Source organism: Janthinobacterium glycogeni (genome assembly GCF_051380725.1).
In the GTDB taxonomy this organism is placed as follows: domain Bacteria; phylum Pseudomonadota; class Gammaproteobacteria; order Burkholderiales; family Burkholderiaceae_D; genus Janthinobacterium.
Map to the genome: position 1 here is coordinate 740,124 of NZ_JBNYXP010000001.1, position 57,074 is coordinate 797,197.

Consider the following 57,074-nt stretch of genomic DNA (forward strand, 5'->3'; position numbering starts at 1 on the left):
TGGCGGCAGCAGCGGCAGCAGCAGGCGCGGCGGCCACGGCGGCAGGCGCAGCGGCGACGGACGCCGGTGCGGCAGCGATCCGGCTAGCGGCCGGCACGACGGCGTTGTACATGCCTTCCCAGTCCAGGCCATCGGCGCTGGCGGTGGCAACGGCGGCGACAGGCGCCACGGCAACGACTTCGGCAACCTCGGCAACGGGCGCAGCCGCTTCCGCCACCACGGCGGCGGGCGCAGGCGCATCCATGCCCTTGCCTTCGATGGCGTTCGTCAGGATGTGTTCCAGCTCTTCCGGCATGGCCGGCAAGCTTTCCGGCGCGGCCCCGTTGGCCAGTTCCGTCAGTTGATCGGCCACGAAACCGGACGCTTGCAGCGCCGCCTCGATGGCGATGGGGGTGACCGGCGCGGCGCCCGTGCGCAAGGCGTCGAACAGGTTTTCCGTCAGATGGCAGGCCGCCACCAGCGCGGGCAAGCCCATGAAGCCGGCGCCGCCCTTGATCGTGTGGAAGGAACGAAACACAGCATTCAGTGTTTCCTTGTTGTCAGGATCGCGCTCGAGGCGCAACAAGTGCTCTTCAACATTAACCGCAAGATCCATCGCCTCAACGACGAAATCCTTGAGCATATCGTCCATTAGAATCCCAAATCCGCAAGAAGGTCGTCTACATTATCCTGGTCCAGCGCCACCGACGGCACGGACGGGCCCTGCATCAGCGGCACCGGCTTTTGCGCCAGTTTCTCGCGCACCTCGGCCGGCGCGTTGTCGCGCAGCAGCTGGGCCAGTTCGTTTTCCACGGTCTTGGTGATGTTGACCACTTTTTTGATCAGCTGGCCCGTGATGTCCTGGAAGTCCTGCGCCATCATGATTTCCAGCAAGCGCGCTTTTTCCGCTTCCGTCGCTTCGGCAACGGCTTGCGCGAACTGGCGCGAGTCGCCGGCCAGGGCCTTGAATTCTTCCAGGCTCAGCTTGCCGTCGAACAGCGCCGTCCAGCGGCCATCCATGTCCTTGGCCTTCTTCGACAGCACATCTTGCGCCGGCATGCCTTCGTCGAGCGTGTTCAAGACCTTGTTGGCGGCCTGTTCGGTCAGGGTGGCGACGTATTCCAGGCGGTCCTGGGCGTCGACGATCTGCGACGACGCTTCCGTCAGCGCCTTGTCGTAACCGAGTTCGCGCAGCGAATCGTGCAGCAGGCGCACGATGCCGCCCAGACGCTCGAACATCGGCTTGTCGGACTGGTCGACGGGATCGGCCGCGTCGCCAGACGCCTCGGCGCTGGCCACAGGCGGCGCTTCCGGCTCGGCGGCTGCCGGCACGGCGGCGCTGGCCGACACCGAGTCGAACAGCGCGTCGAAGTCATCATCCGCAATCACGGCCGGAGCGGGCGCGGCGGCAGGCGCGGGCTGAGCCGTGGCCGCACTTTGCGCAGATACTTCATCAAATAATGCGTCGAAATCATCAGCGGCGTTGGTCATATCCCTGCTTCTCCATAATTTGTCAAAATTCCGCCTGAACTGTGCGTTTTACAGACTGATACCCACAATTTCTCGATTAAGATGATTTGAGGCAATACCGCTGCGATGTTGCGAGTGTAGCAGGGCGCCGCCCTGTTGGTAAATCTCAAAACGCGCTTCCTGGTGCAAAGCTGGCCCACAAGAGCTTTTCCACAAGGAAATATGTGTTCCTGCTGTTGTATTTTGAAATACTACCATTGGCGTGCGTGCAAGACCACGCACAGCAGAAGAAATCCTGCTTCCGGGCGTCTGCGCAACAGCGCCACATGGACATCGTTGCAGCTAAACACGATCTTTCTGCCAATGTTGTCTATACTGAAGATGCAGTTGTATTGATAATTATCAAGTCTTTGCATGAATACAATGCTGCCGCCGCGTCTACAATAAGAGGCGTTGCGCGCGCTCAGTCACCGCCAAAGGACCTGCCATGTATAAGAAAATTCTGATCGCCACGGACGGTTCCACCGTCTCCAACCTGACGGCCTGCGCCGGTGTTGCCTTTGCCGAACAGATGCACGCCGACATCCTTGCCTTGTACGTGGCGCCCGAATACCAGTACCCGGTGTACATCGAAATCATTCCCCCAAGCTATCCCAGCGAGGAGGAGTACCGCATCGCCATGCGCAAGGCCGGCGCCGACCACTGGCAGCCGGTCCTCGACGCGGCCGCCAAGCGTGGCCTGGAAGCGACGGGCCTGACGGCCTTTTCCGACAGCCCGGCGCTGAAGATCGTGGAAGTGGCGCAATTGCAGCATTGCGACCTGATTTTCATGGGTTCGCATGGCCGCAGCGGCTGGGGGCAATTGCTGTTGGGCAGCGTGACCAACAAAGTGCTGTCGCACTCGAAATTGCCCGTGCTCGTGCATAGGCTGATCAAGGAACCCCCGTCGGAATAAGTGGTCACATGACCACCGGGCCGTCGTTGCCGGCATATGAAGAAAAAGGCACAATGCAGCCGCTTCCGTTAAAATGACAACGTTTCTCGTTTCTTAACATTTGAATGTCCGGTGACGGACAGAGCAGATTTCACGCATCCAGATTGCCCGCCTATGATACGTATTGTGATTGCCGACGACCACACCATCATGCGAGAAGGCTTGAAGCGCATCCTTGACGGCGCACCGGACATCGATATCGTGGGCGAAGCCATCGACGGCTTTGAAGTACTCAATCAGGTGCGCCAGGGCGGCTTCGACCTGCTGCAGCTCGACCTGTCAATGCCGGGCCGCAGCGGCGTCGACCTGATCCGGCAAATCCGCAGCGAGGCGCCAAAGCTGGCCATCCTGATCCTCACCATGCACGAGGAAGAACAATATGCGGTGCGCGCCATCCGCGCCGGCGCGCAAGGCTATCTGACCAAGGAAAGCGCTGGCACCCAGCTCGTGGGCGCCATTCACAAGGTGGCGTCGGGACGCCCCTACATCAGCGCCGAGGTGGCCGAGCAGCTCGTGCTCAACATCATGATGCCGAATGAAAGCTTGCTGCACAAACAGCTATCGGACCGCGAGTTCGAAGTCTTTTCCCTGCTGGTGGCGGGCAAGTCGATCACGGAAATCGCCAACAACCTGCACCTGAGCGTGAAAACGGTGAGCACCCACAAGACGCGCATCATGCAAAAAATGGGCATGAGTTCGCTGTCGGAAATGGTGCAGTACGCCGTGGCGCACCGCCTGCTCTCCCCCTTCAAGACGTAAGCCCGGCGGCGCGCGCCCGCGCGTCGACCGTAGGAACAATCCTACTTCACCTACCGCAGCTCCTACTGCCATATTCAGCCACTGCTGATATTAATTGCATATGGTTGTTGGCATACTGAAACCAGTAATCAAGTTGCTGGGAAGTTATTTCATCACACAGCAAGTCGTCAGCGAATTGAGCTTTACCTGTCTGGACGCGCGCCGCCCCTTCCCTGCCCGCCGTCCTGCGCACCCTGTCATTCAACTCTGAACTACCTGTCACCAGGAGATGAACATGCTGTCCACGCAAACGCCCGAAACCCGCGCCGCCGCTCCATCGCTGGCTCCCTCTTCCCCGATGGAAGCAGGGCGCCAGCGCCAGGGGCGGCTATGGTCGAACCTGAAGGAGGTGTGCGATCTGCTGCATATCTCCAGCGCCTGCACCATCGCCGCCGACGAACTGCTGTTCCAGCACGTGCAATTCAAGACGGGCCAGCGCGTGCATACCATCGGCCAGCCGTTCGACACCCTGTACATCGTCAATTCGGGCTTCCTGAAAACCGTGCTCATCGACGAATTCGGCAATGAACAGGTACTGAGCTTTCCCATGAAGGGCGACATGCTGGGCGTCGACGGCATCCACTCGCGCCACTACTCCTCGGAAGCGGTGGCCCTGTCCGACTGCGACCTGATCCTGTTGCCATTCAAGAAGCTGACGGCGCTGGGACGTGTTCACCTGGAACTGGAAAACGTCATGTACGGCGTGATGAGCCGCGAACTCGTGCGCGAACAGGCGATGATCGGCATGCTGGGCGCCTTGAGCGCCGAAGCCCGCGTGGCGCGCTTCCTCGTCTCGCTGGCCGACCGCTTCGCGCAGATGGGCTATTCGAGCAAGCTGTTCAACCTGCGCATGACGCGCCACGAAATCGGCAGCTACCTGGGCCTGACCCTGGAAACGGTGAGCCGCACCCTCTCCGCCTTCAATGAAATCGGCCTGATCACGGTGGACCAGCGCACCATCGGCATCAAGGACCCGGACGCCCTGAAAACCCTGCGCCGCCTGCCGCCCTCGCGCTCGCGCGCCAAGCAGCTGGCTGCCGCCAAGCTCAAGGCCGACACCACCGCGGCCGCCACCGCCTCGGCGCAATTGCTGGCCACGATTTAACGCCATCCCGATTTCTTCCAGCTTGGCACAGGCTTGACCCGACCAAGGCGCGCACCGCCTTGCCGGGTCTTTTTTGCTGCCGCTCGCCTTCCACGCCGCGCCAGTGGCCGCCTTCGCGCAGCGCCATTCTCCACGTTGCCATCCCATCGCAAAAAAGCGCGGATTGCGTACAAATAAGCCTTGCTTTTCGGGCCACATTCAACAATAATGCAAATACGAATCATTCTCAACTGAGATAAAGAAAGCCCAACATGCAAAGCTCAAAACCAGCCTTGATCCAGGATGCCGCTACCGCCCACGTCCGTCCTCCCGTCAGCATGGCCCAGCCGGCGCGCCGCATCACCAGCGAAGCGCTGCTGCAGCAGGGCCGCGAAGTGGAGATTGAGCACAGCGGCAAGATCTATCGCCTGCGCGTCACCCAATTGAACAAGCTGATCCTGACTGCCTGAAGCAGCACGGCAGCCAGTCACCACACTCGCCAGCCAGTCGCGCCCCGTGCGCGCAGCCAGCCAAACCACCGCACAGGAGTGTTTGATGGCGAACGAACGACCTTCCCCGATGTTTCCTTCTCCGCAAGGCCAACAGCCTGAATTGCTGCTGTCGGCCGTGCTGCACCTGATGTCGCACTACCATGCGGGCAGTCCCTGCGAGAAACTGGCCGCAGTCATCGAACGCCATCTGCAAGCGCTGGCCGGCTCGCCCGGCCTCGGCCCCGTGCTGCAAGCAACTTGCCAGCAACTGTCGCAGCAATGGGCCGCCCTGGTGGCGCTGCACCGCCCCGCGCCGCCGAAGACCACCTTGCTCGAGCGCCTGGCGCGCATGCTGAGCGCCAGGCGTCCTGCCTCGCCGCTGCCGCAATAATCTCTCTTCCACTACTGCCCCACCGCCCAACAGGATATCGCCATGTGTGACAAAGACCAGTCCCTGCCCGTCATCAGCAATTGCGCCCACGCCGACACGGAAACGGCCGCGCTCGCTTCGCGCCGCCGCCGGCTGTGGGAACTGTCGCATACCTGCCATTGCCCGCTGGTCGGCGTGGGCTTGCCATTGGGCTACCTGCGCAAACTGGTGGGCAAGATGACGGGCGGGCGCGTGCTGGCCGACGACTACGAAGTGCACGTGGGCGCCGTGACGGAATGCGGCGCGCGCAACCGCCTGTCCGAAGCGCTGCAAAAAGAACTCGAACGCCGCTACGCTCCCGTGATCCTGCGCTTTCGCGGCGCCAAGACCACGGAGCAGGTAGCGCAACTGTGGCGCACGGCCGTCGCCAACGGCGACGTGTCGGGCGCCTTCTGGGCCGGCCTGACGCACCCGCGCTGCGACGCCGAGCTGGAAGAGCAGATGTGCCGCGACTTGCACATGATCCAGCACCAGGCCGGCGCCTGCGTGCGCGCCGACATGGGCAAATTTACAGCCTTGCAGGAAGAAAACGCGCGCCTGACCCACGAACTGGCCAAGCTGCAACAGCGCAGCCAGGCCGCACTGACGGAAAAAACGGGCGAACTGGAACGCCAGGAAGCCGTGCTGCTGCGCACGCGGGCCGAATCGATCGGCAAGGATAGCGTGATCGACGGCTTGCGCGCGGAACTGGCGCAATTGCAGGCGGCCGTCCCGGCGCTGGAATCGCGCACGCGCCTGGTCGAACGCCTGGCGCAAATGGATGAGCGCGAAAAGGAACTGCGCCAGCAAATCGCGGAATTGAAACAGGCCCAGCCGCGCCCAGCCGCCGCCGTGCCGCCACCGGCGCCCAAGCTGGAAGTGCCGACCGGCGGCAAGCTGAAAATGCCGATCCGCCTCGTCGATCAAAGCGTCCTGTGCGTGGGCGGGCGCAGCGGCAATGTCGCCACCTACCGCGCCCTGATCGAGCGGGTCGGTGCACAGTTCGCCCACCACGACGGCGGCCTGGAAGACAATGCCAACCTGCTCGACTCGAGCCTGGCGGCGGCCGATCTGGTGATTTGCCAGACGGGCTGCATCAGCCACAGCGCCTACTGGCGCGTGAAGGATTACTGCAAGCGCACCGGCAAGCGCTGCGTCTTCATCGACAACCCCAGCATCTCCAGCCTGGCGCGCGGCTTGCAGGAAGTAAGCGAAGAAATGGACACGGCGCCGCCGGCCGCAGTCCAGCCATAAGCAGTCCCTGCAGCATTAATATACGTCGCGCCGGTAGCGCCCTTCGGCCGCCAGCGCGTCGAGCGCGGGCCGGCCCAGCATTTCCTGCAGTGCCTGGTCGACGCCGCCCGCCATGCCGGCCAGGCTGCCGCAGATGTAGATGGCCGCGCCCTGCTCCAGCCACAGCCTGACTTCATCGGCATTGCCGCGCAAGCGGTCCTGCACATAGGTGCGCTCCGCCTGGTCGCGCGAAAACGCCAGGTCCAGGCGCGGCAAGTCGCCGCTGGCGTGCCAGCGTTCAATTTCTTCGCGATAATGAAAATCGTGGGCCAGGTTGCGTTCGCCAAAGATCAGCCAGTTGCGCCGCTGGCCCGCCAGCACGCGGCTCTTCAGGTGCCCGCGCAAGCCGGCGATGCCGCTGCCGTTACCGATCAAAATCAGAGGCCGCTGGGCATTGTCTTCCAGGCGGAAGCGTTTATGCTGGCGCAGGCGCAGCTGCACCAGATCGCCGACGGCCGCCTGCGCCGTCAGCCAGCCGGAAGCCAGGCCCAGGCTGCCGTCGGGATGCGCATGCTGGCGTACCAGCAAGTGCACGCCGCCATCGCGCGGAATCGAAGCGATCGAATATTCGCGCGGCTGCGAGGGGTCGGCGGGCGCGGTCACCTGCACCAGATCGCCCGACTGCCAGTCAGGCAAGGCGCCCGCCACGGGCGCCAGTTCCACATGATAGATGGCGCCGCCGGCGCTGCCGGGATTGAGCAGCTGCCGGTGCGTCAATCGCCAGTCGCCAAACGCGGGCGCGCTCCAGTCGGGCGCGTCGCTGGTGCCGGCCAGGTGGCTCAGGTGCTGGAACCAGTGCTCGACGGCGGCGCTGGCGCTGCGGTCGACTTCGATGCGCTCGAACAGGCGCGAAGCGCCCTGCGCCGCCAGCCAGGCATCGAGCGCGCGGCCAAAACCGCAGAACTGGCCATAACTGCGGTCGCCCAGGGCCAGCACCGCGTAATGCAATTGCGGCAGCGCCAGCTCGCCCGTCATCAGGCGGCCCATGAAGGCGGCCGCATTGTCGGGCGCATCGCCCTCGCCATACGTGCTGACCAGGAACAAGGCCCGTTCGGCTTGTTGCAGATCAATGGCCGTGACATCGGCCAGCGCGCACAGGCGCACGGGGATGCCGGCCAGTTGCAGGCTCTGCGCCGTTTGCGTGGCCAGTTCTTCGGCATTGCCCGTCTGGCTCGCATACGCCACCAGCCAGGCGGGACTGTTGGCCAGCGCCGCCTTGGCGGCGTCGGACGCGCGGCGCTTGGCGCGCGCGCGCAGCCAGGGCGCCAGGCACACGCCCGCGTAGCTGAGGGACAGGGCGGCCAGCAAGGCCAGCCGCGTCGTATCGTGCGTAAAAATCATGGAATTAATCGTTCATTCGTCGAGCATGGCCAGCATGTGGCTGCTCAGCGTTTCGTGGTAGCCAAGGCCGTCGCGCCGCAGGAAGCGCGCGGCCAGGCCCTGCTCTTCGGCCAGCGCCATGCCGGCCTCGACACCAAGCACCGTCAGGGCCGTCGACCAGGCGTCGGCCGCCATGCATTGCTCATGCACGACGGTGACGGAAGCGAGTTGATTGGCGATCGGCATGCCGCTGCGCGGATCGACGGTGTGTGAGAAACGCACTGTGCCATCGTCGAAGAAACGCCGGTAGTCGCCCGACGTCGCCACGGACAAGCCGTGCAGCGCCAGCAGCATTTCCGGCGGTTGCTGTGCATTCTCGGCACTATCGGCGGCGCCATCGACCTGTTCCAGCATCACCCACCATGGCTGGCCGTCGGGCTTGCTGCCGGCGCCGCGCAGCTCGCCACCCACTTCGACCAGGTAATGGCCGATGCCCTGGCTGTCCAGGTAGCGGGCGAGCCGGTCCACGCCGTAGCCCTTGGCGATGGCCGATAAATCGAGCTGCAAGCCGCCCGGCTGGCGCGCGCGGCGGGCCGGCAAATCCAGCTCCAGGCGGCGGCGCTGGCGCTGCGCCAGCAACAGGGCGACGGTATCGTGCCTGGGGGGAAGAAAACCGGGCTCATCGTAGCGATGGCGAGGGCCGAAGCCCCACAGATTGACGAGCGCGCCCGCGCACGGGTCGTAGGCGCCGCCGGACGCCTGCGACACGTGCATGGCAAAGCCCAGCACCTCGCAAAACGCGGCGGGCAGGCTGTGCCAGCTGCCGGGCTCGGCCCGGTTGAAACGGCCCAGGTCCGAGTCCTCGTCCCAATGGCTCATTTGCGCCACGACCAGGTCCAGCTGCTGCTGCAAGCCCTGCTGCAGGTCGGCGCTGCCGGCGCGTCCCGGCATGGCGGACTCGAGCAGGCGCACCGACCAGCTGGTGCCCATGGTCAAGCCGCGCACATCCCGGATCGCGGCGCCGGGCGGCGCGACCTGATCGGAAATATGCTGCGGCAGCAGGACCCGGCGCATCGATGCTCTCGTTCGCGAAGCTGCCGCCGCTTACTGCGGCAGCACTTCCACGGTGGCCGCGTACGTCATGCGGCGCTCGGGCATGGCTGGCGGCTGGCCGGCCACGGCCGGAGCGGCCGCTGGCCAGGTGCTGCTCAGGTAATACATGCCGGCCGCCGGCACGGTGAACGTGATCTCGCCCTTGGCATCGGTGCTCTGGCGGATTTCACCGAGCACGCCACGGTAGCGCACGCCGCCTGGCACCAGGCTGAAGGCCTGGTTCGCGGCCGGCTTGCCGTCGACCAGGAAGCGCCACGTGGCTTTTTCGCCCGCGCGCAAGTCGTTCGGATGGGTCACGGGCACGAATTCCAGGCCCACGCCCGTCGGCTTGAATACTTCCGTGCTGGTTTCGCCATTGCTGAAGAAAGTTTCCAGACGGCTTGCCGTGCGCGTGATTTTCAATTCTTGCGCATCGGCCGGCACGTCCTTCTTGAAGGTTTCCTCGTTGCCGCGGAAACGCTTTTGCTCGCCGTTGAGCTTGTAGCTGGCCATCACATTCTGCGACACGATGGCAGCTTTATAGGTGCCCGGCTTTTCCATCTTCACATCGAACACGCTGCGCAGACGGCCCGTCAGCGTATTGGTCGGCGTGACTTTCGCGCCATCCGGGCCGCTCACTTGCAGCGCGTCCAGACGCAACGGCTGGTGGTCGATTTCGAACAGGCCGTCGGAGACGGCGGCGTCCACCGTCACCCAGGCGTCCTTGCTTTCCACCATCGTACTCGACGGCACCATCCAGCCGCGGTGGGCCTGGGCGTTCATGGCCAGGCCGGCCAGGGCCAGGGCGATCAGCGGTTTATTGAGTTGCTTCAACATGGTAGAGGCGCCTTAAGGTTTGAGTTGGACGACGACATTGCCGAGTTCTTCCTTGCCCTTGCCAGGCACGGACTGGGCCGATTTCAGCGGCCACTGGAACGGCACACGCACCAGTTCGCGTCCGCCCGCTTCGCGCGCCGCCTCCACCACCACCTGGTATTCGCCGGCCGGCAGTTTGTCGAGCAAGGCCTTGGCGCCAGGGAAAGTCAGGGTATGCTCGCCCGGCGCGCGCGTGGCGCCGCTGACGCCGTCCACGGGCATGGCCAGGTCGCGGCCGCTCTTGCGCCACCATTGACGCATGTCCTTCAGCCATTTTTCGCCCGCCTTGTCCTTCTTTTTCACGTCGTACAGCACAGCCAGATTGCCAACGACCTTTTGATCGGCCGTTTCCAGCCACGCCGCCACGTAGGGGCGGTGGTATTCCGCCACGTTCAGTTGCGGAATTTCAATCTTGAGGGACAAGTCGGCAGCCATCGCCGACGTACCGATCAGGGGAAGGCCAAGCGCCAGGGAGTAGCGTAATTTCATGGTGTGCCTGTAAAAAGGAAAAATAAAAACGATCAGTGGATAAACAGCAAGGCGATCGCGCAAGGTATCAGGATACCGAGGCCAACCATCGGCCAGGTAAATGGCCGGTTGGCCGCGTGGAACTTCAAAATCAATAGCCCCGTCAGGCAAAACACGATGCAGGCACCGGCAAAGATGTCGATGAACCAGCTCCAGGCCACGCCCGTGTTACGGCCCTTGTGCACGTCGTTGAGCCAGGACACCCAGCCCCGGTCCGTCAATTCATATTCGGCGGCCCCGTCTTCCAGGCCGATGCGCACCCAGGCGTCGCCGCCCGCCTTGGGCAACGGCAGATACACTTCATCGATCGACCATTCGGCGGGACGGCCGCCCGCGTTGAGCGACCACTGCTGCTTGAACCAGGCTTCGGCGGCGGCCGGCATGGGCGCGTTGGCGCCGTCATGCTGGGCGGCAAAGGCGGCCAGTTCCGTGACGAGGGGCGCCGGCAACTGCGCCTTCTGGCGCGTGATCGACGGTTTCGACTCGATCTGGCCGGCGTGGTTCAGGGTGATGCCGGTGATGGCGAACAAAAACATGCCCAGCAGGCAAAGCGCCGAGCTGATCCAGTGCCATTGATGCAAGTTCTTCAGCCAGACGGCGCGGCTGGCATTGTTCCTGGCCTTGTCCGCGGCGCCCGCCTTAACCATCGAGCGCTCCCGGCGAGGAGCGGGCCAGGTGGCGCGACAAGTCAGTGTGCTTCATTCCCATCCTTCAATCAAAGTGCATGCCGATATTTTCCAACAAATGATAATGATTATCATTTATTAAGTCAAGACATGGGGCGCCCCGCCGGGCCGGCGTTTTGTAACAGCTTTGAAACAAAGGTCCCCCGTGCTACGTAAGCTGCCGTACAGAGCAGCATGCAGCAAGCGTCTATGCTTGTTGTTCAGGACAACCAACAAGGGAGCACTCATGCAATCGTATTCCAGCGAACAACTGGCCAGCATCGCGGCCAAGATCAAGGACGTTAAATTCGGCATGCTGACCACCAGCGACGACATGCGCACTCTCACCAGCCGGCCGCTGACGCAGCAGCAGGTCGACAGCGAGGGGCAGATCTGGTTCTTTGTCTCGGACGAGGCCAGCTATACGCGCGACTTGCTGAACAACCCGCAAGTCAATGTCAGCTTCGTCGACACGGGCGACAGCCTGTATGTATCCGTCTGCGGCCACGCGCAGCTGCTGAAAGACCGCGCCAAGGCGGAGGAGTTGTGGAACCCGCTGGTGAAAGCGTGGTTCCCGGGCGGACCCGACGACCCGAAGCTGTCGCTGATCAAAGTGACGATCCAGTCGGCCGAATACTGGGATAGCAGCGCCAGCAAGATGATGCAGTTCTATGAAATGGCCAAGGCCGCCATCACGGGCGAGCCGCCGAAAGACATGGGCGAACACGGCCGGGTCGATCTGTAACAGCCCCCATTTTACCCGGGTAATATTGACTTTCCATTTAACCCGGGTAAAATTGCCTGCATTCCCCATGGAGGCAAGACATGCATACCCCCGCATCACCCCGGCTGACCGCCTTCGCCGGCAAACGGCAAGTCGCCGCCGGCCCTTTACATACGGTTGCGCAAACATTGAAGGAACTGGTGACGCGCGATCCCAATGCGCAAATCCTGATTTTCGACGACGCCAGCGGCAGCCAGGTCGACCTGAACCTGCACGGCAGCCTGGCCGATGTGCTGCAGCGCCTGCCCCAGCCACGCGCCGCGGCGCCCGCGCCATCGGAGGACGCACCCGCGCCCGCGCGCACGGCGGGCCGCCCGAAGCTGGGCGTCGTGGCGCGCGAAATCACGTTGCTGCCCCGTCACTGGGAATGGCTGGCAACGCAGCCGGGCGGCGCTTCCGTGGCCTTGCGCAAACTGGTGGAACACGCGCAGCGCGGCAACAAGGTGCACGATGAGCAGCGCCAGGCGCGCGAAGCGGCCTATAAAGTCATGAGTGCGCTGGCCGGCGATGCGCCCGGCTTCGAGGAAGCGTGCCGCGCGCTGTTCGCCGGCAAGCAAGCAGCGTTTCTCGCGTGCGTGCAGGAATGGCCAGCCGACGTGCGCGTACACGTCTTGCAGCTGGCCCAGCGCGGGTGGCTTGAGAGTGAAGAAAGATAGGCGGCCAGATCAGACGCCCGTACTGCCCGTGGTATCGGGCGCATCGTCGGCGCTCTGCCGGCTCTGCCCGGCGGAGCCAGTCTGGTGATGGGGCAGGCGGTCGGCGCGTCGTACTTCGCCGATGGAAAACAGATCGTCGCCGATATCGAGGCCTTGCCCGCTATCGACCAGCACAAAGTTCTCGGCAGAATCGGCCGTACTTTGCTTGTTGCCTGCCGTGGACGGCGTGCCGCCCTGGCTGTTGCCGGCTTGCGGCGTGGTGGAGTTGCCCATCATCTTCTCCCTGATCGTGAGTGCGATTTGACTGCGTTGACTGCGCGTGGGCCGTGGCCGGCGCAGCTATTTCATCATAGTCCATGCCTGCTGCGTCGCATCAAAATTTTGCGGCAGCCAAATAAGCGTGGCCCTGACCAGCGGCGTGCCTGCTTCCCGCTGACCAGGGCCACTTGCGACTTGCTATTCAGCTGGCGCTACTTGTTGCGCGACCCGGAGCTGGAACCGGACCCGGAACCGCCGCTTTGCTTGTTGCCACTGTCACGGTTGCCCTCCTGGTTCATGCTGGCGTTATCGCGCGAACCGCTGGAGCTGGAGGCGCTTTGCCGGTTGGCATCGTTCTTGTGGCTTTGGCTGCCTGCGCGGCGGGCCTCTTCCGACGTGAATTCATGGGCCGTGCCTTTTTCATGCGCGGCACGTCCGCCTTCGCTGGCAATTTCGCGCTGCTGGGCGGGGTCCATGGAAGCGAAACCCCGCTTGCTGGTATCGCTTTGCTTGCTGCCGCCGCTGCCGCCGCTGCTACTGCTACTGGTTTTACTACCTTGCTGTTTATTGTCGCTCGATGTGGCCATGATGATCTCCTTGATCGATGGAATCGGAAACAGTGCAAACCATGCAATTCTTCCCCCTCGCATGGCAAGGGAACAGTCATCTTAGTGCGCACCTGGGGTACAAGAAATAGGAGGATGGCAAGAGCGCATGTAGGATGAGTCCCGCCTACGGTGGCACAGTTACTTTCAGTTTTCCACCAGAAGTATCAAATACTCAGCAGTTAGCGGGCAGCGGAAAAATCGCCGCGTCCGCCGTCACGTACACGCGCTCGCCAGCGCCTGGCCGCACCGCATGGCCTCCCGTGAAGGCGCCAAACGAGGGCAGGATGGCGCGCTGTTGGCCCAGCAGGAAACACGGCAGGCGCAGGCCGCCACCGTGCGCTCCGTTCCCTTTGGCGCGCAAGTGAAACACGGGATGCACGTGGCCCGCCAGCACATAGCCGGGCGCGACGGTGTCCGGGTGATGGCAGAACGACAGCTTGCCCACCTGGTGCGGCTCGTCCACCATGCGCATGCCCAGCGCGGCGGCCGGATCGCCCGCATGCGCGTCGTGGTTGCCGCGCACCACCGTCAGGCGCACGTGGGGATAACGCATGCGCCAGGCCAGCATGGCCGCCACGGTGGCGGCCGCATGGGCGGCGCGCGCGTGCAGAAAATCGCCGAGGAAGACGATTTCCTCGCAGGCGTAACTGGCCAGCAAGGCATCGAGCGCCAGCAGGTTTTGCGTGGTGGTGCCGCGCGGCACGGGCACGCCCAGCGCGCGAAACGCCGCCGCCTTGCCGAAATGGATGTCGGCAACGATCAGCATGCTGCGCGCCGGCCAGTAGACGGCCTTGTCCGCCAGCAGCCAGACCAGCTCGCCAGCCAGCTCCACCGCGCAATGCGCCTGCCGCACCCCGCTCATGCGGCCGCCTTTTCCAGCGCCAGCACCAGGCGCGCCACCCGATCCGACAGTTTTTCCGTCGTCAGCTGTTCGCGGAAGCGCTCGACCATCAGGCCGAAGGCAAATGGCGAGGCGCGCTCCAGCGCTTGCAGGCAGATGCTGCGTCCATGCAGCTCGCGCAGGGTGGCGCGCAGGCGCGTCAATTCCAGTTCCTGCTCCAGCACTTCGCGCTGCGCCTGGCTGAGCAGCAAATTGGCCGCGTCGTGCTTGCGGAACACTTCAAAGAACAGCGAGGACGACGCCTGCAGCTGGCGCGCGCTTTTCGGCTGGCCCGGATAGCCCTGGAACACGAGGCCGGCGATGCGGGCGATTTCGCGGAAGCGCCGCTGCGACAGTTCCGTCGCGTTCAGGCTGGCCAGCACGTCTTCCAGCAGCTTGTCCGTGCTGAACAGGGAAAGATCGGCGCCGCTGGCGCCCGCCAGCAGCGGCGCAAATGCGATGTCGTCCGCGCCCAGCAATTCAAAGCCGTAATCGTTGACAGCGATCGACAAGGTGGCCGGCTGCACGCGCGCAATGCGGTAGGCCAGCAGGGACGCCAGGCCCAGGTGCACGGAGCGGCCCGCGAACGGATACACGAACAGGTGACGGCCTTCGCGGCTGGACAAGGTTTCCAGCAACAGGGCCGAGCGCGTGGGCAGGCTGGACCATTTCTGCTGGATGGCCAGCAGGGGGGCCAGCGCGCGCATTTCCGGCCCGCTGGCACGGCCCTCCTGCGCCAGCTGCAACTGGTCCAGCACGGCATGCGCGAGTTCCGACGACAGCGGCATCTTGCCGCCCTGCCAGCGCGGCACGGCGCCGCGGCTGCCCGTGGCGCGCCGCACGTAGGCCGTCATCTCGTGCACGCGCACGAATTCCAGGATGCGCCCGCCAAACAAAAAATGGTCGCCCTGCTTCAGGCGCGCGATGAACGATTCCTCGATGCTGCCGATCCGTCCGCCGCCGAGGAATTTGACCTGGATCGCCGCCTCCGAGACGATGGTGCCGATGCTCATGCGGTGGCGCCGCGCCAGCGCCGCGTCCGGCACGCGGTAGACGCCTGCATCGTCCGGCAGCACTCTGCGGTATTCCGGATACACGGTCAGACTTTGCCCGCCGCGCGCGACGAAGTCGAGCGCCCATTGCCACTCGTCCAGGGTCAGGTGGCGATACGACCAGGCGCCGCGCACTTCCCCGTACAGGACCGGCGAGTCGAAACCGCCACCCAGCGCGATCGTCACCAGGTGCTGCACCAGCACGTCGAGCGGCTTGTCCGGCACGGGCCGCGCTTCCAGGTGGCCCTGCGCCAGGGCAGCGCGGGCGGCGGCCGCTTCCAGCAATTCCAGGCTGTTGGTGGGCACGAGGGTGACGCGCGAAATGCGCCCCGGCGCATGGCCGCTGCGCCCGGCCCGCTGCACCAGGCGCGCGATGCCTTTCGCGCTGCCCACCTGCAGCACCCGTTCGACGGGCAGGAAATCGACGCCCAGGTCCAGGCTGGACGTGCAGACGACGGCTTTCAGCTCGCCCGTCTTCAGGTGCTGCTCGACCCACTCGCGCACTTCGCGGTCCAGCGAACCGTGGTGCAGGGCGATCAGGCCCGCCCAGTCGGGGCGCGCATCGAGCAGGTGCTGGTACCACAGCTCGGCCTGCGACCGCGTATTCGTGAACACCAGGGTGGTGGCGCTGCCCTCGATCTCGGCGATCAGCGGCTGCAGCATCTGGATGCCCAAATGCCCGCCCCAGGGAAAGCGCGTGGGATTCACGGGTATCAGGCTGTCGACGAGGATGCGCTTTTTAATTTTACCTTCGACCAGCACGCCGGCGTTTTCCTCGCCCAGCAAGACGTCCTGCGCCTGCCGCAGATTGCCCAGGGTGGCCGACAGGCCCCACGTCATCAGGTTTTCCTGCCAGCGGCGCAGGCGGGCCAGCGCCAGCTGCACCTGCACGCCGCGCTTGCTGCCCATCAATTCATGCCACTCGTCGACGATCACGGTTTCCAGCAGGCTGAAACGTTCCTGCGCGTCCGCCTGGCTGAGCATCAGGGACAGGCTTTCCGGGGTCGTGACGAGCACCTCGGGCCAGGACTTCGCCTGCCGCGCCCGCTGCGCGGCGCTCGTATCACCCGTGCGCGCCTCGATGCGCCAGCCGGGCGCCAGCGTTTCGCCGGACGCCTGCAGCGCGCGCACGGTGTCTGCCGCCAGCGCCCGCATGGGCGTGATCCACAGCACGCGCAAGCCCTGCTTGCGGCTCTTGCACGCCATCCGCTCGGCGCGCAGCAAGGCGCCGAACCAGACGGCATAGGTCTTGCCGGACCCCGTGCTCGCATGCAGCAGCCCGGACTGGCCCTGTGCGCTCGCCCGCCAGACGGCGCGCTGGAAAGGAAAGATCGTCCAGCCGCGCGCGGCAAACCACGCATCGATGCGCTGCGCCAGCATGCTTTTGCTCATGTGGTCTGGGCCAGCATGGCCTTCAGGGTGGCCAGGGTGTCGGCGTCGGCGATGCCCTTGTCTTCGCGCCGGCGCAGGATGCGGGGAAAGCGCACGGCGATGCCCGCCTTGTGGCGGCTGGACGCGGCGATGCCCTCGAAACCGATCTCAAACACCATCGTCGGCTGCACGCTGCGCACGGGGCCGAATTTTTCGATCGTCGTCTTGCGGATGGCGGCGTCGACCTGCCCGATCTCGGCGTCGGTCAAGCCCGAGTACGCCTTGGCGAACGGCACCAGCTTGCGCTCGCCATCCTCCACTTCATCCCAGACGGCAAACGTGTAGTCCGTGTACAGCGACGCGCGCCGGCCGTGGCCCGCCTGGGCGTAGATCAGCACGGCGTCGATGGCATACGGATCAATCTTCCATTTCCACCACGTGCCCACGTCTTTCGTGCGGCCCACACCATATGCGGCCGAGTTCGCCTTGAGCATCAAGCCTTCCACGCCGCGCTCGCGCGATTCGTCGCGGATGGCCGCCAGCGCCTCCCAGCTAGCCGCGTCAACACGCGGCGACAGGCGCAGCGCGGGAGCATCTACCTGCGCCACGACGGTTTCCAGCAGCGCGCGCCGTTCCAGCTGGGGCAGCCGGCGCACGTCCACGCCGTCGAGCTCCAGCACATCGTAGGCCACGAGCACGGCGGGCAGCTCGGCCAGCAACTTGGGCGAGACCGTTTTGCGGCCCATCCGTTGTTGCAAATCGGCAAATGGCGCCGGCACGTCGCCCGGCTGCCAGATCAGGATTTCGCCATCGAGCACGGTGCCCTCGGGCAAGGCCAGCTGCGCCAGTTCGGGAAAGCGTTCCGTGATCAATTCCTCGCCGCGCGACCACAGCCAGTTCACGCCCTCGCGGCGCAGCAGCTGGGCGCGCATGCCATCGTATTTCCATTCGGCCAGCCAGTCGCCGACGTCGCCCAGTGTCTGCGGTCCAGCTTGCAAGGGGTGGGCGAGGAAGAACGGATACGGCTGGCCGCCGCGCAGCGCATGCTCGCCCTCCGACTGCGTGGCGATCAGTGTGAGAAAGCCCGCGCCCGTGGGGCTGACCTTGCCATCGGTCCAGCCCATCAGGCGCTGGGCGATCAGCTTGCTGTCGACGGCGGCGATGGACGCCAGCGCGCGCGTCACCAGCAGTTTTGAGACACCCACGCGAAAGCCGCCGCCGATCAGCTTGATCAACAGAAAACGTTCGCGCGTTTCCAGCTCGTCCCAGTACCCCAGCAGGGCGGCGCGGATGGCGTCCGGCGCCGCGCCGCGCAACGGTGCGATGCGCCGCTCGACCCACTCGGCCAGGCCGACGTCGCTGCGCCGGGCGGGCGCGGGCAGGATCAGGGCGATGGTTTCGGCCAGGTCGCCCACGGCGTGATAGGCCTCGTCGAACAGCCAGGCATCGAGGCCCGCCCGTTCGGTCGCGTATTCGCGCAGCAACTTGGTGGGCACGGCCTGGCGCGGCTTGCCGCCGGCGAGGAAATACACGGCCCAGGCCGCGTTCTCGGGCGAGGCGCCGCGAAAATAGGCTTGCAGCGCCGCCAGCTTGCGGCTGGTGGAGGTCGTCTCGTCGAGTTCCGCGTACAGCCGGGCAAAGTCACGCATGGCTGACATCCTCCGCCGCCGTGTCCGCACCGGGCGCACCGTCATCGGCTTCGTCATCGCCATATTCCGTCTCGAAACCGCCCGCCTGCCAGCCGTTCTGCCGCAGCCAGCGCACCATGACGGGAATCGATCCGTGCGTGACGATGATGCGTTCGGCCTGAGTGGCCGTGATCGCTTGCATCAGGCCGGGCCAGTCGGCGTGGTCGGAGAGGACAAATCCCCGGTCCACGCCGCGCCGCCGGCGCGCGCCGCGCAGCAGCATCCAGCCGCTGGCGAACGCATCGCTGTAGTCGCCGAAGCGCTTCATCCACGGCGAGCCGGCCGCCGACGGCGGCGCGATCACCAGCGCCGTCTTCAGGGCGGCCTTGTCCGTCACCTCGCCCACCATCACCGTGGCGGGCAAGGCTACGCCGCTCTCGCGATAGACCTGCGTCAAGGCCTGCGCCGCGCCATGGCAGATGATGGGGCCGATGGCGGCGTCGAGGCCGGCCAGGATGCGCTGCGCCTTGCCGAAGGCATAGCAGAACAGCACGCTGGTGCGGCCATCGGCGGCATTCCTGCGCCACCACTGGTTGATGTCGTCATACACTTCCTGCGGCGCCTGCCAGCGGTAGATGGGCAGGCCGAAGGTCGATTCGGTGATGAAGGTGTCGCAGCGCACGGGTTCGAACGGAGCGCACGTGGGATCGGGCTGCAGCTTGTAGTCGCCCGACGCCACCCACACTTCGCCGCCGTGCTGCATGCGCACCTGGGCCGAACCGAGCACGTGGCCTGCCGGATGCAGCGACACTTGTACGCCGTGGTGGTCGATGGTCTCGCCATATGCGAGGCCCTGGATGGACACGGGGCCCAGACGCGCGCGCAGCACTTGCTCGCCGGGAGAGGCGCACAGGTAATGCCGGTGTCCGACCCGCGCATGGTCGGCGTGCGCATGCGTGATGATGGCGCGCTCGACGGGGCGCCACGGGTCGATGTAGAACTGCCCCGGCACACAGTACAAGCCTTCCTTGCGCACCACCACCATATCTGCCATGCCCTGCTCCCTGCGTTAATACGCGTTGGAATGGGCTGATTCTAGCGCTCTTGCGCCAGATCATCTGTCAGACAGCGCACACTGGGTTCACGCCGGTGCGACAAACTCGGCCATGAAGGTGCGCGTGGTATTTTCCGGAAAGGCAATCGTGACCTGGTCGCCCGCCACCGACAGCACGGTGCCGATCTGGTAGCGGGGCACGCGCACGCGGCTGCCGACGGCGATCTGCGGCGCTGGCGGCGGAGCTTGCGCGGGCGCTGGCGGCAACTCGTCCAGGGTGATGGGCGCGGCCAGCGCCGGGGGCGACAGGCAATTGTCGCAGGTGCAGCAGCGCGCGAAATCGGCGGTGTCTCCAAAGTAATCGAGCAGCAGTTTCCAGCGGCACAAGCCGCTTTGCGCATACGCCACCATCTGCTCGAGCGCCTGCTTGTCGCGCTCCTGCTTGTCGACGTAGATCTGCGCCAGCTGCGCATACGAAGGCGTAGCGGCCGAGGGCGCTTTCAGGCTGTAGCCCAGCTTGCGGTCCTGGCGCAGCAGCTTGCCGTCTTTCAACAGTTTCAGGCACACCTTCAGGTGGCCGTCGGAAAACTCGGGCAGGCTGGACGCCAGCGCAGCGAAAGTAAACGTGGCCGGCAACGCTTGCGCGACCGCCACGATGGCGGCCAGTTCTTCGGCCGTGGGATAGTGCTTGGCCAGAAAGAATTGCTGCACCCGCTTGTCTTCCTGGAAGTACAGCAAGGTGCAGTCGGCGGGCAAGCCGTCGCGTCCCGCGCGGCCCGATTCCTGGTAGTACGCTTCCAGGTTGGCCGGCACCTGCAAGTGGATGACGAAGCGCGTGTCGGGCTTGTCGATACCCATGCCAAAGGCATTGGTGGCCACCATGATGCGGCGCTCGCCATTCATGAACAAGTCCTGGTTGTGCTTGCGCTCGCGCGCCGCCAGCTTGCCGTGATAGCAGGTGACGCTCTCGCCCAACGCTTCCAGCCGCGCCGCCAGGTCTTCGACGGCCTTGACGGTGGCCGCGTACACGATGCCCACGCCCGGCGTCTCGCGCAGCAGGCGCTGGACTTCGTCCTGTTTTTCTCCCGCATTGGTGACCTGGATCACGCGGTAGCGCAAATTGGCGCGGTAGATGCCGGTATTGATGACGTTCAGCTTGCGCGCTTCGAGTTGCGTATCGATATCGGCCATGACTTCCCCCGTGGCCGTGGCCGTCAACGCCAGCACGGGCGGGCGGCCCAGCGCGCGCAGGGCGGCCGCGATTTCCAGGTAGGCGGGACGGAAGTCGTGCCCCCACTGGGAAATGCAATGGGCTTCATCGATGACGACCAGGCTGGGCGGCGCGCTGGCCAGCAGGGACAGGAAGACGGTATTGCTGAGGCGTTCCGGCGTGCAAAAGATGATGAGTCTGCCACCCCGGGCTATGCGGGCGATGGCGTCGTCTTCCTCGGCGCGCGACAGGCTGCTGTTGAGCTGCACGGCCGTGATGCCCAGTTCGTGCAGCTTTTCCAGCTGGTCTTTCATCAGAGAAATCAACGGGGACACCACCACGGTGGCGCCCGGCAACAGGGCGGCGGGCAGCTGGTAGCACAGCGACTTGCCGCTGCCTGTGGGCATGATGGCCAGGGTGTCGCGCCCGGCCAGCACGCTGTCGATGACGTCCTGCTGGCCCGCGCGCAGCCGCGCCACGCCAAACACGGAGCGCAGCAGGCGCTGGATCTTGCGCTGGCGGGCGCTGCCCGGATCTTTCACTGCAGAAATGGTAGTCGCCATCGTGGTCCGGTCCCTGACATGCCGGCGCCAATTGCCAGCTTGCCGCCACTTTACGGCCGGGTCTGGCGTACGACCATAGGACGGCTGCTACAGCCAGCGTAGGAATTCAGGAAGCAAACAGGATGGCCCAGAACAGCATCAGCAGCCCGGCAATCGACACGCACCACACGAGCGTGCGCACGACGGGCACGCCGAACGCGTACAAGGGCAGATACAGCACGCGCGCGGCTAAATACAGGGCGGCGCCGTACAGGGTCAGCGCGCTTTCCTGCGCCGTCACGTGGGCGATCAGCACGGCGGCGGCGAACAGGGGCAGGGTTTCGAACAGGTTCGCCTGGGCCCGCCGCAGGCGGCCCGTGATCTTGCCCACGGGCGGCCCGTCGCCGTCGCGCGCGCTCACGTTATAGGCCGTGCCCGTTTCGCGCGTGCGAAACAGCGCGGGCAGCAGGATTTGCACCAGCGCCAGCACCAAGGTACAGGCCAGCATCGTCAGTTCAGGGGTCATGCCTTACCTCTGCGAGTGAGACGGGCGGGCCGAAGCGGCGCGCGCCCGTCAAGGTTGGTCGAGTGCCGCTTGCAACTCCATCAAATCATAGGGCTTGCGCAAGACACTGGCGGAAAAACCCAGCTCATCCATCGATTCCTTGCCATAGCCCGTGGAAAAGATGATGCGCATGGCCGGTTTATCGCGCAGCACCATGCGCGCCAGCGCGATGCCGGACATGCCGGGCAGGCTGACATCCGTAAACAGGATATCGAAGTCTTGCTCGTTGAGCAATTTCCACGCCGCCTCGCCATCGGACACGCCGCTGACCGTATGGCCCAGCATGCCCACCAGTTCACACACCATCAGCTGCGAATCGAGATTGTCTTCCACCACAAGTATTTTCATCGATGTCGGCATGTCTCCCTGCGGTTCCGGAGCATGGCCCGTCAAGTCCAGTCCCGGCGTATCACTTCCCAGTACGCTGGCCGCCGCGCTGCCGGTCGGCAGGATGCCGGCCACCGGCGCGCCGGACCGTTCAAACTGGCGCGCGCGCATTTGCTGCTGGCGGTTGGCCAGTACATGGCGCAGCTTGCGCGCCAGCTCTTCGCGCCGGTACGGCTTGCTGAGCAATTCCACTCCCGCGTCGAGACGCCCCTCATGCACGATGACATCCTGCGCGTAGCCCGACGTAAACAAGACAGCGATATCGGGCTGCAACTCGCGCGCCTGGCGCGCCATCTCCGTGCTGCTGACGGGACCGGGCATGATCACGTCGGTAAACAGCACGTCGATCTGCGCGCCGCTGTGCAGCACGGCCAGCGCGCTTTCGCCATCCTCGGCCTTGAGCACCTTGTAGCCCAGCGCGCCCAGCATATCGACCACGGTGGTACGCACGCCCACGTCGTCCTCCACTACCAGCACGGTTTCCGTGCCGCCCGTGACGACGCCGCTCAATTCCAGTTCCTCGTCCGCCTCGGCCATCAGGGAACGGGGCAAATAGATTTTGACTCCCGTGCCCACGCCAGGTTCACTGTAAATGCGGATATGGCCGCGGCTTTGCGTGACGAAGCCGTACGCCATCGACAGGCCCAGGCCCGTGCCCGCGCCCTCCGGCTTGGTGGTAAAGAACGGTTCGAACGCGCGCTGCAGCACGGCGCCGCTCATGCCGCGGCCCGTGTCCGTCACCGACAGCATCACGTACTGGCCCGCCGGCACGTCGACCAGGTTGTGCACATACTGTTCGTCGAGCACGACGTTGCCCAGCTCGATGGTCAGCTTGCCCACGCCATCCATGGCGTCGCGCGCATTGATGGCCAGGTTGAGGATGACGTTCTCGATCTGGCTGCGGTCGACCAGGGTATTCCACAGCCCGCCGCCGCCCACCAGCACGATATCGATCGCTTCGCCCAGCGCGCGCCGCAGCAGCGCATCCATGTTGCGCACCACGCGGGCCAGGTCGGCCACCACGGGTTGCAACGGTTGGCGCCGCGCAAAGGCCAGCAGGTGCGACGACAATTTGGCGCCCCGCTCGACGGCGGCGATCGCCGTGTCCAGGCGCTGGCGCATGAGGCCATCCGTGCCCGCCAGATGCTGCAGCAAATGCAAATTGCCGGAAATGATTTGCAGCACATTGTTGAAATCGTGCGCGATGCCGCCCGTCAACTGGCCCACGGCTTCCATCTTTTGCGCCTGGCGCAAGGCGTCTTCGGCCTTGGTGCGCTCACCGACCTCCTGTTCGACCCGGTGCTCGAGCGTTTCGTTCAATTCATGCAGCGCTTTTTCCACGCGGCGCCGGTCTGTGATGTCCGTCTTGACGGCGATCAGGGAACGCGTATGGCCCTGCTCATCGACGAGGCGGCTGACATTGCTCGACACCCACACTTGCGTGCCGTCGGGCTTCAGGTAGCGCTTTTCCAGCGAGAACGACTCGCCCGTTTCCACCAGACGCTGGAACAGCACGTTGTTGCCGGGCACGTCCGCCGGATGCATGATGTCGTTCATGTTCAAGCTCAGCAGTTCCTCGGCGGAACGCCCCAGCATGCAGCACAGGGCGCCGTTGACCCTCTGGAAACTGCCATCGAGGCCCAGCTCGGACAAGCCCACCGAGGCCTGGCCGAAAATGGCCGCCATGCGCTCCTGGCTGGCGTTGAGTTCATCCTCGATCTGGCGCCGCTCCGTCACGTCGAACGACACGCCCACGTAGCGGCGCTGGCCCGGCATGCGGCCGGCCACCACCTCGCCCTGGCGCGCGATCCAGCGCAGCGCGCCATCGGCGGGGCGGCGGATGCGGTACTCGACGTATTCGAGCGGATTGGGCGCCACGTCAAGCTTGCTCGGTCCAACCTTTTGCTGGTCGCGCGCATCGACCAGGCTCACCAGCAGGCGTTCCGTCACTTCCACCTCGTCGGCAATGCCCCACAGGCGGCGGAACGTGGGCGACACCACCATCGCGCCCGTCTCGGGGAACCATTCGAAGGTGCCGATGCCGCCCGCCTGCTGGGCCAGGCGCAGCCGCTCCTCACCTTCCATGCGCTCGGTGACGTCGATGCCTTCGACGAGGATGCCCGTCACCACGCCCTCCTCATCCTTGATGGGCTGGTAGACGAAGTCGATCTGGCGCTGGCCCGTCTGCCCGTCCGCCGTCTGCAAATCCACCTTCACCTGGCGCCCCTCGAACGGTTCGCCCGTGCGGTAGACCTGGTCGAGCAGCTCGATGAAACCTTGCGCCTTAACTTCAGGCAAGGCCGCTTCGACTGTCTTGCCCAGCACATCGCGGTGCCCCACCAGGCGCAGATAATGCTCGTTCGCCAATTCGAACACGTGCTGCGGCCCGCGCAGCAGGGCCATGAAGCTGGGCGCCTGCTGGAACAGGGCGCGCAGCAGCGCGCGCTCCTCGCCCAGGCGTCGGTTGGCCGCGCGCACGGCCTCGCTCTCGGCCTGCAAGGTGGTGTTGAGTTGGCCCAGCTCGGCCGTGGCCAGCTTCAGCTGGCGCCCTTCCTCCATGCGCGCCGTCAATTCCAGCGCCGTGCACAGCACGCCGTCCACCTGGCCGTCGGCGCCATGCACGGGCGTGTAGAACAGGTCGAAACAGACGTCCGTGCGCTGTCCGCCGCGCAACAGCGGCAAACAGCATTCGCGGTGCACCTGCGTCTCGCCGCGCAGTCCCGCTTCGAGGATGCGCGCGTTCCAGTCCCAGATTTCCGGCCAGATGCCCGGCACCGTGCCGCCGAGCGCCGCCGGATGGCGCTCGCCTGCGATCTGGATGTAGTCGTCGTTGTAAATCATGACATGCTGCGGGCCCCACATCAGCACCATCGCCATCGGCGAATTGAGCACGATGTCGACGCTGGTGCGCAAATGGGCGGGCCAGCCATCGACGGCGCCCAGGCTGGTGGCGGACCAGTCGCGCTGGCGCACCAGTTCCCCCATGCTGCCGCCGCCGCGCGGCCAGGCTGGCGCGCTCATGTCGCCCGTCCCGCTTGCACGCACACCTGGCACTGGCGCGGAATGCGCACGGTCGCCAGCGTGCCTTGCGCGGCCGTCGAACTGAGCTCGAGCGTGCCGCCATGGGCCTTGACAAACATGTTTGCCGTGTACAGGCCCAGTCCCAGGCCCTGACCAGTGCGGCGTTTCTCGCCCGCCTGCTGGAACGGTTCGAACAGGGTCGGCAACAAGGTGGCCGGAATGACGCCACGATTGGCGATGCGCAATTCAATGCTGCCGGCGTCCCGTCCGTCGAGGGCCAGTTGCACGGGCGCGCCCGGCTCGCCATGCGTGATGGCATTGTTTAACAGATTCGAGATGACTTGCGACAGCAAGCCCGCGTCGCATTGCCCGTGCAGCTCGCCCACGCTGCTGACCTCGACCAGCGGCGCCTGACCGGCCGTCTCGAATTCCTCGACGATGGCGCGCGCCAGCGCCAGGTAGTCGTGCGTGCTGCTGCGCAACTCCATCGTGCCGGAACGGATGCGCGCCAGGTCCAGCAACTGGTCGACCATGCGCGCCATGCGCTTGGCGCTGCTTTCGATGCGCTGCGCCGTGACGATCACCTTCGGGTGGTCGCTCATCATCGGCAACAGCATGGCGCCGTTCATCACCACCGACAAGGGCGTGCGCAAGTCGTGGCCCAGCACGGCCGTGAACAGTTCATTCAGGTGCAGCGCGTGCTTGAGTTCGTCGAGCTGGGCCGACAATTCGCGTTTCTGCTGGTATAGCTGGACCAGCACCGCCACCTTGCTTTGCAAGGCTTTCACATCGATGGGCTTGTAGAGAAAGTCGACGGCGCCCGCTTCGTAGCCGCGGAAACTGTAGCTCGGCTCGCGCGAGGCGGCCGTGAGGAAAATCAGGGGGATGCTGCGCGTGCGCTCACTGCCGCGTATCAGCTCGGCCAGCTCGAAACCATCCATGTGCGGCATTTGCACGTCGATCAGGGCCAGCGCCACTTCATGCGTCAACAGCAATTCCAGCGCTTCCGCGCCCGAGCTGGCCTTCAGGATGACAATGCCGGGCCGCGCCAGCACGGCTTCGGTGGCGACCAGGTTTTGCGCGATGTCGTCAACGACGAGGATATGAATAGGGGCGGTCACGGAATCATCTTCAGGCATCGCAACGGCAAGACGCCATCGTGTTTCGATATGGACATAAACATTGTTTCAATTCTCACATATATTACACGCACTACACTATTCCCATTCACTTGTGTTCGCCATCGCCGAGCAATGCCAGGCTGGCGGCCATTTGCGGCAAATCGAGCACGCGGTCGGCGCCGGCCAGCTTGAGCGCGGCGGCCGGCATGATGCCACAACTGGCCCGCTGCGGGTCTTGCACCCAGGCGCTGCCGCCCAACTGCCGCACGCGCGCCAGGCCCGCAGCGCCGTCGGCCGAGGCGCCCGTCAGGATGATGGCCAGCATGGCGCGCCGGTAGGCATACGCGGCCGTTTCCAGCAAGACATCGATCGATGGGCGCGAAAAATACACGGGCGCCTCCTGCGACAGGGAAAAACAGCCATCGGGCTCGACTTGCAAGTGGTAGTCGGGCGGCGCGAAATACACGACGCCGGGCTGCAGCGGTTCCTTATCCTGCGCTTCGCGCAAGGGCAGCTGGCAACGTTCCGCGTACAGCTGCGGCAACTGGCTCGAGCGGCCCGGCGCCAGATGCAGCACCACCACCACGGCCGCGCGGCAGGTGGCGGGCAAGGCACGCAGCACGATGCCCAGCGCTTCCACGCCGCCAGCCGAAGCGCCGATGGCGATCAGGCGCAGGCCGGCGGGCGGGGGCGCGACGTCGCAGCTCGGCAGCATGTCAGGCACGCTGGAAGATGCGTTCGGCCGGGCTCAGCTCGTTAAAGCTATCCGCATGGCGGCTGAAATGCAGGCTTTCCTTCATGCCCAGGCCCAGGAAGCCCCGGTTCACCAGCGCTTCGTGGAACAGGCCAAGGCTGCGGTCCTGCAAATCTTTATTGAAATAAATCATCACGTTACGGCAGGAAACCATGTGCACCTCCGAAAACACGCTGTCCGTCGCCAGGCTGTGGTCGGCGAAAACGAACTGGCGCCGCAAGCGCCGGTCAAAGATGGCGCCCTTGTAGGCGGCCGTGTAATAGTCGGACAGCGAGCGCTTGCCGCCCGCCAGCTGGTAATTCTCGCTGAACTGGGCGATGCGCTCGACCGGATAGATGCCCGCTTCGGCGGCGGCCAGCGCTTCCACATTGATGTCGGTCGCATAAATCATGCTGCGCTCGAGCAAGCCTTCCTCTTCCAGCAAGATGGCCAGCGACCAGACCTCTTCGCCGCTGCTGCAGCCGGCCACCCAGATCTTGATCGAGGGATAGGTATGCAGGATGGGCACGACTTTTTCGCGCAAGGCGCGGAAATATGCGGGATCGCGGAACATCTCGCTCACTTGCACCGTAAAAAATTGCAGCATCTGCGCGAACATGGCCGGCTCGTGCAAAATGCGGTCCTGCAATTGCGACAGGCTGGCGCAGCCGAAGCGCTCCATGGCCTGGCGCATGCGCCGGCGCAGGGAGGCCACGGAATAATCGCGGAAATCGTGCTGATACCGCAGCAATATTCCCTCAAGCAATAATTTCAGTTCTATATCGAAAATATCGTCATCTAACAACATCCACCTCATCGGATACCTGACCGTTGAACACGGTGCAACGTGCACCGTGCAGTCACTGCCAAATGCTAGCAGATCGTCGCCGATTATCCCGCAGGAAAAGCGTCAGTTAGGTACGCTGGCGTACGCTAGAGCCACTTTTTTCAGGCATCCACGCCCTTCATGCCTTCCTCCGTATAGCGCGCGCCCGCCGCCATGCCCAGGGGAAAGGCCGCGTTCATCACCGCCAGCTCCGCCCTGTCCAGCCGCACGGCCAGCGCGCCGAGGTTGTCGTGCAGGTAGGCGATGCGCTTGGTGCCGGGGATGGGAATGATGTCGTCGCCTTGCGCCAGCAGCCAGGCCAGCGCCAGCTGGGCCGGCGTGCAGCCCTTCGCGCGCGCGAGGTACTTGACCTGCGCAACGATGGCCTGGTTACGCGCCAGGTTGTCGGATGAAAAGCGGGGATTGAACTGGCGGAAATCTCCCGCGTCGAGGCTGTCCGCATCGGCGATGGCGCCCGTCAGGAAACCGCGCCCCAGCGGACTGTAGGCAAAGAAACTGGCGCCCACGTCGCGGCAGGCGGCCAGCACGCCCTGCTCCGGTTCGCGCGTCCACAGCGAGTATTCGCTCTGCACGGCCGCCACGGGGCAGAGCGCGGCCGCGCGCCGCAGGGTGGCGGCACTCACTTCGCACAGGCCCACGGCGCGGATCTTGCCCTCTTGCAGCAGTCGCGCCAGCGCTCCCATCGAGTCTTCCAGCGGGGTATCGAGGTTCAGGCGGTGCAGGTAAAACAGGTCGATGGTGTCGACGCCCAGGCGCGCCAGCGACGCTTCGCACGCCTGGCGGATGTAAGCGGGTGCATTGTCGACGCGGCGCGCATAGCTGCCCGCCTCGCGCGCCAGGCCGCACTTCGTGGCGACCAGGGCCCGCCCGCGGTGCTGGCTGAAGAATCGCCCCAGCAATTGCTCGTTGTGGCCGAAACCGTAGGCGTCGGCCGTGTCGAACAGGGTCACGCCCGCCGCCAAGGCCGCTTCCAGCGTGGCCAGCGATTGCGCCTCGTCCGTGGCGCCATAAAATTCCGACATGCCCATGCAGCCCAGGCCCAGTGCCGAACTGTTCAAGCCGCTATTGCCGATACGTCGTTGTTGCATGCTGCTCTCCTCAGGTGGTGACTCGATGCAGCCAGTCTAGGCCGCGCCGGCCGGCAAGGGAATGCGCGATTTCGTGATACCTTTCTGGTATGAGAGCCCTCGACACCCACGCCCTGACCCTGTTCTGCGCCGTCGCCCGCTGCCTGAACTTTCGCCAGGCGGCCGAGCAATTGCACATGACCCAGCCACCCTTGTCGCGCGCCATCAAGGCGCTGGAAGAGCGGCTGGGCGCGCGCTTGTTCGAGCGCGACACGCAGGGCGTGGCCTTGACGCAGGCGGGCCGCACCCTGCTGCCGCAGGCGCTGCACATCCTCGATTTGCTGGACGTTGCGCAAACGTCGCTGCAGCGTGACAGCGCGCCGGCGCGCCTGCGCCTGGGCCTGACCAGTTCCGTCGCGGCCGGCCTGTTCCGTCCGCTGCTGGCGACGCTGGAAGAGCAATTGGGCAATGTCCGCCTGGAACTGACGGCGGCGCCCTCGCCGCGCCTGGTCGCTGGCGTGCGCAAGGGCCAGCTCGACGCGGCCCTGCTGGCCCTGCCCAGCGCCACCTTCGAACTGGCCGTGCAGCCGCTGGCGCGCCAGCCCATGATGCTGGCCCTGCCCGCCGGGCACCGGCTGGCGAAAAAGCGCAAGCTCAGTCTGACCGACATCGCGGCAGAATCGATTTACTGGTTCGAACGGGCGCGCCAGCCCGCCTTCTTCGACCATTGCCAGCAGGTGTTTCGCCGGCATGGCTTCGCGCCGATGTTCTTGCGCGAAGCGCCCGACCACCACGTGCTGCTCGGCGACGTGGCGGCCGGCAAGGGCATGGCGCTGCTGGCCGACTCGTTCCGCGCCTTGCGGCTCGCCGGGGTGGCCTACCGGCCATTGCTGGAAGGGGAGGAATTGGCGGCCGGCATCGGCCTGGCCTGGCGGCCAGAGCACGGCCATGCGAGCCTGCCCCTGCTGCGCCAGCTGGCGCAAGAACATCTGGAACAGTGAGGCGCGCACACGGATGCGCCAGACGCGCTACCATGGCGCCTTCCCCAATTTACGCGCCACCACGACCATGACGTTTACCCTCAGCGACGCCGCTTACGCCACCGATACCCCCGCAGCCAAGCACGCCATGTATGCGGACCTGCGCTCGCAGCTGCAAGGCTTGCTGTCGGGCGAGACCGATTTCATCGCCAATACGGCCAACTTCAGTTCGCTCGTCTTCCACACCATGCCGGGCCTGAACTGGGCCGGTTTTTATTTCCTGAAAGGCGAGGAACTGGTGCTGGGACCGTTCCAGGGCAAGCCGGCCTGCATCCGCATCAAGAAAGGGCGCGGCGTGTGCGGCACCACCGTGGTCGAAGGCAAGTCCATCGTCGTGCAGGACGTGCACGCTTTTCCCGGCCACATCGCCTGCGACGTCAACTCCCGTTCGGAACTGGTCGTGCCCGTGTTTGCGCGCGGCCAGATCATCGGTGTGTTCGACCTCGACAGCCCATTGATCGCCCGCTTCGACGACATCGACGCGCAGGGCGTGGAATCGCTGGTGCGCGTGCTGGAAGCGGCTATCGTTGCTGAATAACTAGTTGCCCGCCTTGACGGCGATGAATTCGCCCTTGCCGACCGTGGCCAGGCATGCCGTGTAGCGGCTGTCGGCGCGGATGGCGTCAAGGAAGCCCGCCATGTCCGCGTAGTGCGAACTGGCGTTGTCGACCACCAGCACGCCGCCGGCCGCCAGCGCCCGGTCCAGCTGCGGCCACCATTGTTCGTATTGCTGGCGCGCGGAATCGAGGAAGATAAAATCGTAGGCGCCGTCCGCCGCATCGCGCAGCACGTCGCCCGCGTCCGCCAGCAATTGCCCGATCACACCTTGCAGTTGCGCGCGCGCAAAGTTGGCATGCGCCATGTCGAACTTGTCCTGCGCCTTTTCCACCGTCACCACGCTGCCGCCCAGCGCCTGCGCCGCGCGCGCCAGCCACAGGGTCGAATAGCCGTTCGAGGTGCCGATTTCCAGCACCCGCCGCGCACCGCGCGCGTGCACGAGCACGGCCAGCAGCTCGCCCGTGTCGCGCGTGATGTTGAGCATGCGGCTGGCGCGTTCCGTGTGCGCCGCATCATTGGTGTTGCCGAATGCTTCGAGTTCGCTCAACAGGGTATCGATGTCAGGCATGATGGCTCCTTGTGCAAAGCATCAGCATAGCAAAAAAACTAGGCCGTGGCACGGCGCAGGGGGCGTTTCAGGTACTGCACCATCGCCACCCCCAGCAGGGTGACGCCGCCGCCGATCACGTCGTAGCTGTGCAAGGTTTCACCGAGGAACAGCATGGCGATGATCACCGTGAACACGGGCAGCAGATTCATCAAGGTCGTGGCGCGGCTCGGGCCCAGCTTGGCCAGCCCGTGCATCCACAAAAACGGCGCGATGATGGACGCGGGGATGCCGGCGAACAGCACCAGCGGCAAGCCGGCACCGGTCACGGGCGGCGCGGACTGGCTCAGGTAATACACGAACAGCACGGGCACGGCGCACCACACCTGGATCAGCAGCGAATGCCAGTTATTCAGGGGAATCTTCCAGCGCTTGAGCAGCACGCCGTAACCGGCATACGACAAACACGCCAGCAGCATCAGCGCGTCGCCCACGGCCGCGCCATGGGCGATCAGGGCGGCCGGGTCGCCATGGCTGAGCAGGTAGCCGAGGCCCAGCAAGGACACGATGCCGCCGAACACGCCGCCCACGGTAGGCGCCTCTTTCAACACCAGCACGGACAGGCCCACGGCCAGCAGCGGCATCATCGACGCCAGAATGCCCATGTTGGTGGCCGTCGTCGTCTGCGCGGCGATGTAGGCGAGACACTGGTACATGACCATGCCCAACATGCCCAGCACAAACAGTTTGCCCAGATACGGTGTCACCACGGCACGCTGCTTCCACACGGCGCGGCCGAAGACCACCGCCAGCAGCACGCCGGCCAGCAGCCAGCGGTAGAACGAGATGGCGGCCGGATCGATCACGCCGACAGCCATCTTGCTGACGATGGTATTGATGGCCCAGATCAGCACGGCGATCACGGGAAACAGATAATGCTTGGCTTGCATGCGGCGGACTCCAAATTTCAATACCGCCATTTTCGCATGGTCCGATTCCATGGATATAATGCATATCGGACAAACGATGCGAAGAACCGGACAAAGACATCATGGCCAGCAACCAGCACTTCCCCGCCGTTTCCGACGCCCTGCCCTATCCCGTGTATTTTCGCCTCGACGACTATCACGCGCACCAGCAATTCGATTACCAGAGCCATCCCTGGGGCCAGCTCACGTATTGCTCCACGGGCGTGATGGAAATCACGGTGGCGGGCCAGCGCTACCTGTCGCCGCCCCAGTACGCCGTGTGGATACCGCCAGAGACCCTGCACGACGGCTACATCCGCCAGGATGTCGTGTTTCATTCGGCCTACATCGACGCCAGCCTGTGCACGCAGCTGCCGGCCCGGCCGTGCGCGCTGGTGCTCAGTCCCCTGCTCAAAGCCATCCTCGGCGACTTCGCCGAAAGAAGCGTCACCACGCCCGCCACCGCAGCCGACCAGCGCCTGGCGCAGGTGCTGGTCGATCAATTGCAGCTGGCGCCGTGCAGCCGCAACTATCTGCCCGGCAGCGACGAGCCCGTCATCGCGGCGCTGCTGGCCGCCCTGCAGGCGGAGCCGGGAAGTAACCGCTCACTGTCCGAGTGGGCCGCGCAGCTGCACGTGACCGAGCGCACCCTGGCGCGCCGCTGCCAGCGCGAGCTGGGCATGCCTTTCGGCGAATGGCGCCAGCGCCAGCGCTTCCTGGCCGCCCTGCCCCTGCTGGAACAGGGACAGACCGTGCAGGAGATCGCGCTGGAACTGGGCTACAGCACGGCCTCCGCCTTCATCGCCATGTTTCGCCGCCAGAGCGGCGCTACACCGGACCAGTTCCGCCGCGGCCTGCGCTGAAAAGCGGGTCCGCTTTGTCATGGTTTGTCATATGAGGATGCTAAAATTCAAACATCTTTCCAGAGAGCAAAAGGACGCGCATGAACCCCAGCACCGAGACGGCCCATGAAACCCCAGGCAGCGAGGATGCGCCGCAGGTGACAGAGACGGGCGTCACGGCGCCGGCACCCATCAAGCTCGGCAAGGAAGACATCCCCACCGTATTGGGCAAGCTGCGCACCCTGGTGCAGGACAAGACGCGTTTCGAGCCGCACGACATCACGCCGCTGGGCGAGGAAGACGTGCTGCAGGAGTTTTCCCTGCAGGCCAATTACGCGCTCGAGGCTCGCTTCGAGCAGCGCGTCATCAACGGCTACTTCGCCCCCTCGGGCAGCGACTGCCGCTGCGGTTCCCAGGAGGTGGGAGCGCTCGCTCACGCGCAGGAGAAGGAACGCCTGCGCCGCGCGGCTGGCAAGCTCGACAACGCCTTGCGCCAGGCGGGCCAGGCCTACAACGGCGTCGAGGCGGGCGTCTACCTGCCGCACGCCGTCAAGCACTGGCACCTCGATACCTGCAGCAGCTGCACCGGCCGCGGCCGCATCGGCTGCCACACCTGCCACGGCGCGACGACGGAAACGTGCTGGAACTGCCACGGCGGGCGCACCGTCAGCTGCGACGGTTACGGCTGCTACGGCAGCGGCAAGGTGTCGTGCTCGTATTGCAGCGGCAGCGGCACGGTCTCCGAGCAAGTCACCGATTACATCACGGTGCAAGTGCCCACTACCACCTACAGCAACGGCAGCTCGCATACTAGCTACCACAGCGAAACGCGCACGCAATACCGCACCGAGCATCGCAATTGCTACCATTGCAGCTTTGGCAAGGTCAGCTGCAACACCTGCCATGGCGCCGGCAATATCAATTGCGGTACCTGCCGCGCCAGCGGCAAGGTCACCTGCCGCACCTGCAGCGGCGCGGGCGACTTGCGCTGCAACCCGTGCGACGGCTCCGGCAAGGTGGGCACGGCAGCCTGGGTCGACGTACACGTGACGCCCGGCTACAGCGTCAGCCTGCCCAAGCAGGCGCCCGACGATGCGCGCCGCATCCGCGACAAGGAGAGCGTGCACTCACTGGCAGCCATTGCCAGCAGCCTGGCCCTGGCAAAAGTGAGCATTTACAATGAAGACCAGCCGCAGGAAGTCGACGCCCTGTATGGCGGCAAGCTGCGCATCGTGCGCCTGGACGCCTCGTGCAACGCAGAAAAACACCACCTGGTGGCGTATGGCACGGACCTGCGCTGGCTGACCCTGGACGACATCGTGGAAAAGCTGCTGCGCGGCGACCTCAAGGCGCTCAGCGACGCGCTTGCCGGCAGCGCCGACGACGGCCTGTTCTCGGCCCACGTGCAGGGGCTATTGACGCCGCTGCGCGACGTGGCCGCCTCGGAGCTGAATGCGGACGTGATCGAGTCCGTCCTCAGCGGCGACGCGGACCATGCGCACGTCGACGTCGTCTCCGCCGAATACGCGCAGAACGTGCGCACCTGCGTGCTGGGCGCCCTGCGCCAGGTCTACACGCGGCTGGCCAAGCAATTCTGGTGGAAAAGCGCGCTGGCCGCCCTGGCCGCCGCCATCGCCACCTGGTTCTTCGCCGGGCGCGGCGCCGCCGCCATCGCCGGCCTGCTCGTCACGGGCGCCAGCTACTGGCTGTTCAATCGCAAGGTAAAAGCCGTGCTCAGCGAGGCGCTGGGCGGCGAGCGGCAAGCCGAGCGGGCCATGGGCATCGCCGGCAAGGGCCGCCGCAACCAGCTGGCGCAGGTGCTGATCCTCGCCCCGGCCAGCGTGGCCGTGCTGGCCGCCAGCTATGGCTTGCCTGTGCGCGTGCGCCCGGCCTCGCCGCCGCCGCAAACGGCCATGGCGTCGGCGCCCGTCGCCCCCCATGCGCCAGCCCCCGTGCCGCCGGACGCCAGCAGCGCCAAGGCCGTCAAGCTGTATGAAAATGGCGACAAGGCGCAGGCACTGGCCATGCTGGAAAGCTTGGTCGGCAAGGGCGACGCCGGCGCGTATGGCTTGTATGGCTGGATGCTGCTGATGGGCGAAGGCCAAGCCGGTCCCGCCACGGCGCCCACGGCGCAGCAGCGGCAGGCGCGCCAGGTGGCCGCCAAGCCCCTGATCGGCAAGGGTCTCGTCAAGGGCGACAGCTACGCGCTGGCGGCGAAGGGCGTGATGCTGGCCGAAGGCTGGCAAGAGCCGCGCAACATGGCGCGCGGCCTCGACCTGCTGAAACAGGCCGCCGGCAAGGGCAATGCGCAAGCCATGCACTTATTGGGCCTGTATCACGTGCGCGGCTACCAGATGCCCGTCAACCACAAGGAAGCGCGCAAATGGTTCACCCTGGCCGCCGACAAGGGCAGCGCGGGCGACATCTACAACCTGGGCCTGATGGACTGGGAAGGCGCGGGCCTGGCGCGCCCCGACCGCGCCAGCGCCATGCAGCGCTGGAAGATCGCCGCCGCCATGGGAGAAGAGCGCGCGATCAAGGCCGTTGCGCAGGGACAGCCTTAAGGAGCACCTGAGAAAAAGCCCATGGCGTTGTTGCGTTGCCCTGAGCATTTTTCAGGCGCTCCAGCAGAGCGGCGGAAAAAGTCGCCGCTTTTTGATTTTTACACCGCCGCCAGCGCCTGCAAGGCCATCGGGTTCGGCGTCGGCTCGCCGATCTTCGTCAGCAGGTTGCGGTCCGTGTGATGGAATGGTTCATCCTTGCCGCGAATGAGCATGACCGTGTCCTCGTCGTAGCCCCAGGTGCCGTCGGCGTGGATATCGACCTTGATCCGGTATTCGACGGTGGTGAATGCGTGTTCGATGAAAGGGTTCGAGCAGATGCCGTAGGCCGTCGAATCGCGCTTGGCCACCAGCTCGAAACTGGTGGCGTCCGCCGTCGTCGTGCCCGAGGCCATGGCGATCTGGCCGCGCGGGATGGCCAGGGTCTGGATCACGGCGCCCGTGGCCGGTTCCCACAGCCAGTAGCCCACCTGCTCATGATAGGTTTTGACCTGGTCCGGCTTGGTGATGTGGATGTAGTAGCGCAAGCCGTAGAACAGTTGCGGGCCGTTGGTGACGGGATCGATCGGCTGCAGTTCGATGCGCTCGACGAACGCCTGCTTGCGCGGGCCGTCCGCCTTCGGCTTGACGTCCAGGCCGCGCGTGCCGGTCCAGATGCCGGCCATGCCGGCCAGGGGACCGAGGTTGTTCAGGGTGTGCACGTCGGCGGACGGCTCGGTGTAGATATCTTCGGGAAAATCGCTCATGCGGAAGTCTTCAAAATGGGGCAACAGTGCTTGCCCCTATTGTAAGACCTCGACCGGCGCAGGCAAAGCGCCAGCCGTCAGGGAAACTGCGTAATGTGACGTTCGATGAGCGCGATCAAGGCCTGGGCCAGCGCGGGACGCTGCGCCTCGAACACGGCTGCGTCGCGCGTTTGCCGCAGCTTGGCGGCCGCCTCGGGCAACCGCAATTCGCCGGCGATGAAGGCCGCCACCGCGTCGATATTCGCGTACAGGGCGCTGTCGAAGCCTTCCCAGTCCACATAGGCCAGCCACTCGGCCAGCATCACCACGCCGGCGACGGGCGGCGCCAGGGCTGCGATGCGTTCAGAACGCAGCACGCTGTCGCTGCGGATATCTTCGTGCTGCAGCACGGCCAGCGCCACGTGCTGCAGCGCGTCTTCCGCATCGCGCCGGTGCTTGTTCAGCAGGCGCTGCGTGAGCGTATAACGCTCGGCGTCGATGCTGCGCAGGGCGGCCGCCACCTCGTAATCATGCAGCGCCAGGTGGCGCGCCGCGCAGGCGGCATCCACGCCGGCTTTCGCGGCGACGGTCCCCGTCAACTGCTGCCGGCGCGCGTCATCCATGCTTACACCAGCGGATCGGTCGAACCGGTCAGGGTGAAGATTTCAAAGCCCGTTTCCGTGACGGCCAGCGAGTGCTCGAACTGCGCCGACAGCGAACGGTCTTTCGTCACCGTCGTCCATTTGTCGGGCAAGACCTTGACCTGGTAGCTGCCCACGTTGAGCATCGGTTCGATCGTGAAGATCATGCCCGGCTCAAGCACGATGCCCGTGCCGGCGCGGCCATAGTGCAGCACTTGCGGCGTGTCGTGGAAGACCTGACCCACGCCGTGGCCGCAGAAGTCGCGCACGGAGGAAAAGCCCTGCGCCTTGGCCACCGCTTCGATGGCGGCGCCCACGTCGCCCAGCGTGGCGCCCGGACGCACGGTGTGGATGCCGGCCATCATGGCTTCATACGCCGTGTTGACAAGACGGTTGGCCAGGATGGAGACGGCGCCCACCTTGAAGGTGCGGCTGGTGTCGCCGAACCAGCCGTTGAACTTCGGCGTCACGTCGATATTGAGGATGTCGCCCGCTTTCAGGATCTTGGTCTCGGACGGGATGCCGTGCGTGACCACGTGATTGACGGAGATGCAGCTGGCGTGCTTGTAACCGTGGTAGTCGATGGTGCCGGGGATGGCGCCGGCGGCGCGCATGAATTCCTCGCACAGGGCGTCGAGCCTGGCCGTCGAGACGCCCGGTTTGACGAAGGGCGCGATGTAGTCGAGCGTGTCGGCGGCGATGCGGCCGGCCGCGCGCATGCCGATGAAACCTTCTTCATCGTGCAGGGGAATTTTTTTGCCGTGTTCAAGCTGGGTGGAATAGCGCATGGGGATTCTTTTCTTTGTTAGTGTGATGTGGCATGTAAGGCCCAGCCGCGCACGGCGTCGTGCGAGGCGCGCAACATGGCGTCGACGCTGGCCGGTATCGGCCGCTCCTGGGTCAGGTAGGGCTTGACGACGGCCACGGGCGCGTCGATCAGCACGAATTTGAGCAGCATGTGATCGAGGTCCGGCTCTGTGGCGGCGGGCATGGCTTCGGCGCAGCGCACAAAGCAGGCGTCGAGCGCCGCCTGCTCCTCTTCGACGGCGGCCAGCAATTCCTCGCTGAGGCCACCGCTGAAATCGGGGCTGTCCGCGCATTGCAGCAGGAAGCGCGCATACACGGGCTTGCGCCGGCACCAGTCCAGCAAGCCGTGCACGCCGGCCCAGGTATCGCCGCCGAGCCACCGGCTGGCCACTTCCTCGCGGAAGTCGCTCTTCACGCGCAGCCAGGCGCGCGCCAGGATGGCGTTGCGCGAATCGAAGCGGTGATACACGGAACCGATGGGCGCGCCGGCCTTGACGGCGATGGCGGCCATCGACACGGCGCCCACGCCGCACTGGGCGGCGACGGCGATCGCGCTGTCGATGAAGTTGTTTTCGTTGAATTTGGCTAGTCTGACCATTCAAATAGAATACAGATTCTATTTGAATCCGTCAAGCGGGCCCAGATGCGCCGACAAGAGTTGCCGCGCTGCCTTACAATGGTATGCACGAACCGCTACAAGGAGAATCCGCTTGCTTACGCCCCCCTTCATCGCCTCCTCCCGCTTCGACGATCCACGCCTGGCGTTGGAACAGGTGCAAGCCATTTACCGCAGCAGCATCGAGCACTTGCGCGATGCGCTGCAGCGCTTTGTCGCCGGCGAAGACATGCACGAGCGCGTGCGCGCCTGCTACCCCTTCGTGCGCATCCAGACGGACACCGTGGCGCGCGCCGACTCGCCGCTGGCCTATGGTTTTGTCGCCGGCCCCGGCGTGTTCGAGACCACCCTGACGCGCCCCGACCTGTTCGGCGACTATTACCTCGACCAGTTCACGCTGCTGCTGAAAAACCATAACAGCGGCCAGAAGGTGCACCTGGAAGTGGGCGTGAGCGCCCAGCCCATCCCCGTGCATTTCTCGTTCGCCGAGCATGACCATATCGAAGGCAATATGGATGCGGGCCGCCGCCTGGCCATGCGCGACCTGTTCGACCTGCCCGACCTGTCGGCCATGGACGACGGCATCGCCAACGGCACGCACGAACCGGCGCATGGCGAAGCGCAGCCGCTGTCGCTGTTCACGGGACCGCGCGTCGATTACTCGCTGCAGCGCCTGCGCCACTACAGCGGCACTTCGCCGCAGCACTTCCAGAACTTCGTCCTGTTTACCAATTACCAGTTCTACATCGACGAATTCATCCGCCTGGGCCACGCCATGATGGACCGCGCGCCCGACGCGCAAGCGCCATCGGACGACGACGGCTACGTCGCTTTTGTCGAACCGGGCAACGTGGTCACGCGCCGGGTCGGCCAGACCGTCGAAAGCGAGGATGCGCTGGGCGCCGCGCCGCCGCGCCTGCCGCAGATGCCCGCCTACCACTTGCTGCGCGCCGACGGCAGCGGCATCACCATGGTCAATATCGGCGTGGGACCGGCGAACGCCAAGACCATCACCGACCATATCGCCGTGCTGCGCCCGCACGCCTGGCTGATGCTGGGTCACTGCGCTGGCCTGCGCACCACGCAAAGCCTGGGCGACTACGTGCTGGCGCACGCGTACGTGCGCGAAGACCACGTGCTCGACGAAGACTTGCCGTTGTGGGTGCCGATCCCGCCGCTGGCGGAAATCCAGCAAGCGCTGCAAACGGCCGTGGCGGAAATCACCCAGCTGACGGGGCATGATTTAAAGCACATCATGCGCACGGGGACCGTGGCCAGCACCGATAACCGCAACTGGGAACTGCTGCCGCAGCGCACGCCGGAGCGCCGTTTCAGCCAGAGCCGCGCCATCGCGCTGGACATGGAAAGCGCGACGATCGCCGCCAACGGCTTCCGCTTCCGCGTCCCGTACGGCACCCTGCTGTGCGTGAGCGACAAGCCGCTGCATGGCGAAATCAAGCTGCCCGGCATGGCCAATCACTTCTACCGCGAACGGGTCGACCAGCACCTGCGCATCGGCATCCGCGCCGTGGAACTGCTGCGCCGTCAGGGCGTGGACCGCCTGCACAGCCGAAAATTGCGCAGTTTTGCGGAAGTGGCGTTTCAATAACCCCCGTATTTCTCACGCCAGCCGCCCTCCCCGGGCGGCTTTTTTTTTGCCCGGCGCCCGGTCGCGGCGATACCGCGACCCAACCTGACATGGCGCAAATGCCGTCACAAAAAAACAACAGCTGCCTAGACAGGCATCAAACAAACACCAAACTTTCAACGATAATTTTAACAAATAGCAAATTTAATTTATTTAACAATTGGAATTTAACATTTTCCTGCTCAGCACAAATAAAATTCATCCACCTTCATTCTGGCTGCTGCCATGCACATCAACAAACACCCGGCAGTTCTTGACAGTCAAGAGCAAAAAATGGTCTGATGAATTGCAAATTTAAAATACTAAATTTGCAAACATGGTCATTTTGAAAATAATTTCAAATAACTAAATAAAACCCTAAGGAAACTGAAGTTTCCTAGCCGGAGATAGACAATGATTGAAAAGAAATTAAGCAAATCCTTGCGCATGATGTTTGCCGGCACTTTGGTAATGAGTGCAGGCTTCATGCACCAGGCCGCCCAGGCGCAAGACGCCAAGGCTGACGAGAAGTTGCAACGCGTGGTTGTCACCGGCTCAGCCATCAAGCGCGTGGATGCGGAAACCGCAGCCCCCGTCGAAATTTACACGAAGAAAGACATTGAACGCACGGGCGCCACCAGCGTTGCCGAGCTGGTCAAGAATCTGGCTTCGATCGACATCAACGACCAGGGCGAACTGAGCGCCAACTCGCCGTCAGGTTCGGGAACGACCAACATCAAGATGCGCGGCTTGAGCGAACGCAACGTGCTGATCCTGCTGAACGGCCGCCGCCTGCCAACCAATGCGTTGGCCGATGGTTCCGGCGCCGGTGCCGCTGTTGACGTCAACGTCATTCCTCTGGGCGCGCTGGAGCGCATTGAAATCCTGAAAGATGGCGGCTCGGCCATCTATGGTGCAGATGCGGTTGCTGGCGTCATGAACTTCATCACCAAGAAAAATTACCAGGGCCTGGAGGCGAAAGCCAGCTACGGCCAAAGCTCGCGTTCCGACGCCAAGGAAAAAACCGCCAGCCTGGTCTACGGCTTTGGCGACTACGACGAGCAAGGCTTCAACGTGCTGGCCACGGTTGACGTGCTCAAGCGCGATCCGATCTATCGCAAGGACCGCGACCTGACCAGCTCGGCTGACTTCCGCCGTTTCCCTGGCGGTATCGATGGCCGCAGCAGCTACTCGCCAAACGGCAACATCCTTTCCGGTGGCCAACTGGTGCCCTGCGCCCCAGAAGACTTGCAAAAAGGCAGCTGCCGCTTCGACTTCAATAAGACCATTCTGACCTCCATCAATGGCGCCGATCGCGTCAGCGGCATGTTGATCGGCAGCTTCAAGGTCAACAATGACATTCGCGCTTTTGCCGAATTGACCTATTCGGAAAACAAGGACAACTTTGAAGCCCAGCCTGCTCCAGGCGCCTTCGTGGTTGGCGATGACACCGTATTGGGACGCTTCATGCAGATGGGTCCGCGTACCACGAAACGCAAAGGCACGTTGACCCAGTTCTCGACTGGCCTTGAAGGTACTACCCGCGGCATCGATTGGGATGTGGCTATCGGCAAGGGCATCAGCAAAGCCAGCAATCACGACTCGAACTACGCTCAAAGCGTACTGTTCAACAACGCGATTGAACAAGGCTTGATCAATCCGGCAAGCAACACCAACCCGCAATCGGAAGTGGACAAAATCCGCATCTCGCCATCGCGCGAAGGCAAGTCGGAAATGACCTTCTTTAACGCCAAGGCATCGGCGCCGATCATGGACCTGGCAGGCGGCGCGATGGCTTACGCTGTTGGCGTGTCCTACAACAAGGAATCGCTGAGCGATCAACCCGACCAGAACCAGATCGATGGCCTGGTCTTCGGCAGCATCCAACAAGCGGCCGTCAAGGCGGATCGCAACACGAAGAGCGTCTTTGGCGAACTGTCGATTCCATTCATCAAAAATGTTGAAGCCCAGCTCGCGCTGCGTTACGACGACATCTCCAAGGTCGGCAGCAAGACCAGCCCGAAAGTGGCCTTGCGCTACCAGCCACTCGATACGCTGATGTTCCGCGCATCGTATGCAGGCAGTTTCCTCGCGCCTTCGCTGAAACAAATGTTCGGTGGCATCGACGCCGGCGCCAACTCGACGGATGATCCGCAAATTTGCGCGGCATTCCCATCCCTGGCAGGTGCTTGCAGCAACTTCCCATACTACCAGGTCACAGGCTCCAATCCGAACCTGAAACCTGAGACGGGCAAGACCTACAACCTGGGCATGGTCTTCTCGCCAGTCAATGCACTGACCGTGAGCGTGGATTACTTCCGTATCGACAAGAAAAATGAAATCAGCACCTTGACGGAACTCAAGGCGATCAAGCTGGGCAACTACGAGATCAAGGATGGCGAAGCGCGCATCTTGCTGAACAACCAGAATCTGGCATCCACCAAGATTCAGGGTGTCGATACGGATATCCGCTACACATCGCCGCAGACAATGTTCGGCAAATTCACACTGCGCAATGCGGCAACCGTGTACACCAAGCAGGAAACGCAGGATACGGCCAGCGATAAGCTGCAGAGCACGCTCAAGACCTACATGAATCCGAAGTATCGCAACACCTTTACGGCCAGCCTGGAAAAAGACAACATGTCTGGCTCCCTGGTCATCCGTACGACAGGCGACATGATCGACTCGGACCTGCGCCGCGACGAAATCAAGCCGGGCACCCGCACGATTCCTTCGCACACCGAAGTGGATCTGACGGGCCAGTACGTGGCGATGAAAAACCTGACCTTGTCGGCCGGCGTGAAAAATCTGTTCGACCGCATGCCGCCTTACAGCGTCATGGGTTCGGGCAATCAGTACGGCACCTTGGGCTTTGCCCAGTTGTACAATGCCCGTGGCCGCTACTTCTACCTCGGCGCAGGCTACAAGTTCATGTAATGCAGCGCAATCGCCGGCGGCCTGAAATGGCTGCCGGTACCGCCCCCGAAAGCCGCACTCTTGTGCGGCTTTTTTCATGCCCGGCGGACGAAAAAAAAGGCTATGTCACCGTCAGATGTGGGAATGCGCCCAATGTTGCTTTCAATAACGTTTCGGGTGAGCGGATGCGCCTGGCATCGAGTATCCAGCGCCATCCCAGGTAATTTGGCAGGTAGCGCGTAGCCACGCCGTGAAACGGACGCAGCCATTGCCGCAGGCGGCTGTGATACGCATTGACGTTCTGCACGTGCGCGGCACCCTGCACGCGGATGCCGGCGCGCACATTAACGGCCTGGTGGCTGATCCGCGCTTCCCGCGCAAACGCCCGGTAGGCGGCATGGCCATCCGTGACCAGCAGGATATCCTTATCGACGACAGGCAACAAACAGCGGTGCAATTGCGCCTTCGTCAGTTGCCCTTTGCCCGCGACGAAATCGAGGGTCTGGCCCGTGCGGTCGCGCGCCACCAGGATGCAGACTTGCTCGTTGGATATGCCCCGCCGTTGCGCATGGCCGCCCCGGCGGCGGGCCGGACGCGTCATCTGCCTGGAGCCCTTTTCTGATTCCAGCACATATAGCTCGTCGGCCTCGGCGATGCCATGCAGGCCGTGCGGCCGGTCCGTTTTTGCCAACGATAAAAACCGGTGGCGCCAGCGAAACGTGGTGTTGCGGTGCACGCCCAGTTGTCGCGCCGCCTTGCGCACGGAATCCGATGCAAGCAAGCAATCGGCGTAGTCGAGCCACAACGATTTATGGCGCAGGCGTGCCAGCGGCGTGCCGGTGAGCGCATTGAAGGTGCGCCCGCAAGGCACGCAGCGGTAGCGCTGCAGGCCGTGCGCATGACCATGTCGGTGCAGGTGGGGCGAGTGGCAGGCGGGACAGGCCAAGCGCGGCTGCGCCACGCCCTCCAGCAACGCGACGGTCGCGTCGTGTGGCGTGTTGCCACGCAGCGGGGCCATGCCTGTCTGCCGCTGGCGCCGGTTCAACTGCGCAAACTGCGCGATAAAGCGGATCCATTTGGCTGGCTGCATGATCTGCTCCCTGTGAGGTGGGTATACAGAGTCAGACAGCATCGCCAAGGGAAGATTCCGGCATATCCCCTATTTTCCGATGACAGAGCCAAAAAAAACCGCTGCAGGCAGCGGTTTGCAAGGCAGGAAATCGCTTACAAGAAGCGATCCAAAATCTTCCGCGTCGTCTTGTCGATATTGAACATGTCGCGGATCAGGAAGTGAATGCCGTGGTTGTCGGCGATCAGCAGCGACGCGGCGCCGATGCGGCGGATGTCTTCCTCGCCCTTGAGCACGAACTGCGTCTCGCCCCGGTCCGTGTCGACGTGCCAGGTGCACGGCGTGGCGAAGCTGGAGACGCTTTTCACGCGCGCGATCTCGGGCATGAATTCGCGCCCTTCCAGCTCTTCCTGCAGCAGGCTGCGCGCCGGCTCCGGCAAGGTGTCGAGGCGCTCAATCCACGCCACTTCCTTGCCATTGCCCAGCACCAGCGAAATGCCTTCGTCGGGCGACTGGATGGGAAAGGCGCGCACGGGCGCCACGCCCTCAAAGACCTGGCCGTCCGCGTCCGTCATCACCAGCTTGCCGAAAGGGTCGCGGCTTAATGTAAAAGTTGTACTGGCCATGCTTATTCCTTGTCATCCAGGGCGAGTTCGTTGTTGCGCGCCTGTGCTTCGTAGAGGCGGAAATAGGCGCCCTCTTTCGCCATCAGTTCATCGTGACTGCCCACTTCGACGACCTGGCCGCGGTCCAGCACCACCAGGCGGTCGGCGCGGTGCAGGGTCGACAGCCTGTGCGCGATGGCGATGGTCGTGCGGCCCTGCACCAGGTTGTCCAGCGCCTTTTGAATCTCTTTTTCCGTTTCCGAGTCGACCGACGATGTGGCTTCATCCATGATCAGGATGCGCGGGTCGATCAGCAGCGCGCGGGCGATCGAGATGCGCTGGCGTTCGCCGCCGGACAAGCCCTGGCCACGCTCGCCCACCATCGAATCGTAGCCTTGCGGCAGGCGCAGGATGAATTCGTGCGCATGCGCGGCGCGCGCGGCGGCGATGATTTCCTGGCGCGTCGCATGCGGCTTGCCGTAAGCGATATTTTCCGCGATGGTGCCGAAGAACAGGAACGGTTCCTGCAGCACCAGGCCGATGTTGCGGCGGTAGTCGGAGACGGCGAACGAGCGGATATCGACGCCGTCGAGCAAAATCGCCCCTTCCGACACGTCGTAGAAGCGGCAGATCAGGTTGACCAGCGTACTCTTGCCCGACCCGCTGTGGCCCACCAGGCCGATCATCTCGCCCGCCTTGATGTTCAGGGTGATGCCGCGGTTGACGGCCCGGTTACCGTAGCGGAAACCGACTTCGCGCAAATCGATCCTGCCTTCGATCTTCTCCAGTTTCACGGGTTGCGCCGGTTCCGGCACGCTCGACACGTGGTCGAGGATGTCGAAGATGCGCTTGGCGGCGGACGCCGATTTCTGCGTCACGGAGACGATGCGGCTCATCGAGTCGAGGCGGCCATAGAAGCGCGTGCTGTAGGCGATGAAGGCGGTCAGCACGCCGACGGTGATTTCGCCGCGCGACAGCTGCCAGATGCCGAAGCACCAGATGACCAGCAGGCCCATCTCCGTCAGGAACGAGACGGTGGGCGAGAACAGCGACCAGACCTTGTTCAACTTGTCGTTGACGGCCAGGTTGTGCGCGTTGGCGTCGCGGAAGCGGGCCGCTTCGCGTTTTTCCTGCGCAAACGCCTTGACCACGCGGATGCCGGGAATCGTATCGGCCAGCACGTTGGTCACTTCGCTCCATACGCGGTCGATCTTTTCAAAGCCCGTGCGCAAACGGTCGCGCACCAGGTGGATCATCCAGGCGATGAAGGGCAGCGGCGCCAGGGTCATGATGGCCAGCCACGGGTTCATCGACCACAGGATCACGCCCGTCATGATGATCATCAGCACGTCGGAAGCGAAATCGAGCAAATGCAGCGACAGGAAGACGCAGATGCGGTCGCTGCCGCTGCCGATGCGCGCCATCAGGTCGCCCGTGCGCTTGCCGCCGAAAAATTCCAGCGACAGTTTCATCAGGTGTTCATACGTGGCCGAGCGCAGGTCGGCGCCCATGCGTTCGGATACGAGGGCCAGCACGTAAGTCTTGCCCCAGCCCAGCAGCCAGGCCAGCAGGGCCGAACCGAGCAAGCCGCTCATGTAGTACACCACCAGCCATGGGTCGATATGCTTGCCGTTCTGATACGGGATCAGCACGTTGTCCATCAGCGGCGCCGTCAGGTACGGGGGAATCATGTGCGCGGCGGTACTCAGCAGCATCAGCAGGAAGCCCAGGGCCAGCTGGCCGCGGTAGGGATGGGCGAAGCGCCACAGGCGGAACAGGGTCCAGGTCGATGGCGGCGTGTGCAGCACCTTGGCGCAGATCGGGCATTCTTCCTGCTCCGGCTCCAGCGGTGCCTTGCAGCTGGGACACACTTCCTGCTCCGCTTCCAGCACGGGCTGGCCCGTCAGGTGGCTGTCGAGGCGCTCGACGAACTGTTCCAGCACGCGGATCGCGTGCAGGTTCTGGCCCAAAGTGAAGCGCCACGAAGCCAGGCGGCCGTGGTCGTCGAACAATTCCAGGTGGCCGACACCGGCGTGGTCATGGTGTGTCAGGCGCAATCCAGGGCGGAAAGACCAGCTTTTCCAGACGGTATCACCCGGCGAACGGGCCAATAAACGCTTCTCGGTGACAACAATTATGCCTTTTGTGAAACGTAATCGCGCATCGAGGTCAACCTCAACGCTACTTAAAACGTTCTCCCCTGGAGAAAGGTTCTTTTCCACTTCCGCCAGCCAGGTTTCTGGCACGGTCGCCGGCAGGGAAGCGAGGGGGATAGTTGTTGCAGGAACACTCAGTTCAGTTGTCATCGTAAAGCATACTCCGGCTCGAGGCCAAGCCCTTCAGGGCGGGATTTGGGGGATGGGGCAGACGCCCGATCAATGTTTGTGCATTGCGCGATGGCGAGGTAGATGCACCAGTGGCAATTTCCTGTATTGTATCGAATGGATGCCTGCAGGTAATGAATGATGGCAAAACGGAGCAAAAAAATGCGCGGCCATCGACCAGGGGCAAGTATACAACAGCCCGCTGTTGCGCAAATGCTCCAGCTTAGCCCGGAGTCGGTAACTTTATAACAAGTATGGCAACAATTAGTAACAATTAGAATGACAACACCAGCAGAATACGAGAAGCAAACGCGACAAGAGGCCGCTAAAAGTGGCACACTGCGCATACCCGGGATAAAGAACCAAGCACGAGCCTGAAAAGACTCTGTAAAGCCAACATAAAGTATCTGGCGCCCAGACGCCTGGCTTGTTATCAAGAAACCACTTACATGATCAAGAAGAAGAACATCGAATTCGTCCGCGTCACCCACTTGCGCGGCCCCAACATCTGGACGTATCGCCCGGTGATTGAAGCCTGGGTCGACATCGGCGAACTGGAAGACTATCCATCGAATACCCTGCCCGGCCTGTACGAGCGCCTGGTGGCGTGGCTGCCCGGCATGATCGAGCACCGCTGCGGCGTGGGCGAACGGGGCGGCTTTTTCGAGCGCCTGCGCGAAGGCACCTGGTCGGCCCACATCCTCGAACACGTGGTGCTGGAACTGCAAAACCTGGCAGGCATGCGCACGGGCTTCGGCCAGACGCGCTCGACCAGCCAGCGCGGCGTCTACAAGATGGCCTTCCGCACGCGCGAAGAGCATGTGGGCCGCGCCGCCCTGGCCGCCGCGCGCGAACTGCTGATGGCCGCCATCAACGATGAAGCCTACGATCTGGAAGCGGCCCTGGCGCCGCTGCGCGACATGGTCGATGCGCGCTGCCTGGGGCCGAGCACGGCCAGCATCGTCGATGCGGCCACCGAGCGCCGCATCCCTTCCTTGCGTCTGAACGACGGCAACCTGGTGCAGCTGGGCCACGGCGCCGCGCAGCGCCGCATCTGGACGGCCGAAACGGACCGCACCAGCGCGATCGCCGAAGGCATCGCCAGCGACAAGGATCTCACCAAATTCCTGCTCAAATCGTGCGGCGTGCGCGTGCCCGAAGGCAGTCTGGTGCGCAGCGCCGAAGCGGCCTGGGAAGAAGCGCAGGACATCGGCGTGCCCGTCGTCGTCAAGCCGTATGACGGCAACCACGGCCGCGGCGTGTCGCTGAACCTGATGACGGAAGCCGACGTGAAAGCGGCCTATGAACTGGCCGCGCGCAAGGGCGACAGCTCGGCCGTGCTGGTGGAAAGCTTCATCACGGGCGACGAACACCGTCTGCTCGTCGTCGGCAACAAGCTGATCGCGGCCGCCAAGGGCGAATCCTTGTGGGTCGACGGCGACGGCGTTTCCAGCGTGCTGGAACTGGTCAATACGCAGATCAACATCGACCCGCGCCGCGGCGAAGGCGAGGATTTCCCATTGGGCACCGTCAAGCCGCATGAATCGGGCGAGATCATCCTCGAACTGCAGCGCCAGGGCATGACGGCCCTGTCCGTGCCGCAGGCCGGCCAGAAAGTGCTGATCCAGCCGAACGGCAACGTGGCCATCGACGTCACGGACGACGTGCATCCGTCCGTCGTGCATGCGGCCCTGCTGGCCGCGCGCGTGGTCGGCCTCGATATCGCCGGCATCGACCTGGTCACCACCGACATCACGCGTCCGCTGGAAGAGCAGCGCGGCGCCATCATCGAAGTCAATGCCAGCCCCGGCCTGCTGGCGCACATCAAGCCGGGCGTGGGCCAGCCCCGCCCTGTCGGCGCGGCCATCGTCGACCACCTGTTCGCGCCAGAGGAAACGGGCCGCATTCCGCTGATCGGCGTGACGGGTACGCGCGGCGCCAGCCTGATCGTGCGCATGCTGTGCAAACTGCTCAACCTGTCGGGCCTGCACACGGGCGCCGTCTGCAGCGAAGGCATGTATCTGGACCAGCGCCGCGTCGTCAGCAGCGATTGCGTGAACTGGGACGCGGGCCAGCGCCTGCTGCTCAACCGCACCGTGCAGACGGCCCTGTTCGAGAGCAATCCGCGCATGATCCTGGCCGAAGGCCTGGCCTACGACAAGTGCCAGATCGGCGTCGTCACGGACATGGGCAGCCTCGATAGCGTCAAGGATTTCGACGTGCTGGACGAAGCGGGCCTGTACAAGGCCGTGCGCAGCCAGGTCGACGTGGTGGTGCCGACGGGCGTGGCCGTGCTCAACGCCGCCAACGCGCACGTGCTGGAACTGGCCGAACTGTGCGACGGCAGCGTGACCCTGTATGCGCAGGATGGCAGCCTGCCGGCCATCGCGGCGCAACTGGCCGCCGGCCAGCGCGCCGTGTTTGTGCGCGGTAACCACATCGTGCTGGCCGAAGGCGGCAGCGAAACGGTCCTGCTGTGCCTGGACCTGCTGAAACCGGCCACGGCCGGCAATGTCGACAGCGTGCTGGCCGTCGCGGCCGCCGCCTGGGCCCTGAACCTGCCCGTCGACCTCATTTGCGCAGGTTTGCGCACCTTCGACGCAGCCCCCGGCTGCATCGGCAACTGACAGCACAGGCAAAGCAGCACTCAAGTCCGGCCACGATGGCCGGGCCCACAAGAACACAACAGGATTACGGTTTAATTATGGAAGTATCTCGCGTACGGGCCTTGCGGGGCCCTAACCTCTGGAGCCACGACACCGCCGTGGAAGCCATTGTTTCCTGCACCACGCAGGAACTCGACATCGCCCAGCTGCCCGGCTTCGAAGCCCGCCTGCGCGCACTCTTTCCGCAACTGAGCCCGCTGCAACCGCTGGGCAATTACAACGCCGCGCCGATGGCGCAGGTGCTGGAACTGGCGGCACTGGGCCTGCAGGCGCAAGCCGGCTGCCCCGTCACCTTCAGCCGCACCACGCCGACCCTGGAAACGGGCATCTTTCAGGTCGTCGTCGAATACTCGGAAGAAGCCGTCGGCCGCCTGGCCCTGGAACTGGCGCAGCAGCTGTGCCGCGCCGCGCTCGACGATGCACCGTTCGACCTGGCCGGCGCCCTGCACCAGCTGCAGGAACTCGATGAAGACGTGCGCCTGGGCCCATCGACGGGCGCCATCGTCAACGCCGCCGTGGCCCGCAACATCCCGTTCCGCCGCCTGACCGAAGGCAGCCTCGTGACGTTCGGCTGGGGCAGCAAGCAGCGCAAGATCCAGGCCGCCGAAATGGACGGCACCAGCGCGATCGCCGAAGCCATCGCGCAGGACAAGGAATTGACCAAGAAATTGCTGGACTCGGCCGGCGTGCCGGTGCCGCAAGGCCGTGTCGCCGTCGACGCGGACGACGCCTGGGCCGCCGCCTGCGAGATCGGCCTGCCCGTCGTCGTGAAACCAAAAGATGGCAACCAGGGCAAGGGCGTCACCGTCAATGTCACCACGCGCGAACAGCTGACGGCCGGCTTCCTCGCGGCGCAGGAATTCCGCGACGACATCCTCGTCGAACGCTATCTGCCGGGCCACGATTTCCGTCTGCTCGTCATCGGCAACAAGATGGTGGCGGCTGCCCGCCGCGACCCGCCGCAAGTGGTGGGCGACGGCCAGCACACGGTGCGCGAACTGGTCGACCAGGTCAACCTGGACCCGCGCCGCGGCAGCGGCCACGCCACCTCGCTGACGAAGATCCGCTTCGACGACATCGCCCTCGCCAGCCTGGCCAAGCAGGGCTACGTGGCCGACTCCGTGCCGCCCGTGGGTCAGCGCGTCATCCTGCGCAATAACGCCAACCTGTCGACGGGCGGCTCGGCCACCGACGTCACCGTCGACGTGCACCCGGAAGTGGCGGCGCGCGCCGTCGCGGCCGCGCACATGGTGGGCCTGGACATCTGCGGCGTGGACGTGGTGTCCGACAGCATCCTGAAACCGCTGGAAGAGCAGAACGCCGGCATCGTCGAAGTCAACGCCGCGCCGGGTCTGCGCATGCACCTGGCGCCGTCGTTCGGCAAGCCGCGTCCCGTGGGCGAAGCCATCATCGCCGCCATGTTCGCCGAGGGCGACGATGGCCGCATTCCCGTCGTCGCCGTCACGGGCACGAACGGCAAGACCACCACCGTGCGCCTGATCGCCCACCTGCTGACGGCTTCCGGCCTGCGCACGGGCATGACGAACACGGATGGCGTGTACATCGAAGGGCGCCAGATCGACAGCGGCGACTGCAGCGGTCCGCGCAGCGCGCGCAACGTGCTGCTGCACCCCGACGTCGACGCGGCCGTCTTCGAGACGGCGCGCGGCGGCATGCTGCGCGAAGGCCTGGCCTTCGACCGCTGCCAGGTCGCCGTGGTGACGAATATCGGCGCCGGGGATCACCTGGGCCTGAACTACATCACCACCGTGGAAGACCTGGCGGTATTGAAACGCGTGATCGTGCAGAACGTGGCCGACAGCGGCGTGGCCGTGCTGAACGCCACCGACCCGGCCGTGGCGCGCATGGCCAAAAATTGCAGCGGCACGGTGACCTTCTTCGCCGCAGACAAGACGCATCCCGTGATGGCCACGCACCGCGCGCAGGGCAACCGCGTCGTGTACGTGGAAGACGGCAAGCTGGTCGCGGCGCAAGGCAAGGAGCGCCACGAAATCGCCCTGTCGCAAGTGCCGATCACGCGCAACGGCGCCATCGGCTTCCAGGTCGACAACGTCATGGCGTCGCTGGCCGCCGCCTGGGCCGTGGGCCTGGACTGGAAAACCATCGCGCTGGGCCTGAAAACCTTCGCCAATGAAGCCGACAATGCGCCGGGCCGCTTCAACGTGTTCGACTATCGTGGAGCCACGCTGATCGCCGACTACGGCCACAATCCGGACGCCATCCTGGCGCTGGTGCAGGCCGTGGAAAGCATGCCGGCCAAGCGCCGTTCGGTGGTCATCAGCGGCGCCGGCGACCGCCGCGACGAAGACATCCGCCAGCAGACGGAAATCCTCGGCGCCGCCTTCGACGACGTGCTGCTGTACCAGGACCAGTGCCAGCGCGGCCGCGCCGACGGCGAAGTGGTGGCGCTGCTGCGCCAGGGTTTGAACGGCGCCAAGCGCACCAGCCATATCGATGAGATCAACGGCGAATTCGTCGCCATCGACAAGGCCCTGGCGCGCCTCGGCGAAGGCGACCTGTGCCTGATCCTGATCGACCAGGTGGAAGAAGCGCTGGCGCATATCGCCAAGCGCGTCGCCGAAGCGTAAGCACAGCCTGACGGCATGCAAGGGCGGCCTGCGGGCCGCCTTTTTTTCGTCCCTGCGCGTCAGTCGGCGCCGGCTTTTCCGATCGCCTGCGCGGCCAGCGCGCCGGCCCGCATCTCGCTGGCAAACAGCGAAGCCGCATGCGCCATCGCGCGGGTGGCGCGCGCCAGGAAATGCGTCCAGTGCTGCTGCTCGAGCAGCAGCATCTCGATGCAGAACCACACCTGGCCGCGCTGCACGTGGCCTTTCACCAGCTTGATGCGGCGGTTGACTTCATCGAGCGCCGCACGCACGCGCAGCAACTCTTCCGCTGTATCGATAGACCACACATTCGGCAGCAGCAGTTTGCCGAATTGCCCATCGTCGGCGTCGAAGCACAAGACATAGCCCATGCCTTCGAAACGGAAGACGATGTCGCCATCGCTGTCGGTCTGCGCCTGATATCCCTCCGCTTGCAGGTGCCGCAACAACGGTTCGGTGGTGGTGAATGTCGACATGGTGCTTCCTTTCATTGAGTGGAATGGCGGCCCCGTCTGGTGCCGCTGCATCACTGCCTCAACGCCGCAGCCGGCAAAAAATACAAAACTATTTTCACCACGCGTGGAGAGCGGGCACCCGACGGCGCCCGCAAGGCAGGCACGCGCCTGCCGCCAGGGTGCATGAATCCAGCAGGGATACCGGAAATGATATGGACATCGCAAAAGAAGTCATTTGTGGGGCAAAGTCATTCCCACCTACCATGCTTCCTGAGCAAGTTCCAGCTCTGGCGGCGACTGCCGCGGCGTTCTCAACATAACTAAAATACAGGTGGAGACAAGATGAAGCAATCGATGGCAACGGGCACCCGCACGCCCAAGCAAAATACACGACTGGCCTTGAAGGCCACGGTGGCCGCGCTGGCCGGCGCCGGCCTGCTGAGCAGCGCCTCCGTCTGGGCGCAACAGGCGCCCGCCGTGGCAACACCGGCGGCAGAAACGGCGCCGGCGGCAGTCGCACCGGAAGCCGCCGCCGACACTGCCGGCATCGCCGTGGTGGCCGTCACGGGCGTGCGCCGCGCCGCGCAAAGCGCGCAGACGATCAAGAAGAACAACGACCAGGTGGTCGACTCCATCGTCGCCGATGAAATCGGCAAATTCCCCGACAAGAACGTGGCCGAAATCCTCGGTCGCGTGACGGGCGTGCAGATCCGCCGCGAAAGCGGCGAAGCCGGTACCGTCATCATCCGCGGCTTGCCCGGCGTGGTGACCCTGCTCAACGGCCGCGAAATGTTCACCTCCGTGGGTCGCAGCCTGTACCTGGCCGACATTCCAACGGCCATGCTGCAGCGCGTGGATGTGTACAAATCGCAGGGCGCCGACATGGTCGAAGGCGGCACGGCCGGCGTGATCGACGTGCGCACCAACCGCCCGTTCGACTTCAAGGGCTTTACGGCGTCGGGCAATGTGCGCGCCGAACATCGCGACAAGGCCGGCTCGACGGACCCGAACGTCAGCGGCATGGTGTCGAACCGCTGGAAGACCCCATACGGCGAATTCGGCGCCCTGCTCGGCCTGTCCTACCAGCGCGGCAGATACTATGACGAGACGATCTGGAACGCCGAACCCGTCAAGCGCCCCGAAGCGGGCAACATCACGGGCCCCGATTCCGTCGGCATGATCCCGACCGTGGGCGACCGCAAACGCTACGCGACCAACGCCGCCTTCCAGTGGCGCCCGAACTCGCAGGTGGAGGTGTATGCGGAAGGCATGTCGACGCTGATCAAGCACGCGTTCGACAGCCAGTTCTTCGTCGGCTCGCTGCCGTGGGGGCAGAACCCGGACATCACCCTGATCCCCGGCACCAGCCAGGCGGCCACGGTGGGCAAGATCGACGGCCCCTGGTCGCCGTTCACGCTCGGTTCGACACAGGCACGGCGCGACCGCTCCATCGGTTCGCAGGGCGCCATCGGCGCGCGCTGGGATATCACGCCGCAGCTGCGCGCCACGACGGAACTGGCGCGCACGGTGAGCAACTTCGAGCGCGAATTTCCCATCCTCGACTTCCTCGCCCATCCCACCAGCGTGATCGGCAGCACGAACGTCAACGGCGGCGCGCAGATCAGCTACCCCGGCTACAACATGCTGGACCCGAAGAACTATACGCTGCTCGGCTTCTACGATAACCACAGCCACGACGAAGGCAGCTCGACCGACTGGCGCGGCGACGTCACTTACGACATGGACAGCACGGGCTTCTTCCGCGAATTCTCGGGCGGCGTGCGCCTGGCCAAGCGCAAGGCTGAATCGATCCGCGAAAAAAATGGCCAAGGCGGGCTGACGTCGATCATGACTGCGGATGCGATTCCCGGCCTGGCCTGCGCCTCGCACGAGAACACGGGCAACTTCGGCCTGCAAAGCTGGCTCACGCCGTGCCGCGACTTCATGCTCAACAACACGGCCGCGCTGCGCCAGCTGTTTACGGGCAGCAGCGAACGCAGTCCGGACGATCCGATGACCCACTACAAGGATGTGGAAAAAACCAATGCCGTCTACGGCAAGGCACGCATCGGCTTTGACCTGGCACAAGTACCGGTCGACGGCACTCTGGGCGTGCGCGTGGTGCAGACCAAGCAGGACTTGCAGGGCAACTCGTCGCAAAACGGCATCGTCACGCCGGTGCGCGTGAAGACGTCGGACACGGACGTGCTGCCCAGCATGACCCTGAAAGCCATGCTGCGCCAGGACCTGATCGCCCGCATGACGGCAGGCAAGGCCGTGCAGCGTCCCAATTTCGCCGACTTCAACCCCGGCGTGAGCCTGGGCCAGAGCCTGGAAATGGTGCGCCCGACGGGCAGCGGCGGCAATCCCGACCTCAAACCCGTGGAAGGCAAGAACCTCGACGTGGCGCTGGAATGGTATTTCGCGCAGACGGGTTCCGTCACGGCCACCGTGTTCCGCCACAACTTCAAGAATTACATCCTGTCCGGTTCGGCCAAGGAAACCTATGGCGGCATCGCGTACGACATCACGCGCCCGCGCAACACGTCGAAAGGCCATCTGCAAGGTCTGGAAATGGCTTACCAGCAGTTCTACGACAAGCTGCCCGGCTGGATGAGCGGCCTGGGCCTGCAGGCGAACGCCACCTACATGACGGGCGAACTGGAAGAGTTGAATGGCGGCGTGCATCCGTTCACGGGCATGTCGAAATGGTCGGCCAACATCGTCGGCCTGTACGAGCAGGGACCGTGGTCGGCGCGCCTGGCCTACAGCTGGCGCGACAAGTACGTCGACGACTACAACTACCGCGGCAAGGGCATCCACCTGACCGTGGCGCCGACCAAGACCCTGGACGCGTCGGTGTCGTACAAGCTCAATCCGCATACCACGGTGACGCTGGACGCCAACAACCTGCTCGACTCGACCTACCGCGACTACCACGACACGCCCGACTATGTGCGCGATGTGCGGCGCTACGACAAGGTTGTCGGTTTATCGATACGCTGGAGCTACTAACTCATATCCCCCCTTTCTTCCTTGCGAGGGTTTTCAGCGCCAGCCGGCAACGGTTGGCGTTTTTTTGCCTTGTGGAATCTATCCGACATAGGAATTGATCTGGCGCAAAATGGCGCCGCCGGGGCGCTTTTATGCTGGCAGCTTGACTAGCGAACCCGGCGGGGACAACATGCGCGATGCACGGCACGTCGATACACAGTTATTTCAACCCGACATCCCGGTGCGGCTCGACATGCGCACGGCGGCGCTGGTCGAACATGCGCTGGCCTTGCAGGAAATGGCCGGCACGGGTGCCGCCGCCCTGTTCCTGCATTGCCACGACGTACCGCTGCCCACCGCCCTGCGCGTGCTGACGACGGGACCGCGCCGCCAGCCGGCCGGGCCGCACCTGTTTGCCCGCCTGCGTCCGCGCACGACCGCCCTGCCGCTACCGGCGCGCTGACGAATCCTGTACCATCGCCGCAACCTACTACATGAGGCACGGCGATGCAGGCAGCGACACCCCACGATTCCTATGCGGCACTGATGGACCTGATCAAGGCGCGCCATGCGGAGCTGAGCCCGCAATTCCAGGCCGGCGCCCGCTACCTGGCCGACCATCCGGACGAAGTGGCCGTGTCATCGATGCGCAGCATCGCCGCGCGCGCGCAGGTGCAATCGGCCGCCCTGGTGCGCCTGGCGCAGCAGCTGGGCTTTTCCGGCTGGCCGGAACTGAAAGCCATCTTCGTCGAACGCCTGCGCGCGGGACCCGTCGGCTATGCGGCAAAGGCGGGCGCGCTGGCCGGCAAGGACGGGGACCTGGTCACCGAAGTGTTCGCGGTGCAGCAACGCAACCTGGCCGCCACGGAAAGCGCCAACCACGCCGCCCTGGACGCGGCTGCCAGCCTGCTGCAGGCGGCGCCCCGCGTGCACGTGGCCGGCTTTCGCGCCGCCCACCCGATCGCCTACACCCTGCACTACCTGTACCGGCTGCTGCGCCCCAGCGTGCAGCTGCTGAGCGGCCAGGGCGGCACCCTGGAAATGGACTTGCGCGCCCTGCAGGCGGGCGAAGCCGTCGTCGTCGTCAGCTTCGCGCCGTATTCGAGCGAAGCGCTGCTGGTGGCGCAAACGGCGCGCCAGGCCGGCTGCCAGGTGCTCGCCATCAGCGACAGCGCCATGTCGCCGCTGGCCCTGCAGGCCGACGCCAGCATCGTCATCGCTGTCGACAGCCCCTCGTTCTTCCCTTCCATCGTGGCCGGCGTCGCGGCCGTGGAGAGCCTGGTGGAACTGCTGGTGGCGCGCGCGGGACCGGACGCCGTTCACGCCATCGGCGCAGCGGAAACCCAGCTGCGGGCGCTGGGCGCCTACGCAAAAACATCAAATGATGTAAATTAAAAACAAATACACCAATCGTTGCAACACGGCTCCACGCATCCTATAATCGGCCATTCTCCCTTGCCGATAAGAAAGCGATACCATGAGCCATGTCTTCCACCGCAGCCTGACCGCCACCTACCCTGTCGCCACGGGCGGCGATGGGCCTTACCTGATCGATGCGGACGGCAAGCGCTACCTGGACGCCTGCGGCGGCGCGGCCGTCTCCTGCCTCGGCCATTCGGATGCGGCCGTGAGCGCCGCCGTGCAGCGGCAGATTGCGACGATGGCATACGCGCACAGCTCGTTTTTCACCAGCGAGCCGA

At 64.5% G+C, this 57,074-nt stretch carries 50 protein-coding genes (2 of these 50 cut by a window edge); 20 read left to right on the plus strand and 30 right to left on the minus strand.

Translation table 11 applies throughout. From position 1 onward, the window contains the following. Positions 1–631, minus strand: the 5' portion of a protein-coding gene (locus ACQ4W4_RS03420) for a chemotaxis protein CheA (RefSeq protein ID WP_436540778.1). It extends 1,256 nt beyond the left edge of the window; 631 of the gene's 1,887 nt are visible here — the first part of the coding sequence; it begins with the start codon at positions 629–631; its stop codon lies beyond the left edge, outside the window. Beyond that, positions 631–1,470 carry a protein phosphatase CheZ gene (locus ACQ4W4_RS03425; RefSeq protein ID WP_436540779.1) on the minus strand — a complete coding sequence of 280 codons (840 nt, stop codon included), beginning with the start codon at positions 1,468–1,470 and terminating at the stop codon, positions 631–633. Before ACQ4W4_RS03425 ends, ACQ4W4_RS03420 begins: the two co-directional genes overlap by 1 nt. Positions 1,471–1,936: 466 nt before the next feature. Here ACQ4W4_RS03425 and ACQ4W4_RS03430 point away from each other — a divergent pair, with 466 nt between their 5' ends. The 6 genes from ACQ4W4_RS03430 to ACQ4W4_RS03455 all read left to right on the plus strand — a co-directional run bounded on the left by ACQ4W4_RS03430 (position 1,937) and on the right by ACQ4W4_RS03455 (position 6,479). Beyond that, positions 1,937–2,404: a universal stress protein gene (locus tag ACQ4W4_RS03430; protein ID WP_436540780.1), complete on the plus strand. Its 468-nt coding sequence runs from the start codon at positions 1,937–1,939 to the stop codon at positions 2,402–2,404. Between the two features lie 153 nt (positions 2,405–2,557). After that, complete coding sequence (locus ACQ4W4_RS03435; protein WP_436540781.1) at positions 2,558–3,202, plus strand: response regulator transcription factor; 645 nt, start codon at positions 2,558–2,560, stop codon at positions 3,200–3,202. A gap of 337 nt (positions 3,203–3,539) precedes the next feature. Continuing rightward, a complete protein-coding gene (locus ACQ4W4_RS03440) occupies positions 3,540–4,346 on the plus strand; it encodes a Crp/Fnr family transcriptional regulator (protein WP_034783488.1) in 807 nt (268 codons plus the stop codon). Positions 4,347–4,597: 251 nt separating this feature from the next. Continuing rightward, positions 4,598–4,795: a hemin uptake protein HemP gene (gene hemP, locus ACQ4W4_RS03445; RefSeq protein WP_034750559.1), complete on the plus strand. Its 198-nt coding sequence runs from the start codon at positions 4,598–4,600 to the stop codon at positions 4,793–4,795. Between the two features lie 85 nt (positions 4,796–4,880). Beyond that, the gene (locus ACQ4W4_RS03450; protein WP_436540782.1) at positions 4,881–5,207 is read left to right on the plus strand and encodes a hypothetical protein; all 327 of its coding nucleotides are present in this window, start codon (positions 4,881–4,883) and stop codon (positions 5,205–5,207) included. 42 nt (positions 5,208–5,249) lie between these two features. Continuing rightward, positions 5,250–6,479, plus strand: coding sequence for a DUF2325 domain-containing protein (locus ACQ4W4_RS03455; RefSeq protein WP_436540783.1), 1,230 nt, complete (start codon positions 5,250–5,252; stop codon positions 6,477–6,479). A gap of 15 nt (positions 6,480–6,494) precedes the next feature. On the opposite strand, the gene ACQ4W4_RS03460 is transcribed toward ACQ4W4_RS03455, so the two are convergent. The 5 genes from ACQ4W4_RS03460 to ACQ4W4_RS03480 are packed head-to-tail and all read right to left on the minus strand — an operon-like array spanning position 6,495 to position 10,981. Then, on the minus strand, positions 6,495–7,859 hold the full coding sequence (locus ACQ4W4_RS03460; RefSeq protein WP_436540784.1) for a sulfite reductase subunit alpha: 1,365 nt from the start codon (positions 7,857–7,859) through the stop codon (positions 6,495–6,497). A gap of 12 nt (positions 7,860–7,871) precedes the next feature. After that, positions 7,872–8,912, minus strand: a complete 1,041-nt coding sequence (locus ACQ4W4_RS03465; protein ID WP_436540785.1) for an FAD:protein FMN transferase — start codon at positions 8,910–8,912, stop codon at positions 7,872–7,874. 30 nt (positions 8,913–8,942) lie between these two features. Beyond that, positions 8,943–9,767: a DUF4198 domain-containing protein gene (locus ACQ4W4_RS03470; RefSeq protein ID WP_436540786.1), complete on the minus strand. Its 825-nt coding sequence runs from the start codon at positions 9,765–9,767 to the stop codon at positions 8,943–8,945. A 12-nt stretch (positions 9,768–9,779) separates the two neighbouring features. Then, a complete protein-coding gene (locus tag ACQ4W4_RS03475; RefSeq protein WP_290603349.1) occupies positions 9,780–10,295 on the minus strand; it encodes a DUF2271 domain-containing protein in 516 nt (171 codons plus the stop codon). Between the two features lie 32 nt (positions 10,296–10,327). Further along, a complete protein-coding gene (locus tag ACQ4W4_RS03480; RefSeq protein WP_436540787.1) occupies positions 10,328–10,981 on the minus strand; it encodes a PepSY-associated TM helix domain-containing protein in 654 nt (217 codons plus the stop codon). Positions 10,982–11,246: 265 nt separating this feature from the next. On the opposite strand from ACQ4W4_RS03480, the gene ACQ4W4_RS03485 reads away from it, so the two are divergent. Both ACQ4W4_RS03485 and ACQ4W4_RS03490 read left to right on the plus strand, forming a co-directional pair. Further along, positions 11,247–11,744, plus strand: a complete 498-nt coding sequence (locus tag ACQ4W4_RS03485; RefSeq protein ID WP_436540788.1) for a pyridoxamine 5'-phosphate oxidase family protein — start codon at positions 11,247–11,249, stop codon at positions 11,742–11,744. Between the two features lie 80 nt (positions 11,745–11,824). Next, on the plus strand, positions 11,825–12,439 hold the full coding sequence (locus ACQ4W4_RS03490) for a DUF2239 family protein (protein WP_436540789.1): 615 nt from the start codon (positions 11,825–11,827) through the stop codon (positions 12,437–12,439). A 9-nt stretch (positions 12,440–12,448) separates the two neighbouring features. Here the strand turns inward: ACQ4W4_RS03490 and ACQ4W4_RS03495 are convergent, their stop codons facing one another. The 13 genes from ACQ4W4_RS03495 to ACQ4W4_RS03555 form a co-directional block, all read right to left on the minus strand. Further along, positions 12,449–12,715 carry a hypothetical protein gene (locus tag ACQ4W4_RS03495; protein WP_436540790.1) on the minus strand — a complete coding sequence of 89 codons (267 nt, stop codon included), beginning with the start codon at positions 12,713–12,715 and terminating at the stop codon, positions 12,449–12,451. A 194-nt stretch (positions 12,716–12,909) separates the two neighbouring features. After that, on the minus strand, positions 12,910–13,284 hold the full coding sequence (locus tag ACQ4W4_RS03500; RefSeq protein ID WP_070221093.1) for a KGG domain-containing protein: 375 nt from the start codon (positions 13,282–13,284) through the stop codon (positions 12,910–12,912). A 193-nt stretch (positions 13,285–13,477) separates the two neighbouring features. After that, positions 13,478–14,167, minus strand: a complete 690-nt coding sequence (pdeM, locus tag ACQ4W4_RS03505; protein WP_436540791.1) for a ligase-associated DNA damage response endonuclease PdeM — start codon at positions 14,165–14,167, stop codon at positions 13,478–13,480. Next, entirely contained in the window at positions 14,164–16,629 is a 2,466-nt protein-coding gene (locus ACQ4W4_RS03510; protein ID WP_436540792.1) for a ligase-associated DNA damage response DEXH box helicase, read from the minus strand. Before ACQ4W4_RS03510 ends, pdeM begins: the two co-directional genes overlap by 4 nt. Then, entirely contained in the window at positions 16,626–18,257 is a 1,632-nt protein-coding gene (locus tag ACQ4W4_RS03515; RefSeq protein WP_436540793.1) for an ATP-dependent DNA ligase, read from the minus strand. The genes ACQ4W4_RS03510 and ACQ4W4_RS03515 overlap by 4 nt, the downstream gene beginning before the upstream one ends. Next, on the minus strand, positions 18,250–19,290 hold the full coding sequence (locus tag ACQ4W4_RS03520; protein ID WP_436540794.1) for a ligase-associated DNA damage response exonuclease: 1,041 nt from the start codon (positions 19,288–19,290) through the stop codon (positions 18,250–18,252). Before ACQ4W4_RS03520 ends, ACQ4W4_RS03515 begins: the two co-directional genes overlap by 8 nt. Before the next feature lie 87 nt (positions 19,291–19,377). Beyond that, the gene (locus ACQ4W4_RS03525) at positions 19,378–21,063 is read right to left on the minus strand and encodes a RecQ family ATP-dependent DNA helicase (protein ID WP_436540795.1); all 1,686 of its coding nucleotides are present in this window, start codon (positions 21,061–21,063) and stop codon (positions 19,378–19,380) included. Between the two features lie 106 nt (positions 21,064–21,169). Then, the gene (locus tag ACQ4W4_RS03530) at positions 21,170–21,568 is read right to left on the minus strand and encodes an MAPEG family protein (protein WP_034750597.1); all 399 of its coding nucleotides are present in this window, start codon (positions 21,566–21,568) and stop codon (positions 21,170–21,172) included. 48 nt (positions 21,569–21,616) lie between these two features. Continuing rightward, on the minus strand, positions 21,617–25,015 hold the full coding sequence (locus tag ACQ4W4_RS03535; protein ID WP_436540796.1) for a hybrid sensor histidine kinase/response regulator: 3,399 nt from the start codon (positions 25,013–25,015) through the stop codon (positions 21,617–21,619). Further along, on the minus strand, positions 25,012–26,136 hold the full coding sequence (locus ACQ4W4_RS03540; RefSeq protein ID WP_436540797.1) for a hybrid sensor histidine kinase/response regulator: 1,125 nt from the start codon (positions 26,134–26,136) through the stop codon (positions 25,012–25,014). Before ACQ4W4_RS03540 ends, ACQ4W4_RS03535 begins: the two co-directional genes overlap by 4 nt. Positions 26,137–26,242: 106 nt before the next feature. Beyond that, complete coding sequence (locus ACQ4W4_RS03545) at positions 26,243–26,851, minus strand: chemotaxis protein CheB (protein ID WP_436541114.1); 609 nt, start codon at positions 26,849–26,851, stop codon at positions 26,243–26,245. Between the two features lies 1 nt (position 26,852). Next, entirely contained in the window at positions 26,853–27,677 is an 825-nt protein-coding gene (locus tag ACQ4W4_RS03550; RefSeq protein WP_200899269.1) for a CheR family methyltransferase, read from the minus strand. Between the two features lie 140 nt (positions 27,678–27,817). Beyond that, the gene (locus ACQ4W4_RS03555; protein ID WP_436540798.1) at positions 27,818–28,804 is read right to left on the minus strand and encodes an aldo/keto reductase; all 987 of its coding nucleotides are present in this window, start codon (positions 28,802–28,804) and stop codon (positions 27,818–27,820) included. A gap of 89 nt (positions 28,805–28,893) precedes the next feature. Between ACQ4W4_RS03555 and ACQ4W4_RS03560 the strand changes: the two genes are divergently transcribed. Both ACQ4W4_RS03560 and ACQ4W4_RS03565 read left to right on the plus strand, forming a co-directional pair. Beyond that, positions 28,894–29,784, plus strand: a complete 891-nt coding sequence (locus tag ACQ4W4_RS03560) for a LysR family transcriptional regulator (protein ID WP_436540799.1) — start codon at positions 28,894–28,896, stop codon at positions 29,782–29,784. A gap of 67 nt (positions 29,785–29,851) precedes the next feature. Further along, a complete protein-coding gene (locus ACQ4W4_RS03565; protein WP_436541115.1) occupies positions 29,852–30,361 on the plus strand; it encodes a GAF domain-containing protein in 510 nt (169 codons plus the stop codon). On the opposite strand, the gene ACQ4W4_RS03570 is transcribed toward ACQ4W4_RS03565, so the two are convergent. Both ACQ4W4_RS03570 and ACQ4W4_RS03575 read right to left on the minus strand, forming a co-directional pair. Beyond that, positions 30,362–30,949 carry an O-methyltransferase gene (locus tag ACQ4W4_RS03570; protein WP_436540800.1) on the minus strand — a complete coding sequence of 196 codons (588 nt, stop codon included), beginning with the start codon at positions 30,947–30,949 and terminating at the stop codon, positions 30,362–30,364. A gap of 38 nt (positions 30,950–30,987) precedes the next feature. Beyond that, positions 30,988–31,878, minus strand: a complete 891-nt coding sequence (locus ACQ4W4_RS03575; protein ID WP_436540801.1) for a DMT family transporter — start codon at positions 31,876–31,878, stop codon at positions 30,988–30,990. A gap of 101 nt (positions 31,879–31,979) precedes the next feature. On the opposite strand from ACQ4W4_RS03575, the gene ACQ4W4_RS03580 reads away from it, so the two are divergent. Together ACQ4W4_RS03580 and ACQ4W4_RS03585 are read left to right on the plus strand one after the other, a co-directional pair. After that, the gene (locus tag ACQ4W4_RS03580) at positions 31,980–32,759 is read left to right on the plus strand and encodes an AraC family transcriptional regulator (RefSeq protein WP_436540802.1); all 780 of its coding nucleotides are present in this window, start codon (positions 31,980–31,982) and stop codon (positions 32,757–32,759) included. 80 nt (positions 32,760–32,839) lie between these two features. Next, positions 32,840–35,302 (plus strand): tetratricopeptide repeat protein, encoded by a 2,463-nt coding sequence (locus ACQ4W4_RS03585; RefSeq protein WP_436540803.1) that lies wholly within the window; start codon positions 32,840–32,842, stop codon positions 35,300–35,302. Positions 35,303–35,400: 98 nt separating this feature from the next. Here the strand turns inward: ACQ4W4_RS03585 and ACQ4W4_RS03590 are convergent, their stop codons facing one another. The 4 genes from ACQ4W4_RS03590 to ACQ4W4_RS03605 form a co-directional block, all read right to left on the minus strand. Continuing rightward, positions 35,401–36,045, minus strand: a complete 645-nt coding sequence (locus ACQ4W4_RS03590; protein ID WP_436540804.1) for an FABP family protein — start codon at positions 36,043–36,045, stop codon at positions 35,401–35,403. Between the two features lie 77 nt (positions 36,046–36,122). Beyond that, on the minus strand, positions 36,123–36,647 hold the full coding sequence (locus ACQ4W4_RS03595; RefSeq protein WP_436540805.1) for a hypothetical protein: 525 nt from the start codon (positions 36,645–36,647) through the stop codon (positions 36,123–36,125). A gap of 2 nt (positions 36,648–36,649) precedes the next feature. Next, complete coding sequence (gene map / locus ACQ4W4_RS03600) at positions 36,650–37,453, minus strand: type I methionyl aminopeptidase (RefSeq protein ID WP_436540806.1); 804 nt, start codon at positions 37,451–37,453, stop codon at positions 36,650–36,652. Between the two features lie 17 nt (positions 37,454–37,470). After that, positions 37,471–38,070: a TetR/AcrR family transcriptional regulator gene (locus ACQ4W4_RS03605; RefSeq protein ID WP_436540807.1), complete on the minus strand. Its 600-nt coding sequence runs from the start codon at positions 38,068–38,070 to the stop codon at positions 37,471–37,473. A gap of 112 nt (positions 38,071–38,182) precedes the next feature. On the opposite strand from ACQ4W4_RS03605, the gene ACQ4W4_RS03610 reads away from it, so the two are divergent. Both ACQ4W4_RS03610 and ACQ4W4_RS03615 read left to right on the plus strand, forming a co-directional pair. Continuing rightward, positions 38,183–39,697 (plus strand): AMP nucleosidase, encoded by a 1,515-nt coding sequence (locus ACQ4W4_RS03610; protein WP_152281250.1) that lies wholly within the window; start codon positions 38,183–38,185, stop codon positions 39,695–39,697. A 432-nt stretch (positions 39,698–40,129) separates the two neighbouring features. Then, entirely contained in the window at positions 40,130–42,655 is a 2,526-nt protein-coding gene (locus tag ACQ4W4_RS03615; protein ID WP_436540808.1) for a TonB-dependent receptor, read from the plus strand. A 100-nt stretch (positions 42,656–42,755) separates the two neighbouring features. Here the strand turns inward: ACQ4W4_RS03615 and ACQ4W4_RS03620 are convergent, their stop codons facing one another. The 3 genes from ACQ4W4_RS03620 to ACQ4W4_RS03630 all read right to left on the minus strand — a co-directional run bounded on the left by ACQ4W4_RS03620 (position 42,756) and on the right by ACQ4W4_RS03630 (position 46,614). Further along, positions 42,756–43,724 (minus strand): IS1595 family transposase, encoded by a 969-nt coding sequence (locus ACQ4W4_RS03620; protein WP_436540809.1) that lies wholly within the window; start codon positions 43,722–43,724, stop codon positions 42,756–42,758. 134 nt (positions 43,725–43,858) lie between these two features. Beyond that, positions 43,859–44,329, minus strand: a complete 471-nt coding sequence (locus ACQ4W4_RS03625) for a cyanophycin metabolism-associated DUF1854 family protein (RefSeq protein ID WP_436540810.1) — start codon at positions 44,327–44,329, stop codon at positions 43,859–43,861. A gap of 2 nt (positions 44,330–44,331) precedes the next feature. Continuing rightward, a complete protein-coding gene (locus ACQ4W4_RS03630) occupies positions 44,332–46,614 on the minus strand; it encodes a cyanophycin metabolism-associated ABC transporter (protein ID WP_436540811.1) in 2,283 nt (760 codons plus the stop codon). A 467-nt stretch (positions 46,615–47,081) separates the two neighbouring features. On the opposite strand from ACQ4W4_RS03630, the gene ACQ4W4_RS03635 reads away from it, so the two are divergent. Both ACQ4W4_RS03635 and cphA read left to right on the plus strand, forming a co-directional pair. Further along, on the plus strand, positions 47,082–49,259 hold the full coding sequence (locus tag ACQ4W4_RS03635; RefSeq protein ID WP_436540812.1) for a cyanophycin synthetase: 2,178 nt from the start codon (positions 47,082–47,084) through the stop codon (positions 49,257–49,259). A 77-nt stretch (positions 49,260–49,336) separates the two neighbouring features. Then, positions 49,337–51,907, plus strand: a complete 2,571-nt coding sequence (gene cphA, locus ACQ4W4_RS03640) for a cyanophycin synthetase (RefSeq protein WP_436540813.1) — start codon at positions 49,337–49,339, stop codon at positions 51,905–51,907. 59 nt (positions 51,908–51,966) lie between these two features. Here the strand turns inward: cphA and ACQ4W4_RS03645 are convergent, their stop codons facing one another. Then, a complete protein-coding gene (locus ACQ4W4_RS03645) occupies positions 51,967–52,401 on the minus strand; it encodes a hypothetical protein (RefSeq protein ID WP_436540814.1) in 435 nt (144 codons plus the stop codon). Positions 52,402–52,722: 321 nt separating this feature from the next. On the opposite strand from ACQ4W4_RS03645, the gene ACQ4W4_RS03650 reads away from it, so the two are divergent. The 4 genes from ACQ4W4_RS03650 to ACQ4W4_RS03665 form a co-directional block, all read left to right on the plus strand. Next, on the plus strand, positions 52,723–55,395 hold the full coding sequence (locus tag ACQ4W4_RS03650; RefSeq protein ID WP_436540815.1) for a TonB-dependent receptor: 2,673 nt from the start codon (positions 52,723–52,725) through the stop codon (positions 55,393–55,395). Between the two features lie 169 nt (positions 55,396–55,564). Beyond that, positions 55,565–55,837, plus strand: a complete 273-nt coding sequence (locus ACQ4W4_RS03655) for a hypothetical protein (protein ID WP_326459246.1) — start codon at positions 55,565–55,567, stop codon at positions 55,835–55,837. A gap of 44 nt (positions 55,838–55,881) precedes the next feature. Beyond that, positions 55,882–56,769 carry a MurR/RpiR family transcriptional regulator gene (locus ACQ4W4_RS03660; RefSeq protein WP_436540816.1) on the plus strand — a complete coding sequence of 296 codons (888 nt, stop codon included), beginning with the start codon at positions 55,882–55,884 and terminating at the stop codon, positions 56,767–56,769. A gap of 82 nt (positions 56,770–56,851) precedes the next feature. After that, positions 56,852–57,074, plus strand: the 5' end (the start) of a protein-coding gene (locus ACQ4W4_RS03665) for an aspartate aminotransferase family protein (protein WP_436540817.1). 1,100 nt of this gene lie beyond the right edge of the window; 223 of the gene's 1,323 nt are visible here — the first part of the coding sequence; it begins with the start codon at positions 56,852–56,854; its stop codon lies beyond the right edge, outside the window.

Coding starts and splice junctions, on each gene's coding strand:
- ACQ4W4_RS03425 (WP_436540779.1), bottom strand. CDS start 1,470: ATGACCAACGCCGCTGATGATTTCGACGCATTATTTGATGAAGTATCT.
- ACQ4W4_RS03430 (WP_436540780.1), top strand. CDS start 1,937: ATGTATAAGAAAATTCTGATCGCCACGGACGGTTCCACCGTCTCCAAC.
- ACQ4W4_RS03435 (WP_436540781.1), top strand. CDS start 2,558: ATGATACGTATTGTGATTGCCGACGACCACACCATCATGCGAGAAGGC.
- ACQ4W4_RS03440 (WP_034783488.1), top strand. CDS start 3,540: ATGGAAGCAGGGCGCCAGCGCCAGGGGCGGCTATGGTCGAACCTGAAG.
- hemP (WP_034750559.1), top strand. CDS start 4,598: ATGCAAAGCTCAAAACCAGCCTTGATCCAGGATGCCGCTACCGCCCAC.
- ACQ4W4_RS03450 (WP_436540782.1), top strand. CDS start 4,881: ATGGCGAACGAACGACCTTCCCCGATGTTTCCTTCTCCGCAAGGCCAA.
- ACQ4W4_RS03455 (WP_436540783.1), top strand. CDS start 5,250: ATGTGTGACAAAGACCAGTCCCTGCCCGTCATCAGCAATTGCGCCCAC.
- ACQ4W4_RS03460 (WP_436540784.1), bottom strand. CDS start 7,859: ATGATTTTTACGCACGATACGACGCGGCTGGCCTTGCTGGCCGCCCTG.
- ACQ4W4_RS03465 (WP_436540785.1), bottom strand. CDS start 8,912: ATGCGCCGGGTCCTGCTGCCGCAGCATATTTCCGATCAGGTCGCGCCG.
- ACQ4W4_RS03470 (WP_436540786.1), bottom strand. CDS start 9,767: ATGTTGAAGCAACTCAATAAACCGCTGATCGCCCTGGCCCTGGCCGGC.
- ACQ4W4_RS03475 (WP_290603349.1), bottom strand. CDS start 10,295: ATGAAATTACGCTACTCCCTGGCGCTTGGCCTTCCCCTGATCGGTACG.
- ACQ4W4_RS03480 (WP_436540787.1), bottom strand. CDS start 10,981: ATGGTTAAGGCGGGCGCCGCGGACAAGGCCAGGAACAATGCCAGCCGC.
- ACQ4W4_RS03485 (WP_436540788.1), top strand. CDS start 11,247: ATGCAATCGTATTCCAGCGAACAACTGGCCAGCATCGCGGCCAAGATC.
- ACQ4W4_RS03490 (WP_436540789.1), top strand. CDS start 11,825: ATGCATACCCCCGCATCACCCCGGCTGACCGCCTTCGCCGGCAAACGG.
- ACQ4W4_RS03495 (WP_436540790.1), bottom strand. CDS start 12,715: ATGATGGGCAACTCCACCACGCCGCAAGCCGGCAACAGCCAGGGCGGC.
- ACQ4W4_RS03500 (WP_070221093.1), bottom strand. CDS start 13,284: ATGGCCACATCGAGCGACAATAAACAGCAAGGTAGTAAAACCAGTAGC.
- pdeM (WP_436540791.1), bottom strand. CDS start 14,167: ATGAGCGGGGTGCGGCAGGCGCATTGCGCGGTGGAGCTGGCTGGCGAG.
- ACQ4W4_RS03510 (WP_436540792.1), bottom strand. CDS start 16,629: ATGAGCAAAAGCATGCTGGCGCAGCGCATCGATGCGTGGTTTGCCGCG.
- ACQ4W4_RS03515 (WP_436540793.1), bottom strand. CDS start 18,257: ATGCGTGACTTTGCCCGGCTGTACGCGGAACTCGACGAGACGACCTCC.
- ACQ4W4_RS03520 (WP_436540794.1), bottom strand. CDS start 19,290: ATGGCAGATATGGTGGTGGTGCGCAAGGAAGGCTTGTACTGTGTGCCG.
- ACQ4W4_RS03525 (WP_436540795.1), bottom strand. CDS start 21,063: ATGGCGACTACCATTTCTGCAGTGAAAGATCCGGGCAGCGCCCGCCAG.
- ACQ4W4_RS03530 (WP_034750597.1), bottom strand. CDS start 21,568: ATGACCCCTGAACTGACGATGCTGGCCTGTACCTTGGTGCTGGCGCTG.
- ACQ4W4_RS03535 (WP_436540796.1), bottom strand. CDS start 25,015: ATGAGCGCGCCAGCCTGGCCGCGCGGCGGCGGCAGCATGGGGGAACTG.
- ACQ4W4_RS03545 (WP_436541114.1), bottom strand. CDS start 26,851: ATGCTGCCGAGCTGCGACGTCGCGCCCCCGCCCGCCGGCCTGCGCCTG.
- ACQ4W4_RS03550 (WP_200899269.1), bottom strand. CDS start 27,677: ATGTTGTTAGATGACGATATTTTCGATATAGAACTGAAATTATTGCTT.
- ACQ4W4_RS03555 (WP_436540798.1), bottom strand. CDS start 28,804: ATGCAACAACGACGTATCGGCAATAGCGGCTTGAACAGTTCGGCACTG.
- ACQ4W4_RS03560 (WP_436540799.1), top strand. CDS start 28,894: ATGAGAGCCCTCGACACCCACGCCCTGACCCTGTTCTGCGCCGTCGCC.
- ACQ4W4_RS03565 (WP_436541115.1), top strand. CDS start 29,852: ATGACGTTTACCCTCAGCGACGCCGCTTACGCCACCGATACCCCCGCA.
- ACQ4W4_RS03570 (WP_436540800.1), bottom strand. CDS start 30,949: ATGCCTGACATCGATACCCTGTTGAGCGAACTCGAAGCATTCGGCAAC.
- ACQ4W4_RS03575 (WP_436540801.1), bottom strand. CDS start 31,878: ATGCAAGCCAAGCATTATCTGTTTCCCGTGATCGCCGTGCTGATCTGG.
- ACQ4W4_RS03580 (WP_436540802.1), top strand. CDS start 31,980: ATGGCCAGCAACCAGCACTTCCCCGCCGTTTCCGACGCCCTGCCCTAT.
- ACQ4W4_RS03585 (WP_436540803.1), top strand. CDS start 32,840: ATGAACCCCAGCACCGAGACGGCCCATGAAACCCCAGGCAGCGAGGAT.
- ACQ4W4_RS03590 (WP_436540804.1), bottom strand. CDS start 36,045: ATGAGCGATTTTCCCGAAGATATCTACACCGAGCCGTCCGCCGACGTG.
- ACQ4W4_RS03595 (WP_436540805.1), bottom strand. CDS start 36,647: ATGGATGACGCGCGCCGGCAGCAGTTGACGGGGACCGTCGCCGCGAAA.
- map (WP_436540806.1), bottom strand. CDS start 37,453: ATGCGCTATTCCACCCAGCTTGAACACGGCAAAAAAATTCCCCTGCAC.
- ACQ4W4_RS03605 (WP_436540807.1), bottom strand. CDS start 38,070: ATGGTCAGACTAGCCAAATTCAACGAAAACAACTTCATCGACAGCGCG.
- ACQ4W4_RS03615 (WP_436540808.1), top strand. CDS start 40,130: ATGATTGAAAAGAAATTAAGCAAATCCTTGCGCATGATGTTTGCCGGC.
- ACQ4W4_RS03620 (WP_436540809.1), bottom strand. CDS start 43,724: ATGCAGCCAGCCAAATGGATCCGCTTTATCGCGCAGTTTGCGCAGTTG.
- ACQ4W4_RS03625 (WP_436540810.1), bottom strand. CDS start 44,329: ATGGCCAGTACAACTTTTACATTAAGCCGCGACCCTTTCGGCAAGCTG.
- ACQ4W4_RS03630 (WP_436540811.1), bottom strand. CDS start 46,614: ATGACAACTGAACTGAGTGTTCCTGCAACAACTATCCCCCTCGCTTCC.
- ACQ4W4_RS03635 (WP_436540812.1), top strand. CDS start 47,082: ATGATCAAGAAGAAGAACATCGAATTCGTCCGCGTCACCCACTTGCGC.
- cphA (WP_436540813.1), top strand. CDS start 49,337: ATGGAAGTATCTCGCGTACGGGCCTTGCGGGGCCCTAACCTCTGGAGC.
- ACQ4W4_RS03645 (WP_436540814.1), bottom strand. CDS start 52,401: ATGTCGACATTCACCACCACCGAACCGTTGTTGCGGCACCTGCAAGCG.
- ACQ4W4_RS03650 (WP_436540815.1), top strand. CDS start 52,723: ATGAAGCAATCGATGGCAACGGGCACCCGCACGCCCAAGCAAAATACA.
- ACQ4W4_RS03655 (WP_326459246.1), top strand. CDS start 55,565: ATGCGCGATGCACGGCACGTCGATACACAGTTATTTCAACCCGACATC.
- ACQ4W4_RS03660 (WP_436540816.1), top strand. CDS start 55,882: ATGCAGGCAGCGACACCCCACGATTCCTATGCGGCACTGATGGACCTG.